This is a genomic window from Phenylobacterium haematophilum (assembly GCF_014196295.1).
GTDB classification, from domain to species: Bacteria; Pseudomonadota; Alphaproteobacteria; order Caulobacterales; family Caulobacteraceae; genus Phenylobacterium; species Phenylobacterium haematophilum.
The window spans coordinates 109,733-163,568 of sequence record NZ_JACIDK010000004.1; the positions used below are offsets into that span (position 1 = coordinate 109,733).

Annotated in this window: 59 protein-coding genes (2 of these 59 cut by a window edge); 37 read left to right on the forward strand and 22 right to left on the reverse strand. The window is 68.0% G+C overall.

Annotation, left to right across the window (positions count from 1 at the left end; genetic code table 11):
* Both carB and GGQ61_RS14635 read left to right on the forward strand, forming a co-directional pair.
* Positions 1-98, forward strand: the 3' portion of a protein-coding gene (gene carB, locus GGQ61_RS14630) for a carbamoyl-phosphate synthase large subunit (protein ID WP_183774105.1). Its footprint begins 3,193 nt before the window's first position; only the last 98 of its 3,291 coding nucleotides appear in the window; the start codon falls outside the window, past its left edge; the stop codon is at positions 96-98.
* A gap of 373 nt (positions 99-471) precedes the next feature.
* The gene (locus GGQ61_RS14635; RefSeq protein WP_183774108.1) at positions 472-636 is read left to right on the forward strand and encodes a hypothetical protein; all 165 of its coding nucleotides are present in this window, start codon (positions 472-474) and stop codon (positions 634-636) included.
* A gap of 32 nt (positions 637-668) precedes the next feature.
* On the opposite strand, the gene GGQ61_RS14640 is transcribed toward GGQ61_RS14635, so the two are convergent.
* Both GGQ61_RS14640 and GGQ61_RS14645 read right to left on the reverse strand, forming a co-directional pair.
* The gene (locus GGQ61_RS14640; protein ID WP_183774111.1) at positions 669-881 is read right to left on the reverse strand and encodes an N-acetyltransferase; all 213 of its coding nucleotides are present in this window, start codon (positions 879-881) and stop codon (positions 669-671) included.
* Between the two features lie 17 nt (positions 882-898).
* Complete coding sequence (locus tag GGQ61_RS14645; RefSeq protein ID WP_183774114.1) at positions 899-1,051, reverse strand: hypothetical protein; 153 nt, start codon at positions 1,049-1,051, stop codon at positions 899-901.
* A gap of 101 nt (positions 1,052-1,152) precedes the next feature.
* Here GGQ61_RS14645 and GGQ61_RS14650 point away from each other — a divergent pair, with 101 nt between their 5' ends.
* From GGQ61_RS14650 to GGQ61_RS14680, 7 genes are all read left to right on the forward strand, one after another.
* Entirely contained in the window at positions 1,153-1,950 is a 798-nt protein-coding gene (locus GGQ61_RS14650) for an SDR family NAD(P)-dependent oxidoreductase (protein ID WP_183774117.1), read from the forward strand.
* Positions 1,951-2,010: 60 nt separating this feature from the next.
* Positions 2,011-2,511: a P-loop nucleotide/nucleoside kinase family protein gene (locus tag GGQ61_RS14655; protein ID WP_183774120.1), complete on the forward strand. Its 501-nt coding sequence runs from the start codon at positions 2,011-2,013 to the stop codon at positions 2,509-2,511.
* Between the two features lie 172 nt (positions 2,512-2,683).
* Positions 2,684-3,157: a transcription elongation factor GreA gene (gene greA / locus GGQ61_RS14660; RefSeq protein ID WP_183774123.1), complete on the forward strand. Its 474-nt coding sequence runs from the start codon at positions 2,684-2,686 to the stop codon at positions 3,155-3,157.
* 11 nt (positions 3,158-3,168) lie between these two features.
* The gene (locus GGQ61_RS14665; RefSeq protein WP_183774126.1) at positions 3,169-4,164 is read left to right on the forward strand and encodes a mitochondrial fission ELM1 family protein; all 996 of its coding nucleotides are present in this window, start codon (positions 3,169-3,171) and stop codon (positions 4,162-4,164) included.
* Between the two features lie 149 nt (positions 4,165-4,313).
* Complete coding sequence (gene pseG / locus GGQ61_RS14670) at positions 4,314-5,369, forward strand: UDP-2,4-diacetamido-2,4,6-trideoxy-beta-L-altropyranose hydrolase (RefSeq protein WP_183774129.1); 1,056 nt, start codon at positions 4,314-4,316, stop codon at positions 5,367-5,369.
* 76 nt (positions 5,370-5,445) lie between these two features.
* The gene (gene trxB, locus GGQ61_RS14675; RefSeq protein ID WP_183774132.1) at positions 5,446-6,453 is read left to right on the forward strand and encodes a thioredoxin-disulfide reductase; all 1,008 of its coding nucleotides are present in this window, start codon (positions 5,446-5,448) and stop codon (positions 6,451-6,453) included.
* 79 nt (positions 6,454-6,532) lie between these two features.
* Entirely contained in the window at positions 6,533-7,831 is a 1,299-nt protein-coding gene (locus GGQ61_RS14680; RefSeq protein ID WP_183774135.1) for a UDP-N-acetylglucosamine 1-carboxyvinyltransferase, read from the forward strand.
* Between the two features lie 40 nt (positions 7,832-7,871).
* Here the strand turns inward: GGQ61_RS14680 and GGQ61_RS14685 are convergent, their stop codons facing one another.
* Positions 7,872-8,381 carry a hypothetical protein gene (locus GGQ61_RS14685; protein ID WP_183774138.1) on the reverse strand — a complete coding sequence of 170 codons (510 nt, stop codon included), beginning with the start codon at positions 8,379-8,381 and terminating at the stop codon, positions 7,872-7,874.
* Positions 8,382-8,522: 141 nt separating this feature from the next.
* Here GGQ61_RS14685 and GGQ61_RS14690 point away from each other — a divergent pair, with 141 nt between their 5' ends.
* On the forward strand, positions 8,523-9,020 hold the full coding sequence (locus GGQ61_RS14690; protein WP_183774141.1) for a GNAT family N-acetyltransferase: 498 nt from the start codon (positions 8,523-8,525) through the stop codon (positions 9,018-9,020).
* Positions 9,021-9,073: 53 nt separating this feature from the next.
* The gene (locus tag GGQ61_RS14695; protein WP_183774144.1) at positions 9,074-10,231 is read left to right on the forward strand and encodes a Gfo/Idh/MocA family protein; all 1,158 of its coding nucleotides are present in this window, start codon (positions 9,074-9,076) and stop codon (positions 10,229-10,231) included.
* Here GGQ61_RS14695 and GGQ61_RS14700 read toward each other — a convergent pair.
* Positions 10,207-10,986 carry a PIG-L deacetylase family protein gene (locus GGQ61_RS14700; RefSeq protein WP_183774147.1) on the reverse strand — a complete coding sequence of 260 codons (780 nt, stop codon included), beginning with the start codon at positions 10,984-10,986 and terminating at the stop codon, positions 10,207-10,209. The genes GGQ61_RS14695 and GGQ61_RS14700 overlap by 25 nt on opposite strands.
* A gap of 11 nt (positions 10,987-10,997) precedes the next feature.
* Positions 10,998-12,251 carry a cell wall hydrolase gene (locus tag GGQ61_RS14705; RefSeq protein WP_183774150.1) on the reverse strand — a complete coding sequence of 418 codons (1,254 nt, stop codon included), beginning with the start codon at positions 12,249-12,251 and terminating at the stop codon, positions 10,998-11,000.
* Positions 12,252-12,358: 107 nt separating this feature from the next.
* Between GGQ61_RS14705 and GGQ61_RS14710 the strand changes: the two genes are divergently transcribed.
* The 6 genes from GGQ61_RS14710 to GGQ61_RS14735 all read left to right on the forward strand — a co-directional run bounded on the left by GGQ61_RS14710 (position 12,359) and on the right by GGQ61_RS14735 (position 20,392).
* Entirely contained in the window at positions 12,359-14,707 is a 2,349-nt protein-coding gene (locus GGQ61_RS14710) for a hybrid sensor histidine kinase/response regulator (RefSeq protein ID WP_183774154.1), read from the forward strand.
* Between the two features lie 155 nt (positions 14,708-14,862).
* Positions 14,863-15,975: a quinolinate synthase NadA gene (nadA, locus tag GGQ61_RS14715; RefSeq protein ID WP_183774157.1), complete on the forward strand. Its 1,113-nt coding sequence runs from the start codon at positions 14,863-14,865 to the stop codon at positions 15,973-15,975.
* Entirely contained in the window at positions 15,972-17,489 is a 1,518-nt protein-coding gene (locus GGQ61_RS14720; RefSeq protein WP_246370960.1) for an L-aspartate oxidase, read from the forward strand. The genes nadA and GGQ61_RS14720 overlap by 4 nt, the downstream gene beginning before the upstream one ends.
* A complete protein-coding gene (gene nadC, locus GGQ61_RS14725; RefSeq protein ID WP_183774163.1) occupies positions 17,486-18,331 on the forward strand; it encodes a carboxylating nicotinate-nucleotide diphosphorylase in 846 nt (281 codons plus the stop codon). Before GGQ61_RS14720 ends, nadC begins: the two co-directional genes overlap by 4 nt.
* Positions 18,332-18,392: 61 nt before the next feature.
* Entirely contained in the window at positions 18,393-18,602 is a 210-nt protein-coding gene (locus GGQ61_RS14730) for a hypothetical protein (RefSeq protein ID WP_183774166.1), read from the forward strand.
* A 104-nt stretch (positions 18,603-18,706) separates the two neighbouring features.
* Positions 18,707-20,392, forward strand: coding sequence for an ATP-binding protein (locus GGQ61_RS14735; RefSeq protein ID WP_183774169.1), 1,686 nt, complete (start codon positions 18,707-18,709; stop codon positions 20,390-20,392).
* Here the strand turns inward: GGQ61_RS14735 and GGQ61_RS14740 are convergent.
* A complete protein-coding gene (locus GGQ61_RS14740) occupies positions 20,389-21,081 on the reverse strand; it encodes a DJ-1/PfpI family protein (protein ID WP_183774172.1) in 693 nt (230 codons plus the stop codon). The two genes, GGQ61_RS14735 and GGQ61_RS14740, sit on opposite strands and share 4 nt — an antisense overlap.
* Positions 21,082-21,163: 82 nt before the next feature.
* Here GGQ61_RS14740 and GGQ61_RS14745 point away from each other — a divergent pair, with 82 nt between their 5' ends.
* Positions 21,164-22,105 (forward strand): GlxA family transcriptional regulator, encoded by a 942-nt coding sequence (locus tag GGQ61_RS14745; protein ID WP_183774175.1) that lies wholly within the window; start codon positions 21,164-21,166, stop codon positions 22,103-22,105.
* On the opposite strand, the gene GGQ61_RS14750 is transcribed toward GGQ61_RS14745, so the two are convergent.
* Together GGQ61_RS14750 and GGQ61_RS14755 are read right to left on the reverse strand one after the other, a co-directional pair.
* Entirely contained in the window at positions 22,102-22,662 is a 561-nt protein-coding gene (locus GGQ61_RS14750; RefSeq protein ID WP_183774178.1) for a DUF1003 domain-containing protein, read from the reverse strand. The genes GGQ61_RS14745 and GGQ61_RS14750 overlap by 4 nt on opposite strands.
* A gap of 91 nt (positions 22,663-22,753) precedes the next feature.
* Positions 22,754-23,770 (reverse strand): cell wall hydrolase, encoded by a 1,017-nt coding sequence (locus tag GGQ61_RS14755; RefSeq protein ID WP_246370939.1) that lies wholly within the window; start codon positions 23,768-23,770, stop codon positions 22,754-22,756.
* On the opposite strand from GGQ61_RS14755, the gene GGQ61_RS14760 reads away from it, so the two are divergent.
* From GGQ61_RS14760 to GGQ61_RS14770, 3 genes are all read left to right on the forward strand, one after another.
* Positions 23,754-24,116 carry a hypothetical protein gene (locus GGQ61_RS14760; protein WP_183774929.1) on the forward strand — a complete coding sequence of 121 codons (363 nt, stop codon included), beginning with the start codon at positions 23,754-23,756 and terminating at the stop codon, positions 24,114-24,116. The genes GGQ61_RS14755 and GGQ61_RS14760 overlap by 17 nt on opposite strands.
* A gap of 4 nt (positions 24,117-24,120) precedes the next feature.
* On the forward strand, positions 24,121-24,303 hold the full coding sequence (locus GGQ61_RS14765) for a hypothetical protein (RefSeq protein ID WP_183774183.1): 183 nt from the start codon (positions 24,121-24,123) through the stop codon (positions 24,301-24,303).
* Between the two features lie 199 nt (positions 24,304-24,502).
* Positions 24,503-24,910, forward strand: a complete 408-nt coding sequence (locus tag GGQ61_RS14770; protein ID WP_183774186.1) for a hypothetical protein — start codon at positions 24,503-24,505, stop codon at positions 24,908-24,910.
* Here GGQ61_RS14770 and GGQ61_RS14775 read toward each other — a convergent pair.
* The 3 genes from GGQ61_RS14775 to GGQ61_RS14785 are packed head-to-tail and all read right to left on the reverse strand — an operon-like array spanning position 24,907 to position 27,616.
* Entirely contained in the window at positions 24,907-25,824 is a 918-nt protein-coding gene (locus tag GGQ61_RS14775) for a DUF6999 family protein (RefSeq protein ID WP_183774189.1), read from the reverse strand. The genes GGQ61_RS14770 and GGQ61_RS14775 overlap by 4 nt on opposite strands.
* A complete protein-coding gene (locus GGQ61_RS14780) occupies positions 25,821-26,540 on the reverse strand; it encodes an iron-containing redox enzyme family protein (RefSeq protein ID WP_183774192.1) in 720 nt (239 codons plus the stop codon). The genes GGQ61_RS14775 and GGQ61_RS14780 overlap by 4 nt, the downstream gene beginning before the upstream one ends.
* The gene (locus GGQ61_RS14785) at positions 26,477-27,616 is read right to left on the reverse strand and encodes a beta-ketoacyl-ACP synthase III (protein ID WP_183774195.1); all 1,140 of its coding nucleotides are present in this window, start codon (positions 27,614-27,616) and stop codon (positions 26,477-26,479) included. Before GGQ61_RS14785 ends, GGQ61_RS14780 begins: the two co-directional genes overlap by 64 nt.
* A 143-nt stretch (positions 27,617-27,759) precedes the next feature.
* Here GGQ61_RS14785 and uvrB point away from each other — a divergent pair, with 143 nt between their 5' ends.
* From uvrB to GGQ61_RS14800, 3 genes are all read left to right on the forward strand, one after another.
* Positions 27,760-30,003, forward strand: a complete 2,244-nt coding sequence (gene uvrB, locus GGQ61_RS14790; RefSeq protein WP_183774857.1) for an excinuclease ABC subunit UvrB — start codon at positions 27,760-27,762, stop codon at positions 30,001-30,003.
* Between the two features lie 230 nt (positions 30,004-30,233).
* Entirely contained in the window at positions 30,234-30,524 is a 291-nt protein-coding gene (locus tag GGQ61_RS14795; protein WP_183774198.1) for a hypothetical protein, read from the forward strand.
* 57 nt (positions 30,525-30,581) lie between these two features.
* Positions 30,582-30,878 carry a hypothetical protein gene (locus tag GGQ61_RS14800; protein ID WP_183774201.1) on the forward strand — a complete coding sequence of 99 codons (297 nt, stop codon included), beginning with the start codon at positions 30,582-30,584 and terminating at the stop codon, positions 30,876-30,878.
* On the opposite strand, the gene GGQ61_RS14805 is transcribed toward GGQ61_RS14800, so the two are convergent.
* Positions 30,875-31,150: a GNAT family N-acetyltransferase gene (locus GGQ61_RS14805; protein ID WP_183774205.1), complete on the reverse strand. Its 276-nt coding sequence runs from the start codon at positions 31,148-31,150 to the stop codon at positions 30,875-30,877. The genes GGQ61_RS14800 and GGQ61_RS14805 overlap by 4 nt on opposite strands.
* Positions 31,151-31,219: 69 nt before the next feature.
* Here GGQ61_RS14805 and GGQ61_RS14810 point away from each other — a divergent pair, with 69 nt between their 5' ends.
* A complete protein-coding gene (locus GGQ61_RS14810; protein WP_183774208.1) occupies positions 31,220-31,786 on the forward strand; it encodes a DUF3617 domain-containing protein in 567 nt (188 codons plus the stop codon).
* Between the two features lie 3 nt (positions 31,787-31,789).
* Here GGQ61_RS14810 and GGQ61_RS14815 read toward each other — a convergent pair whose 3' ends face one another.
* The 5 genes from GGQ61_RS14815 to GGQ61_RS14835 form a co-directional block, all read right to left on the reverse strand.
* The gene (locus GGQ61_RS14815; protein ID WP_183774211.1) at positions 31,790-32,980 is read right to left on the reverse strand and encodes an acetyl-CoA C-acyltransferase; all 1,191 of its coding nucleotides are present in this window, start codon (positions 32,978-32,980) and stop codon (positions 31,790-31,792) included.
* 48 nt (positions 32,981-33,028) lie between these two features.
* A complete protein-coding gene (gene mnmA, locus GGQ61_RS14820) occupies positions 33,029-34,189 on the reverse strand; it encodes a tRNA 2-thiouridine(34) synthase MnmA (protein ID WP_183774214.1) in 1,161 nt (386 codons plus the stop codon).
* Positions 34,190-34,244: 55 nt separating this feature from the next.
* Positions 34,245-35,171: a flagellin gene (locus GGQ61_RS14825; RefSeq protein ID WP_183774217.1), complete on the reverse strand. Its 927-nt coding sequence runs from the start codon at positions 35,169-35,171 to the stop codon at positions 34,245-34,247.
* 12 nt (positions 35,172-35,183) lie between these two features.
* On the reverse strand, positions 35,184-37,280 hold the full coding sequence (flgK, locus tag GGQ61_RS14830; protein ID WP_183774220.1) for a flagellar hook-associated protein FlgK: 2,097 nt from the start codon (positions 37,278-37,280) through the stop codon (positions 35,184-35,186).
* A 225-nt stretch (positions 37,281-37,505) separates the two neighbouring features.
* Positions 37,506-37,700 carry a hypothetical protein gene (locus GGQ61_RS14835; protein ID WP_183774223.1) on the reverse strand — a complete coding sequence of 65 codons (195 nt, stop codon included), beginning with the start codon at positions 37,698-37,700 and terminating at the stop codon, positions 37,506-37,508.
* Between GGQ61_RS14835 and GGQ61_RS14840 the strand changes: the two genes are divergently transcribed.
* From GGQ61_RS14840 to sciP, 4 genes are all read left to right on the forward strand, one after another.
* Positions 37,699-39,192 carry a flagellar hook-length control protein FliK gene (locus GGQ61_RS14840; protein ID WP_183774226.1) on the forward strand — a complete coding sequence of 498 codons (1,494 nt, stop codon included), beginning with the start codon at positions 37,699-37,701 and terminating at the stop codon, positions 39,190-39,192. The genes GGQ61_RS14835 and GGQ61_RS14840 overlap by 2 nt on opposite strands.
* A 10-nt stretch (positions 39,193-39,202) precedes the next feature.
* Positions 39,203-39,943 (forward strand): flagellar hook assembly protein FlgD, encoded by a 741-nt coding sequence (locus GGQ61_RS14845; RefSeq protein ID WP_183774228.1) that lies wholly within the window; start codon positions 39,203-39,205, stop codon positions 39,941-39,943.
* Between the two features lie 41 nt (positions 39,944-39,984).
* Positions 39,985-41,373 carry a flagellar hook protein FlgE gene (locus GGQ61_RS14850; RefSeq protein ID WP_183774231.1) on the forward strand — a complete coding sequence of 463 codons (1,389 nt, stop codon included), beginning with the start codon at positions 39,985-39,987 and terminating at the stop codon, positions 41,371-41,373.
* A gap of 166 nt (positions 41,374-41,539) precedes the next feature.
* Positions 41,540-41,827, forward strand: a complete 288-nt coding sequence (sciP, locus tag GGQ61_RS14855) for a CtrA inhibitor SciP (RefSeq protein ID WP_183774234.1) — start codon at positions 41,540-41,542, stop codon at positions 41,825-41,827.
* Positions 41,828-41,892: 65 nt separating this feature from the next.
* Here sciP and GGQ61_RS14860 read toward each other — a convergent pair whose 3' ends face one another.
* Positions 41,893-42,282 (reverse strand): RusA family crossover junction endodeoxyribonuclease, encoded by a 390-nt coding sequence (locus GGQ61_RS14860; protein WP_183774237.1) that lies wholly within the window; start codon positions 42,280-42,282, stop codon positions 41,893-41,895.
* Positions 42,283-42,366: 84 nt separating this feature from the next.
* On the opposite strand from GGQ61_RS14860, the gene fumC reads away from it, so the two are divergent.
* Complete coding sequence (gene fumC, locus GGQ61_RS14865) at positions 42,367-43,758, forward strand: class II fumarate hydratase (protein WP_183774240.1); 1,392 nt, start codon at positions 42,367-42,369, stop codon at positions 43,756-43,758.
* Between the two features lie 69 nt (positions 43,759-43,827).
* Here fumC and GGQ61_RS14870 read toward each other — a convergent pair whose 3' ends face one another.
* Positions 43,828-44,844, reverse strand: coding sequence for a polyprenyl synthetase family protein (locus tag GGQ61_RS14870; protein ID WP_221221055.1), 1,017 nt, complete (start codon positions 44,842-44,844; stop codon positions 43,828-43,830).
* 114 nt (positions 44,845-44,958) lie between these two features.
* On the opposite strand from GGQ61_RS14870, the gene GGQ61_RS14875 reads away from it, so the two are divergent.
* Positions 44,959-45,723, forward strand: coding sequence for a tRNA1(Val) (adenine(37)-N6)-methyltransferase (locus GGQ61_RS14875; protein ID WP_183774243.1), 765 nt, complete (start codon positions 44,959-44,961; stop codon positions 45,721-45,723).
* Between the two features lie 124 nt (positions 45,724-45,847).
* Here the strand turns inward: GGQ61_RS14875 and otsA are convergent, their stop codons facing one another.
* On the reverse strand, positions 45,848-47,221 hold the full coding sequence (otsA, locus tag GGQ61_RS14880; protein WP_183774246.1) for an alpha,alpha-trehalose-phosphate synthase (UDP-forming): 1,374 nt from the start codon (positions 47,219-47,221) through the stop codon (positions 45,848-45,850).
* A 374-nt stretch (positions 47,222-47,595) separates the two neighbouring features.
* On the opposite strand from otsA, the gene GGQ61_RS14885 reads away from it, so the two are divergent.
* Positions 47,596-48,294 carry a M23 family metallopeptidase gene (locus GGQ61_RS14885; RefSeq protein WP_246370940.1) on the forward strand — a complete coding sequence of 233 codons (699 nt, stop codon included), beginning with the start codon at positions 47,596-47,598 and terminating at the stop codon, positions 48,292-48,294.
* A 74-nt stretch (positions 48,295-48,368) separates the two neighbouring features.
* Here the strand turns inward: GGQ61_RS14885 and ilvC are convergent, their stop codons facing one another.
* Positions 48,369-49,388 (reverse strand): ketol-acid reductoisomerase, encoded by a 1,020-nt coding sequence (ilvC, locus tag GGQ61_RS14890; RefSeq protein WP_183774249.1) that lies wholly within the window; start codon positions 49,386-49,388, stop codon positions 48,369-48,371.
* 205 nt (positions 49,389-49,593) lie between these two features.
* Between ilvC and GGQ61_RS14895 the strand changes: the two genes are divergently transcribed.
* On the forward strand, positions 49,594-50,148 hold the full coding sequence (locus GGQ61_RS14895; RefSeq protein ID WP_183774252.1) for a DUF924 family protein: 555 nt from the start codon (positions 49,594-49,596) through the stop codon (positions 50,146-50,148).
* Here the strand turns inward: GGQ61_RS14895 and GGQ61_RS14900 are convergent.
* Positions 50,145-50,420 carry a hypothetical protein gene (locus GGQ61_RS14900; protein ID WP_183774255.1) on the reverse strand — a complete coding sequence of 92 codons (276 nt, stop codon included), beginning with the start codon at positions 50,418-50,420 and terminating at the stop codon, positions 50,145-50,147. The genes GGQ61_RS14895 and GGQ61_RS14900 overlap by 4 nt on opposite strands.
* Before the next feature lie 173 nt (positions 50,421-50,593).
* Between GGQ61_RS14900 and GGQ61_RS14905 the strand changes: the two genes are divergently transcribed.
* The 4 genes from GGQ61_RS14905 to GGQ61_RS14920 form a co-directional block, all read left to right on the forward strand.
* Complete coding sequence (locus GGQ61_RS14905) at positions 50,594-51,430, forward strand: thymidylate synthase (protein ID WP_183774258.1); 837 nt, start codon at positions 50,594-50,596, stop codon at positions 51,428-51,430.
* Positions 51,431-51,534: 104 nt separating this feature from the next.
* Positions 51,535-51,759, forward strand: a complete 225-nt coding sequence (locus GGQ61_RS14910) for a hypothetical protein (RefSeq protein WP_183774261.1) — start codon at positions 51,535-51,537, stop codon at positions 51,757-51,759.
* A 116-nt stretch (positions 51,760-51,875) separates the two neighbouring features.
* Complete coding sequence (locus GGQ61_RS14915) at positions 51,876-52,559, forward strand: response regulator transcription factor (protein ID WP_183774264.1); 684 nt, start codon at positions 51,876-51,878, stop codon at positions 52,557-52,559.
* Positions 52,556-53,836, forward strand: the 5' portion of a protein-coding gene (locus GGQ61_RS14920; RefSeq protein ID WP_183774267.1) for an ATP-binding protein. It continues 120 nt past the right edge of the window; only the first 1,281 of its 1,401 coding nucleotides appear in the window; it begins with the start codon at positions 52,556-52,558; the stop codon falls past the right edge of the window. Before GGQ61_RS14915 ends, GGQ61_RS14920 begins: the two co-directional genes overlap by 4 nt.

Genomic DNA, 53,836 nt, shown 5'->3' on the forward strand with positions numbered 1-53,836 from the left:
ATTTCACGACCGCCGCCGGCGCGCTGGCTGCGGCTCAGGCCATCGTGGCGACCGTCGAGGACACCCTCGACGTGCGGCCGCTGCAAAGCTACGCCTGATCGGACTAGCTGGTGGCAAACGACGACCTTGCCGGAAAAAACGGTCTGGGTCGTCGCTTCCTAGCGCGCCAAGCTCCGCGAGTTGGCGTGGTTTGCGGTTCTGGTCGCTGTCGGCCAGCCTTCCAGCTATCTCGCGAGCGCAGGCGCCGCCATTCCGGCGCATCGCAACCTCAAGTTTGTGAACGACTTAGCGGAAATTGCTGATTGACCGCCGTTCGTCGCAGGCGCAACCTCAGAACGTCGCCTTGCTGTACGCAGGCGCATAGTGGGCGCGTTCCGGCGGCCCCTGATGACCAGCCGGTCGGCCCGCATGGGCGCCTGTCGCAGTTGGGCGAGGACGTGTCCTCTGTCTCAGTGTGCGAAGGGAAACGCCATGCAAACCGGACACCACGAAGGTGAGGTCCACCACCATAAGAACAAGCATCTGCTGGAGCGCTTCGAGGGGTACACAGACCTGATCGTTGTGGGTCTGATCATCGCTCTCGGCGCGGCAATGCTGATTGGCCTGCTCACGGCCAACGGCAAGGTCACCTGGTAGGACGCCACCCCTAATCGCGAGTACGGCGCCGGTCAGAGGGCTCTTGCCAGGACCAGGTCGTCGTACTCGTTGGCGCCCACGCGGAACTTGCGCGCGCCCGCCTCCACATAGCCCTGGCGAGCGTAGGAGGCGATTGCGCGCGAATTTGCTGCGAATGCCCTCAGCGGCAAGCGCCCCGCATGGGTGGCGCTTTCCAGCGCCGCCGACATCAGCTTGCCGCCTCCGCCCTTTTCCGTCAGCCACATACGACAGCCGCGCCTGGCTAGCCCTTGCTGCGCGCCTCGCCATGCTGCGTGCGGCGATCGCTGAGGATATCGGGCGCCGGCGGCACGCCGCCGCAGCTCTCCAGGAACGTCGTTGGTCCGACCAGCGCCAGGGCCCCGCCCGGTAAGCATGGACGCCTGGCGATCGACATACCGCAACTCGACCCGGCAACCTGCGCCGCAGGCTGGCCTCTATCGCCGAGCTAAGCTAGGCGTAGGAAAACTGAACAACGATCACTTAGGGAGTCGAAGCATGGCCGGTCGGGTCGAGGGGAAGGTCGCGCTGGTCACCGGCGGGGCGAGCGGAATCGGGCGCGGCTGCGCCGAGCGCCTGGCGCAGGAAGGCGCGACGGTCGTCGTCACCGATCTACAGGACGACAAGGGCGCCCAGACGGTCGAGGCCATCAGGGCGTTGGGCGGCAAGGCCAGCTACCTGCACCACGACGTCACCTCCGAGCAGGCCTGGATCGACGTGGTCGCCGCCGTGAAGGCCGCCCACGGCCGCCTGGACATCCTGGTCAACAACGCGGGCATCGGGATCGGAGGCTCGGTTCTGACCATGACCCTGGCCGACTTCCAGAAGCAGACCGCGGTCAATCTCGACGGCGTCTTCCTGGGCGTGAAGCACTCGATCCCGCTGATGCGCGAGAACGGCGGCGGCTCGATCATCAACATGTCGTCGGTCGCGGGCCTCAAGGGCTCGGCCATCCTGGCCGGCTACTGCGCCACCAAGGGCGGCGTGCGCCTGTTCACCAAAGCCGTGGCCATGGAATGCGCCGCCGCCAAGGACGGCGTGCGGGTCAACTCTGTCCACCCCGGCATCATCGAGACCCCGATCTGGGACACCATCGTCGGCACCGGCGAGGTCGGCGACAACGCCCGCCCGCCGCGCGGCGCGGCGCTCGACGCCATGAGCGCCGAGGGCGTGCCGCTGGGCGTGAAGGGCTATCCTGAGGACATCGCCAACGGCGTGCTGTGGCTGGCGTCGGACGAGAGCCGCTACGTCACCGGGGCCGAGCTGGTCATCGACGGCGGCCTGTCGGTGAAATAGTCGCGGCCGCCCTGTCCGTTGGGCGTTTCCGTGCGTGCGGAAATGCTCTAGGGGCGGGGCATGACCGCCACGCTTCATGTCGTCTACGGCCCCTCCGGCGCCGGCAAGTCCACCTACGCCAAGGAACTGGCCCGACGCGAGCCGGCGGTCCACTTCGCGATCGACGACTGGATGGCCCGTCTGTTCGCGGCCGACATGCCCGAGCCGATCGAGTACCACTGGATGATGGAGCGGGTGGAGCGCTGCGAGGCCCAGATCTGGTCCACTGCCGCCGGCGTGATCGCCGCCGGCGTCTCGGTGGTGCTGGACCTTGGCCTTTTGCGCCGCTCAGACCGCGCCCGCGTCGCCGAGATCGCCCAGGCCGTCGAGCTGCCGCTGCAGTTCCATTTCGTGACCGCGCCGGCCGAAGTGCGCCGCGCCCGGGTGCTGGAGCGCAACGAAGTCCGCGGCGAAACCTTCGCCATCGGCGTGACTCCGGAGATGTTCGACTTCATCGAAGGGGTGTTCGAAGCCCCCGACGACAAGGAGTTGCAAGGCGCGATCGTCTCGGAAAGCGCCTGACGACACGGCGTCTCGAACGCTTCTCAACAGCTTTCGAACTGAGCTCTTGGGGCCATCTGCCGGCGCACCCTTGAGTTTTTGTGCTGCGACATCTAATCTCTACCCCCCCGGACGCCTGCGCCCGCGGCCGGCAACGAACTCCCAAAAGGGCGAATCCGAGTCCTCATCCACGATGGAAAAAGTCCCTATGACCGCCGAGGGCTGGCAAGCTCTCGACGATGAACTGAAGCGTTTGAAGACCGCCGAGCGACCCGCCGTGATCGCTGCGATCGCGGAAGCGCGCTCGCATGGCGACCTCTCCGAGAATGCCGAGTACCACGCCGCCAAGGAGCGGCAGGGCTGGATCGAAGGCCAGATCGCCGAGATCGAGGATCGTATGGCCCGCGCCCAGGTCATCGACGTATCCAAGCTGTCCGGCACCCAGGTGAAGTTCGGAGCCACCGTCTCGGTGGTTGACGAGGACACCGAGGAAGAAGCCCGGTACCAGATCGTCGGCGAACACGAAGCCGACGTGAAGCAAGGCAAGATCTCCATCGTCTCGCCGCTGGCCCGCGCTATGATCGGCAAGGAGACGGGTGACGTCGTCGAGGTGAACACCCCCGGTGGCGGCAAAGCCTACGAGATCCTCAAAGTCGAGTGGATCTAGGCTCCCCCGCCTTGTCCTCAACAGACCCGCCGTCCGCCGCGCCGCTCGTCATCTGGGCGGTGTCGGACGGGCGTGCGGGCATTGAGGCCCAGGTCGTTGGCCTTGCCAACGCGATCGCGCGCAAGCGTTCCGCACGGATCGTCGTCAAGCGGATCGGCTGGAAAAGCTGGATCGGCCGCCTACCCTGGTGGCTGACGCCGTTCCCGCGACAGTTGCTGACCCCGCAGAGCGACATCGCTCCGCCCTGGCCCGACATCTGGATCGCGGCCGGGCGTGCGACCCTGCCGCTGTCCATTCGCATGAGGCGCTGGTCGGGCCGCAAGACCTATGTGGTCCAGGTTCAGGATCCGCGCATGCCGACGCGGCTGTTCGACCTGGTCATTCCGCCCAGGCACGACAGGCTGGAGGGCGACAATGTCTTTTCGATCACCGGCTCGCCCGGCCGGGTCAACGCCGAGCGCATGGCGGCCGACCTACAGCGCTTCCAGGCCCAGCTCGACGTCCTGCCGCGTCCGCGCGTGGCGGTGATCATCGGCGGCAAGTCGAAGGCTCACGACATCTCGCCCGAACGCGCGGCCGCCATGGCCCGCGAGATCGAACTGCCGGTCGTCCAGGAAGGCGGCTCGGTGATGGTCAGCTTCACCCGCCGCACGCCCGAGCCGGCCAAGAACATTCTCGAGGCTCGGCTCAAGCACGTCCCTGGCGTGATCTGGGATGGCGAAGGCGACAACCCCTACTTCGCCTACCTGGCGGCGGCCGACTACATTCTGGTCACCGAGGACTCGACCAACCTTGCGACCGACGCGGCCTCGACCGGAAAGCCGGTGTTTGTGATGAAGATGGACGGCGAGAGCCTGAAGTTTCGCCTGTTCCACGAGGACCTGGAACGTCTGGGCGCCGCGCGCCCGTTCGGCGGCGCCTTCCACCGCTGGACCTACGAGCCGCTAGCCGAGACTGAGCGGGCGGCCGACGAGGTATTGCGCCGCTTCGATGGCCGAAAGGCCTGAGCTTTATCCGCCTGGCCGAAGCCGACGACGTCGATATCGCCCTGGCGATCGATACGACCGCAGCGACCAGCCCTCACCGCGCCGTACGCCTGCCGTGCTGAGCCGCGCCCCTTTCCAAGCCGCGGGTTTCGGCGTCCCATGGTTGCAAGATGATTCTGCGGCCCCGCATCCTCTTCATCGCCAACGCCGGCCCGGCGGTCGGCGGCGGACATGTGATGCGCTCGCTCAGCCTGGCTAGGGCGCTTGGCGAACACGGCGCCGAATGCGTGTTCCTGGCCCCGCCGGTCGTCGCCGGCATCCTCGACGCCTTCGCCCCCGACATGAGCCGCGAAGAAGTCGCCTCCATCGCTGCCGCCGACCTGCCCGCCGCGGTCGCCGGCCTGACTTTCGACGCCATCGTGTTCGACCACTACGGCCTGGGCCGCGTCGATCACCAGATCATCGCGCAGGGTCGCCCGACGCTCGTCATCGACGACTTGGCCGACCGCCCCCTCGCCGCCGACATCGTGCTGGACTCCGGCCCGGCGCGCACCGAGGCCGACTACGCTTCGCTCGCCGAGGGCGCCCGCCTGCTGCTCGGCCCGCGCTACGCGCCGCTGCGGCCGGAGTTCGCCGCCCTGCGCGAGGCGGCCATCGCCCGGCGCGGCGGTCCGGTGGAGCGCGTGCTGGTCGCCCTCGGCCTGACCGATGTCGGCGGGATCACCTCGCGGGTGCTAGACCGCCTGCGTCAGCGCAACGGCCACCTGGCCTTCGACGTGGTGCTGGGCGCCGACGCCCCCAGCCTGCCTGGCCTGACGCGCGTGGCCGCGCATGACCCGCGCGTCACGCTTCACGTCGACGCCCAGGACATGGCCCGGCTCACCCTTGAGGCCGACGTCGCTTTCGGCGCCGGGGGCTCGACCACCTGGGAGCGCTGCACCCTTGGCCTGCCCTCGGTAATTGTGGTGCTCGCCGAGAACCAGCGCCCTGCGGCCCGCGCCCTGGCCGAACGGGACGCCGCCCTGGTGGTGGACGCCGCAGACGAGGACTTCGCCGGGGCCTTCGATCGGGCCGCCGTGCGCCTCCTCAGCGACACCGCCACGCGCACCCGCCTTACCGCGGCCAGCCTCGAGCTTTGCGACGGCCTCGGCGCGCAACGCGCTGCGGAGGCGCTGCTTGAAGTCATTTCCGCCCCGCGGCTGGCCGCCCGCGATCCCGGCCTCTGAGACTTCCAACCCGTGCGCTGACCGACCGCGCCCGGCGCCTGTCGCAACGGCTCAGAATCTCCCCTACATAGACGCCATGTCGCAGAATGCTCCTCGCACCACCCGCTGCCTGATCCTGGGTTCCGGCCCGGCCGGCTACACCGCCGCCATCTACGCCGCGCGCGCCCTGCTCAAACCGGTGCTGATCGCCGGCATCCAGCCCGGCGGCCAACTTACCATCACCACCGACGTGGAGAACTATCCGGGCTTCGCCGACGTCATCCAAGGCCCCTGGCTGATGGAGCAGATGCAGGCCCAGGCCGCCCACGTCGGCACTGAGATCATCAACGACATCGTCATCAAGGCCGACCTCAGCCAGCGTCCGTTCCGCCTGGAATGCGACAGCGGCGACGTCTGGCTGACCGAGACCCTGATCATCGCCACCGGCGCCCAGGCCAAATGGCTGGGCCTCGACACCGAGCAGAAGTTCCAGGGCTTCGGCGTCTCAGCCTGCGCCACCTGCGACGGCTTCTTCTATCGCGGCAAGGAGGTCGTGGTGGTCGGCGGCGGCAACACCGCGGTCGAGGAAGCGCTGTTCCTGACCAACTTCGCTTCCAAAGTCACGGTCGTGCACCGCCGCGACGAGTTCCGCGCCGAGAAGATCCTGCAGGAGCGGCTGTTCGCGCACCCGAAGATCGAGGTGATCTGGAACGTCGCCATCGACGAAGTGGTCGGCACGACCGAACCGCTCGGCGTCACGGGCGTGAAGCTGAAGGACGTGAATACCGGCGAGGTCCGCGAGATCCCCGCCGACGGCGTGTTCATCGCCATCGGCCACGCCCCGGCCTCCGAACTCTTCAAGGGCCAACTCGAGATGGATGGTTCGGGCTACCTGAAGGTCATCCCGGGCAGCGCCTCGACCGCGATCAAGGGCGTCTATGCCGCCGGCGACGTCACTGACGACGTCTACCGCCAGGCTGTCACCGCCGCCGGCATGGGCTGCATGGCGGCGCTGGAAGCGGTAAGATTGCTGGCTGAAGAAGACCACGAAAAGGCCAAGCACCCGATCAGCCATCACGAGGCCCAGCGCATCGGCGCCTGGTGACCGGCTGACAGCGTCGACGAGTTCAACTTAGCGGGCGGCCGCGGGCCGCCCTTCCCGAAAGACGAGGCCACGCGCCGCCATGACGAACCTGATCGTGCGAGGCGGCCGCGCCTTGCGTGGGACCATCACGCCGTCCGCCAACAAGAACGCCGTCCTGCCGGTGCTCTGCGCCACCCTGCTCAGCGACGAGCCGATCATCCTGCACCGGGTGCCGGACATCACCGACGTCCGCAAGCTGCTGGATTTCTTCGGAAAGCTCGGCTCCTCGGTCGAGATGGACTACGCCACCGGGACGCTGCGCCTCCATCACGGCCGCGACCTCGACCCGAAGGCCGCGCACCTGCCGCTGGGCATGCGCTCCTCGATCATGCTGATCCCGGCCCTGCTGCACCGCTTCGGCCGCGCGAGCCTGGAAGAGGACGTGACCGGCTGCACCCTCGGTTCGCGTGAGATCGACCCGCACATCGAGGTGTTCCGCGCCTTCGGGGCGGAAGTCGCCAGCGAACCCGGAGCGACGGTCATCACCGCCGACAAGGGCTTCACCGCCACCCAGCACTGGCTGGACTACGCCTCGGTCACCACCACGGAGAACTTTGTGCTGTGCGCGGCCACCGCCAAGGGGCTGTCGCGCCTGACCAACTCGGCCTGCGAGCCGCACGTCCAGGAGTTCTGCGAGTTCCTGGCCGGCATGGGCGCGCGCATCCAGGGCGTGGGCGGCTCACGCCTGACCGTCTCGGGCGTCGACAGCCTGGGCGGGGTCGAGTTCACCTTCGCCGACGACTTCCACGAGGTCGCCACCTTCCTGGCCATGGGCGCGATCACCGGCGGCGAGATTTCCGTCCAGAACGGCTCGGTCGAGCAGTTCCCCCTGCTGGACCGCACCTTCGCCAAGTTCGGCGTCGAGGTGACCCACGAAAACGGCTTCAGCCGCGCCCGCGTCGACGGCAAGCTCAAGGTCCGCGAGCCCTTCACCTCGAATATCCTGACCAAGGTCGAGGCTGCGCCCTGGCCCTACGTGCCCGCCGACCTGCTCCCGATCTTCGTCGCGCTGGGCGTCCGCGCCGAGGGCCAGGTGATGTTCTGGAACAAGGTCTATGACGGCGCGCTCGGCTGGCATTCGGAACTGGGCAAGTTCGGGGCTCACGCCCTGCTCTGCGACCCGCACCGGCTGATCACCTGGGGCGGCAAGCCGCTGACCCCGGCGACGGTCGAGAGCCCCTACATCATCCGCGTGGCCATTGCGCTCTTCATGCTGGCCGCCAGCATCGAGGGTGAAAGCACCATCCTCAACGCCTCGCCGATCCAGCGCGCCCACCCGAAGTTCGTCGAGAACCTCAACGCGCTCGGCGCCGACGTCAGTTGGGTGGCGGGGGACTAGGCACGATCCACATCCTCCCCTCCGGGGGGCGATTGGATCGCTAGCTATCCCGCTTGGCCTGTGCGTTCTTGGTGGCTTGGGAAACGCTGCCAACCCTGGCCGGGGCGACCTTTGAGGCGGTCTTCTTGTTCTCCACCGGGTTCATCCCGTCGCTGGCGCTCTTGCCCGGCGCGGGATGCGACGAGGCGTCGGCCGAGCGGCGCATGGCCAGCGCTTTCTTAGAAGCCTCGACGTGCGCGGCGCGCGCCTCTTCGACGTGCATGCGATGGGCCTGTTTATTCACCCGCCGCAGGGCGCTGGCGAACACCTGCTTGCGCTCCTGGAGATGCTCGGCTGTGCCGCTGCCGCGTCGCTCGCCCTTGCCCCTCGCTTCGCGGACCTTCTGGCGCGCCAACGTGCGCTCCTTGTCGCGCAAAGCGCGCAAGCGCTGACGCGTCTCGGCCAGATCCTTCGTGTCTAGCTGCGCGATGGCCGGATGGTGCGAGTCGCGGATCAGCTCGCCCTCCTCGTGGTTCAGCAGGCTGAGTTCGCGGCGGTTGTTGATGGACATGGTCGCCCCTCTCGAGTTGCGCTGGTCTTATGCAACGCGTCCGATGGCGATGGGTTCAGCCCCGCGCTCGCCGCCAATATCGTCTCGCAGACTGCGCCCTCTGCCCTGGCCGCGGAATGGACCTCGGCCTATGCTCGCGGCATGATCCGTCACGCTCGCCCCGCCGACCACGCCGCCATCCGCGAGATCGTCGCCGCCGCATTCGGCCAGGCGGACGAGGCCGATCTGGTCGAGAAACTGCGCGCCGCCGGCGACGTGATGTTCGAACTGGTGGAGGAGGAGAACGGCGAGGTCGTCGGCCACATCCTCTACAGCCGGCTGTGGGCCGACAGCGTGAACCTCTACGCGGCCCTCGCCCCGCTGGCCGTTCGCCCTGACCGCCAGCGCGCCGGCGTCGGCAAGCGCCTGACCGCCGCCTCGATCGAGACCGCCAAGGACTTCGGGGCCCAGGCGGTGATCGTGCTCGGCCATCCCGAGTACTACCCGAAGTTCGGATTCAGCCGGCAGGCCGCCGCCAAGGTGAAGTCTCCCTACGCCGCCAGCCCCGCCTTCATGGCTCTGGCGCTCGAGGAAGGCGCGCTCGACGCCCCCCTGCTGGTCGCGTACCCCGACGCGTTCGGGGGCGGCGAAGGCCACTAGCCGAGCGCCCCGCCCGCGCTAAGCTCGCGCCGTCAGCTTTCTGGAAGGCGGCCATGAAAACCTACCGCATAGGCGTCATCGGACTGGGCCAGCGCATCGCCCATGTGCTGGCGGCGATGAAGGAGGTCGGCTGGAGCCTGCAGGTCGCCGCCCATGTCGATCCGGCCCCTGTCGGCGCGCCGATCCTGGCCGCGGCCGGCATCGATCCTGGCCCAGCGCTGGCGGACGCCTCCGAGCTGCTGGCGCAAGGGCCGTACGATCTGGTGATGATCGGCTCGCCCAACCACCTGCACTTCGAGCACCTAAACCAGGCCCTCGACGCCGGCCATCCGATCTTCGCCGAGAAACCGATCGTGCGGACCCAGTCAGAGACCCTGGCCCTCGCCCATCGCCTCGCCGCCGGCGGCGGTCCGCCGCTCTATATCGGCCTGGTCATGCGCTCCATGTCGATCGTGCGCGACACCATCGCCCGCGTGGACGCCGGGCAACTCGGCCAGGTGATTTCGATCGACGCCACCGAGCACCTGCCGCCTGAGCACGGCGGCTACCTGGCCCGCAACTGGCGGCGCAAGCAGGCCTATGGCGGCTCTTACCTGCTCGACAAGGTCTGCCACGACTTCGATATCTTCGGCCGTCTGACCCGCTCACGGCCGGCCAAGGTCGCCAGTTTCGGCGGCCGCAACATCTTCACGCCCGATCGTGCGGGCCACTACACCTACAGCGACGGTCAGCTGGCCTACGCCCTGCGCGACGCCGGCTGGGCCAGCGCCAACGACGCCTTCCACTCGGACATGGACGTCACCGACCACCAGAACGCCCTGGTGCAGTACGAGAACGGCGTGCGGCTGTCGTTCCACGCCAACAGCCACGTCGCCCTGCCAGAGCGCCGCTGGTACGTGGCCGGGACAGAGGGCACGCTGATCGCCGATCTGGTGCGCAACAAGCTGATGGTCCGCCGCGCCATGGACCGCGGCAAGCCCGAGCGCATCGACTACGGCGACCGCACCGAGGACAGTCACAACGGCGCCGACCAGGCCATGGCCCGCGATCTTCTGGCGACGATGGAAGGGCGTCAGGACTTCCCGGTGACGCCGTTCGAGTCGATGGAGGCCGGCCTGACCGTCATGGCCATCGACGAGGCGATGCAGACCGGCGACATGCTTGACTGCGGCCCGATGTGGGGCCGCTACGACGCCGCTCGCGGGGCCTGAGCCACGGGCGCCAACAGCCTCGCGCCCAGCAATTCCTGCAGCAGCGGTGTGCGCGGATAAGGATGATGCCGGTACTGGCGGAAGCCCTCGGCCAGATCAGTCTCGAAATCGCGAGCACGCTTCCGGGTCCACGCCTCCATCGACGCCAGGTGGTCGGGGATGTCGTGCTGGCGCGCGACCCATGCGTCCTGGCTGACATGGCAGGCCAGCATGGCCTTCTTTGTCTCGAAGACGGCCGAGACGTCGGCGCCGAAGTCGGGAATCGTCCAGACGCCCTCGCGGTCGCGGCCGCCGATCGGATCCATGAAATAGAGGTGCGGAATGGCCTCGAGCGGCGGCGCCTCGCCGGTCGCATAGTTCGGCACCGAGGCGGCGAAGCAAGAGTCGCGCACCAACTGGCTCACCGCCTCGTGGTCGGGGTGATAGTCGGCCGGCGATGCGGTGATGACCACCTCGGCCTGGGCCCAGCGGATGAGCTCGGTCACCCGCCGGCGGGTCGGATCGTCCTTGAACACCCCAAGATCGGGGACTTCGCCGCAGCGGTACTCAGCGCCGATCAAGGCCGCAGCCCGGGCCGCCTCGGCCTGACGGATGCGCGAGGTCTCCGGCGGCGCGGTGGCCGTCGAGCCGAGATCCCCGCCGGTGACGGTGGCGATGCGGATCTGATGTCCCGCCGCGGCCAGCACGGCGAGCGTCCCGGCGCAGAGGGTTTCGATGTCGTCTGGATGTGCGTGGATCGCAAGAACGGCGGTCATGACCGCCGAGCTTACTCCTGAAGCGCGCCTGCGCCAGTATCCGGCCCGGCCTTGTGCGCGGGGGCGTCGGCCGCTCCGGCGTCGTCGTCCTTGGCCTCCATGGCCGCCAGCGAGCGGTTGATCTCCTGGATCTCCTGGGCGGTCGGCTTGCGGCGCGGTGCATAGAGCGTTCCCAGCACCCGCGTGCGCTCGCCGCCGGTGGCGGAGGCGTCAGCGACATTGTAGGTGCGCACCTCCCCGGCCACGGCCAGGGTGACCTGACGGCCGCCGCCGACACCCTGGGTCTCCGGATCCAGCAGCCCGTTGGTGCGCGCATCCAGCCCGCCGAGGATCGCCGGCGAGATGAAGGCCTCGCCGCCGGCGTACCGGCCGGTGAAGGCCGGCGGCTCCCCCCAGGGACCAGTCCACCGATAGAAGATGTGCAGTCCGACCTGCTTCATCTTGACCAGGGTCGGGGCCCAGTAGGGCGCGACATATTCGGCGTGATAGTGCGTCGCTGAGCCCACCGACTTGTTCACGTGGCCCGCCAGCGCGCGACGCGCCACCTCCTGCGCCTGCCTCCACAAGCCGGCCTCGGGCGCATAGCGCAACGAACCGTCGCAGGTGAAGCTGAACTGGCAACCGGTCGACCGGGCCGAGCCCTGATAGACCACGCCGCAGACCGACTTCGGATAGGCCGGGTGACGCACTCGGTTCAGCACCACCTGGGCCACCGCCTCCTGGCCGAGCCGCGGCTCGCGGGCGCTTTCGTAGTAGACGGCCTCGGTCAGGCACTTGAGCGCCCGGTTCGCGTCCTGGCCGCCGGCGTGCAGCACGAACGGACGCATCGGACGGATCGGCAGCTTGGAGAACGCCCGCATGGCGTTGATCTCCTCGGCCGTCTCGACCGAAGTCGTGTCGAGACCGAGATCGGGAATCTTGGAGATGTCGAGACTGGTCCAGCCGACGGTTCGGCCCCAGGGGTCGGCCTGGCGCGCCAGCGGATCATGGCGCCTGGCCAGGGCCAGCATCGCCGGGTCCATATCGGCGGTCAGCCGGCTCAGCCCGCGGTCAGAGAAAGTCCGGGCCACCTGGGCGAGCCCTTGCGACCTCTCCTCACTGCCATCGGCGTAGCGGGGGTTCACACAGGCGAGCAATATCACCGCCAACCCGCAGGTCGTCGCCAGGGCCGCAATAAGGCCACGCTGGGAGATGATCTGCGTCAGCGGCAGCGGCGAGGTCCCAATCTGTTTCAGTCCCGGCTCCATGCAGCCGGAAACTGGCAAGATAGGGGCCAAACCCGCCAAGATCGAGTGTTGCACCCCTGGGCTCTGGCTCGCATGGTCCTGAGATAGACTCGTCTGGGGCCCGAATCAGCAGAGCGTCGAGAGAGATGACGCCCGCAGGATCACCGCTGCGCTTCATACCGCGACGCTCACCGCCGCTGCTGGTCGCGTTGGCCGTCAGCCTGGGCGCAATGGCCTGCGCGGTGATCATCCGCGGCCTGTTCGCGGGCTGGGACACCGCCTTCGCCCTCTCCGTCACGCACTTTCCGGCATTCATTGTCGCCACCCTCTTCGCCGGGCAGCGATGGGGCTGGCTCGGCCTGGCTGCGGCCCTGATGACCTCGCTGGCGATCCGCGGCGGCGTCCCGGGCGATCCGGCCATCCGCGCCGGCATGGTCCTCTACGCGCTGTCCGGAGCGGTCACCGTGGTCGTCGCCGCCACTCTGCGCGAGATCGTCCTGCGGCTGGACGAGGCCCAGGCCGCCCTCGACCGCAGCGAGGCGAGGCTGCAGATGGCGCAAAGCGCCGGCGACGTCGGCCTTTGGGATTGGGACGCCGAAACCGGAGAAGGATTCTGGTCGCCGACCCTCTTCCGAAACCTCGGCCTGCCGATCGGCGAAAGGGCGGGCGTGCGCCAGCTGCTCGAAGTCGTCCACCTCGAAGACCGCGAGCGTGTGCGCCTGAACAACATCGCAGCGATCCGTAGCGGCCAGATGGAGCCCTGCGAATTCCGTATCGTGCGGCCCGACGGCGAAACCCGCTGGCTGCTCTCGCGCGGCGAGGTGCTGGTCAACGGCATGGGTCGCGCAGTCCGCGCCGTCGGCGTCAACATCGACATCACCGACCGCCGCCATGCCTTTGAGAAACTTAAGGAAAGTGAGGAACGCTTCCGAGCGCTCGCCGACAGCGCCCCTGCCCTGCTCTGGGTCTCCAGAACCGACGGTCGCCGTGAATTCGTGAACCAGGCCTACGTCGATTATCTGGGCGTGCCCTACGAACAGGCGCTGGAGTTCGACTGGCGCGACGCGCTTCACCCCGAAGACCTGCCGCGGGTCCTGAAGGAGCAGGTCGCGGGCGAGGCCTCGCGCAAGCCTTTCCGCCTGGAAGCCCGCTATCGTCGCAAGACCGGCGAATGGTGCTGGATCCGCTCTGTGTCGCAGCCGCGCTACGGGCCGGACGGGACCTTCGCCGGCTTCGTTGGCATCGGGATCGACATCACCGACGCCAAGGACGCCGAGCACGACCTGCAGGACATCAATGAGCTGTTGGCCGAGCGCGTCAATGCTGCGCTCGCCGAGCGCGACGAGGCTCAGGCCCGCCTGCATCACGCCCAGAAACTGGAGGCCGTCGGCCAGCTCACCGGCGGCGTGGCCCACGACTTCAACAACCTCCTGACCGTCATCACTGGCGCGCTCGACTTGATCCAGCGCAAGCCCGACGACGTCGAGCGTCGCGATCGGATGATCGAGGCGGCGCTGGGCGCCGCCCGCCGCGGCGAACGCCTGACCCACCAGCTGCTGGCATTCTCGCGCCGCCAGGCCCTCAAGCCCGAAGCGGTTCGGATCGACGATCTGCTGGCGGAAAGCGAGCCGCTGCTGCGCCGGGCGGTCGGTGAGGCGATCAAGTTCACGCTGACCGCCGGCGCGCCGCAGTCCGTCGCCATGATCGATCAGGGTCAGTTCGACGCGGCGATCATGAATCTGGTCGTCAACGCCCGCGACGCCGTCAGCCAGGGCGGATCCATCGAAATTCGCACCGAGGCCTGCGCGCTCGCCGAAGGCCAGGTGGAGGACGTCGCGGCCGGCGACTATGTCCGCGTCGAAGTCCGCGACGACGGCATGGGCATGGCGCCAGCCGTACTCGCCCGTGCATTCGAGCCCTTCTTCACCACCAAGGATATCGGCAAGGGAACCGGCCTGGGTCTCTCCCAGGCCTACGGATTCGCCCGCCAGAGCGGTGGCGGCGTGACCATACAAACCTCCGCCGGCGAAGGCGCGTCCGTCAGCCTCTATCTGCCCCGCTGCGGAGAGGCGCCCGCCCTGGCCTCGCAAGCAAGCGAACAGGAGCCGCCGAGCGTTCGCCGACTGAACGTGCTGCTTGTGGAGGACGACGCCGAAGTCGGAGAGATGGTCAGCGCCATGCTCGTCGAACTCGGCCATACGGTCGTCCGCGCCATCGACGTCGACCTGGCCCTGATCGCCCTGGAGCAACATCCAGACCTCGACGCCGTCCTTACCGATCTGGTGATGCCCGGCGGTCGATCCGGCCTTGATCTGGCCGCCGCGGTCAGCGCCCGGCGGCCTGGCTTGGCGGTCATCCTCTCGACCGGGTACGCTGGCGAAGCTCAGCCGATCGCTGCTGAAACGCCCTGGCCGCTGCTACGAAAGCCCTATGACGCCGACGCCCTGGCGAGGGCTCTGGCCGAGAATGTCGATCGGCGCAGCCAGGCGGCCTGAACTGCCCCCGTTCCAGAGCTTCATGATAATGTGGGCTTGTGCCGCCCCTGGCAGGGGTCTATATCATCAGTCATCGGTTTTGCTCGTTTTGAGCATAATCACGGACGCCGACGGGGCGCTGCAGAGATCCCGCGGCGTTTTTTGAGGCCGAAGAAATGCTCATTTTGAGCATAAGGAGGGATACAATGGCTGACGGCTCGCAATTCGCGTTCACGCCTGCTGTCGAGGCCGCCACCTCCCCGATGTGGGAGAAGGTGAAGCATCACGTCACTCCGATGGAGTGGCGCCTCCACGCCCCGCTCATCGCCGAGATCAACCGCCTGAAGCGCGAGAAGAACGCGGTGATCCTCGCGCACAACTACATGACGCCCGAGATCTTCCATGGGGTCGGCGACTATGTCGGCGACAGCCTGGGCCTGGCCAAGGAAGCGGCGAAGTCGGACGCGGCGATCATCGTCCAGGCCGGCGTGCACTTCATGGCCGAAACCTCGAAGATCCTGTCGCCGGAAAAGACCATTCTGATCCCGGACCTGACTGCCGGCTGCAGCCTCGCCTCGTCGATCACCGGCGCTGACGTGCGCCTGATCAAGCAGCGCTATCCGGGCCTGCCGGTCGTCACCTACGTCAACACCACCGCCGACGTTAAGGCCGAGACCGACGTCTGCTGCACCAGCGCCAACGCGGTCCAGGTGGTCGAACACGTCGCCAAGGAATGCGGCGTCGACAAGGTCATCCTGATCCCCGACGAGTTCCTGGCCCGCAACGTCGCGCGCCAGACGGACGTCGGCATCATCGCCTGGAAGGGTCGCTGCGAGGTGCACGAGCGCTTCACGGCTGAGGACATCCTGGAGCTCAAGGCGTCCTATCCCAACGCCGAGATCCTCGCTCACCCGGAATGCCCGGCCGAGGTGCTGGAAGTCTCCGACTTCGCCGGCTCGACGGCGGCGATGAACGACTACGTGCTGCAACGCAAGCCCAAGCAGGTGGTGCTGATCACCGAATGCTCGATGGCCGACAACGTCGCCGCCGACGCGATCGGGACTGAGTTCGTGCGCCCCTGCAACCTCTGCCCGCACATGAAGAAGATCAGCCTCCAGAACATCTACGAGGCCCTGCTCCACAATCGTTTCGAGGTCACCGTCGATCCGGCGATCGCCGAACGCGCGCGGCTGGCCGTCCAGCGCATGGTCGATCTGCCGCCGCCGGCGGTTCCGGCCCGCTATGACCTGGTGAAGGCCCGTCACCACGTGGACGTCGAGTTGATCTGATCATGGAGCGGATCAAGCACGACGGCGTGCTGATCGTCGGCGCCGGGCTGGCGGGGCTGTCCGCAGCTCTGGCCGCCGCGCCGCGAAAGGCCCTGGTCCTGACCGGCGCCCCGCTGAGCCAAGGCTGCTCCTCGGCATGGGCGCAGGGCGGCATGGCCGCCGCCCTCGGCAGCGACGACGCCCCGGACCTGCACGCAGCCGACACCGTCGCGGCCGGCGCAGGCCTGGTCGATCCCGCCATGGCCGCAATCCTGGCGCGGGAAGGCCCGCAGGCCGTTCGCACCCTGGCCGCCCTCGGCGCGCCGTTCGACCGCACGGTCGATGGGGACTTCGCGACCAGCCTGGAGGCCGCCCACTCTCGCTCGCGCGTCGCCCGGGTGAAGGGCGACCAGGCCGGCCGCGCGATCATGGACGCGGTCATCGCCGCGACCCTGTCTTCACGCCATGTCACGGTTCGCGCCGGCTGCCGGCTGCGCGGCCTGCTCCGCGACGCCGAGGGCCGCGTGCGCGGGGTCCTGGCCGAAGAAGACGGGCAACTGATCGAATTCACCGCCCCGGCCACCATCCTGGCGACCGGCGGCGTCGGCGGCCTCTACGGCGTGACCACCACCCCGCCCGAGCTGAAGGGCGAGGGCCTGGCCCTGGCCGCCCTGGCCGGCGCGACCATCGCCGATCCCGAGTTCGTGCAGTTTCACCCGACCGCCATAGATATCGGCCGAGATCCCGCCCCCCTGGCGACCGAGGCCCTTCGCGGCGAAGGCGCCAAGCTGATCGACGGCGCCGGCGAGGCGTTCATGGGACGCTACCACCCCGACGCCGAGCTTGCGCCCCGCGACGTCGTGGCGCGCGCGATCCATGCCGAGCGCGAGGCGGGCCACGGGGCCTTCCTCGACGCCCGTGCAGCCGTTGGAAATCACTTCCCCGACGAGTTTCCGGCGGTGTTCGCCGCGTGCCTGTCCGGCGGCGTCGATCCGCGGGTGCAGCCGATCCCGGTCGCGCCGGCCTGCCACTACCACATGGGCGGGATCGTCACCGATGCAGACGGCGCGACCAGCCTGCCGGGCCTCTACGCCGCCGGCGAATGCGCCTCCACCGGCGTGCATGGCGCCAACCGGCTGGCCTCGAACTCGCTGCTGGAAGCCGCCGTGTTCGGCGCCCGCGCCGGCCGCGCCGCCGCTGCGTTCGAAGATCCCAAGACCCGGCCGCTGCGCGCGACCGCCGCGCCCGACCTGCCGAGCGAAGCGCTGGCCCGGTTGCGCGTCGCCATGAGCCGCGACGCCGGGGTCGTGCGCGACGCCGAGGGCCTCACCCGGCTGCTCGCGCTGATCGACGCCCTGGAGGCCGCCCACGGCCGCGCCCCTCCGCTCGTGGCCGCGCGCCTGGTCGCCCAGGCCGCCCTCGACCGGCCGGCCAGTCTCGGCGCCCACTTCCGCGCCGACGGGCCGGCCGACGCTGCGCCAGTCCGCACCTTCCTCAACCTGGCCCCTCCGGCCTCCAGCATCGCGGCCGAATGATCGCTCCCATTCCTGACCTGCTCATCCAGCCGGTGGTGTCCGCCGCCCTGGCCGAAGACCTCGGCCGCGCCGGCGACGTCACCGCCCAGGCCTGCATCGCGGCCGACGCGCGGCTGGACGCCGTGTTCGCCGCCCGCCAGAACGGCGTCGTCGCCGGCCTGGCCTGCGCACGGCTCGCCGCGCTGGCGCTCGATCCCGCGGCCAAGTTCGAGGCCATGGTCGCCGACGGTGACGCGATCCACCCCGGCCAAGTCCTGGCGAAGGTCGAAGCCAACGCCCGAGCCCTGCTGTCGGCCGAGCGCACCGCCCTCAATCTGCTCGGCCGCCTGTCCGGCGTCGCCACCCTGGCCCGCGACTACGTCCAGGCGGTCGCCGGCACGGGCGCGCGCATCGCCGACACGCGCAAGACCACGCCGGGCCTGCGCCACCTGGAGAAGTACGCCGTGCGATGCGGCGGCGGCCTCAACCACCGCTTCGGCCTCGATGATGCGATCCTGATCAAGGACAACCACGTCGCCGCCTGCGGCGGGGTCGGCGAAGCGCTCAAGCGCGCCCGCGCAGCGGCCGGTCATCTGATGAAGATCGAGGTCGAGGTCGATAGCCTGGCGCAGCTCGAAGAGGCTCTGCCGCATCGGCCGGACGTCATCATGCTGGACAATTTCAGCCTGGAGGATCTGGCCAAGGCGGTCGCCATGACCGCCGGCGCCGTCACGCTGGAGGCCTCGGGAGGGGTCAACCTGCAGACGGTCGGCGGCATCGCCCGGACCGGGGTTCAGGTGATCAGCGTCGGCGCTCTCACCCACTCGGCCAGCGTGCTCGACATCGGCCTCGACGCCGTCTGAGCCGGGAACAAGCCGGCCCAAGGGCTGTTCCCTTCCAGGTCACTGGAAGAAGGAGTCCCTCATGAGCAAAGCGCCCCCGATCCCGAAGGAACAACAGTCCTTCCGCGGCCAACGCCCCGACATCCAGGGCGAGGACCGCGACCGCCGAGACGCCAAGACCGGCGTCCACTCGGCCGGCCACGGCGACGACTTCAACATCAAGAGCCAGGGCCGCCAGGGCAACATTCATCAGAACGTCGATACAGTGCACGCCCGTACGCAGGACCGCTGATCACGCACCTCAAGATAGCAACGTTACCCGACCGCCACCTCTAGCGCGTTAAGCCTCTCTTGCGCATTCGCGTGCAACGTGCGTCGCAAGTGGTGGGCGGCGTAATGAAGTTACCGGTTTTTGAGTTCGACGAGGGCTTCGACGGCGTCGCGCGCGCCGCGCGCCGGATGGCTCCGTCGCGTTGGATTACGGTGGCGGTCTACGCCATCCTCGTGGCCTGGACCCTGTCACCGGCGGTCGCCGCCGGGTGGGTCGCGTTCTTCGCGTTCGGCGAGGCCTGGACGATGATCGCCACCGCGCCGCATGCGCGCGGCGTCCCGACCCGCGCGCAGCGCATATCGTACCTGGGATCGGCGCTGGCTCTAAATGGCGTCTGGGTCGGCCTCGGCGTCGCCTATTGGGTGGCCGACTTTTCGGGCTCTGAATATTTCGCCCTGCTAGTCTGGTCGGCGCTGCTGCTCAACGGCATGAGCCACGCCTACCGATCGCCGCTCGCCTCGCTCGTCTTCGGCGCGCCGAGCGGGCTCTGCATCCTACTCGCCCCACTGTTCTTCCCCCGCTTCCACGGCGCCCAGCAGGCGTTCGTCGCCTTGGGGGTCATGGTCTATGTCGGCTATGCCATCGTTTCGGCGGCCCGCGGCGTCGCCGCTTCGCGCAAGCTGAACGCCGCCCTAGCCGACCTGGAGGACCAGACCCGCGCCGTGCGCGCCGCCAGCGAGGCCAAGTCGACCTTCCTGGCGATGATGAGTCACGAACTTCGCACCCCGATGAACGGGGTCCTCGGCATGGCTCACGCCCTCGACCGCACCAATCTGGACGCCCGTCAGGCGCAGTACGTGAAGACCCTGCTGCGATCCGGCGGCGGACTGATGACCATCCTCAACGACGTTCTGGACCTCGCCAAGATCGAAGCCGGCAAGTTCGACATCGACGCGCGCCCCTTCAACCTGCACCAGACGGTGGCGCGCACCATCGACCTCTGGAGCCACATGGCGCAGGACAAGGGTCTGGCTCTGATATGCGACCTGCCGGCCGATATTCCGCGCTGGACGTTCGGCGACGAAGCCCGCCTGCGCCAGATCCTGCAGAACCTGCTCTCCAACGCCGTGAAGTTCACGACCGCCGGCGAGGTCCGCCTCATCGTCCAGAGCACGGCCTCCGGGGTCGCGTTCACCGTGGCCGACACAGGCCCCGGCCTCGACGAAGCCGCTCAGTCGCGTCTGTTCCAGGGGTTCACCCAGGCCGACAGCAGCATCTCGCGCCGCTTCGGCGGCACGGGTCTGGGTCTCGCCATCTCCCGCGAACTGGCGCGGCTGATGGGCGGCGACCTGATCGTAGAGAGCCGCCTCGGCGAAGGCGCGCGCTTCACCCTGAACCTGCCGCTGTCCACGGCCGAGGCCGAGGAAGAGTTCTGCAACGGTCCCGACGATCTGGAGGCGGCCCTGCGCGTACTGGTCGTCGACGACAATCTCACCAATCAGGAGGTCGCCCGCGCCCTGCTGGAAGCCATCGGCGCCAGCGTCTCCACAGCATCCAGCGGCGCCGAGGGTCTGGCCCATCTGGATGACGCCGACTTCGACATCGTGCTGATGGACATTCATATGCCGGAGATGAACGGCATCGAGACCCTGGCGGCCATCCGCGCCGCCGGGCGCCAGACGCTTCCGGTCGTCGCCCTGACCGCCGACGCCATGACCGGCGAGCGCGAGCGACTCCTGGCGCTCGGCTTCAACGGTTATCTCAGCAAGCCGATCGAACCCTCGGCGCTGGTCCGCGCCCTGGCGGCCTAGGTCCGCGCGGCCCCCAACCGGGCGGCGACGGCCTCCACCGCCTCACGACGACCATTGGCGAACGGCTCCATCCGCGCCTTGACCGCCGCCAGGATTTCAGGGGACGCCAGTTCCGGACGCCCCGACGCGAAGGGCGGCGATGGCGCATACTCAAGCCCGAGTTGCACCGACTTGGCCAAGGTCTCGCCCGCCAGTTCAGCCATCAGCACAAAGGCGAAGTCCAGGCCCGCGGTGACGCCGCCGCCGGTGATGATGTCTCCGTCGCGGGCCACGCGGCTGTCGTCGACGATGGCGCCGAATGGGATCAGCAGATCGCGCCACGCCCAATGGCAGGCGGCCCGCTTGCCCTTGAGAAATCCCGCCGCCGCCAGGATCAGCGATCCGGTGCAGACGCTGGTCAGGTACTTGGCCTGGCATCCGAGCCGCCGGATCTGCGCCATGAAGGCCTCGTCCTGCATCGCGTCGGTGGTACCCAGACCGCCCGGCACGCAGAGCACGTCGCAACGGTCGATGGCCGTCAGGTCGGCGAGCCGCGAGAAGGTCAGGCCCTCGGCCTCGATGTCCTGCCCGCCTATCGAAGCGACCGCCACCTCCGCGTTGGGCAGGCGCGAGAGCACCTGGTGGGGACCGGTGAAGTCCAGGTGAGTGACGCCCGGATAGAGCGCGATGACGATCTGCAGCTTGGACATGGTGGTCTCCAAAGGCGTTTGACGCCCCACAGTGCACGACCTAGCTTCCGGCAGAAATGACAAACATCCCTCGTTTTTCGCCATGACCCGCACGATCGGCCTGCTCGTATTTCCGGACTTCCAGATCCTCGACGCCACCGGCCCAATCGCGGTGTTCGAAATCGCCGCCCGGTTCGTGCCCGAGGCTTATGCGCTGCGGGTCATGGCCCGCGCTCCTGGTCCGGTCGCCTCGAGCTCGGGCGTCCAGGTGATGGCTGGACCGTTGGACGAAACGCCGCTCGACACGCTGGTGGTCGCCGGCGGGGAAGGCACGCGCGGACCGGCCATTTGCGCACTCACCCTCGATTGGGTGCGCGGCGCGTCGGCGCGCAGCCGCCGAACCGCCAGCGTCTGCTCCGGGGCCTACATCCTGGCCGAGGCCGGTCTCTTGGACGGGCGGCGCGCCACCACCCACTGGCAGCGCTGCCCGGACTTCGCCCGCCGCTATCCCAAGGTGCGGCTGGAGCCAGACCGCATCTTCGTGCGCGACGGCGACGTCTGGTCTTCGGCGGGGATCACCGCAGGCATCGACCTGTGCCTAGCCCTGGTCGCCGAAGACCACGGCGAGGATCTGGCCCGCGCCGTCGCCCAGCAACTCGTGGTCTATCATCGCCGGCCGGGCGGCCAATCCCAGTTCTCGGCCTTGCTGGAAATGGGCGGCCAGGGCGGCCGCTTCGCCCCCCTGCTCGACTGGATGCGCGAGCGGCTCGCCGAGCCGCTCAACGTCGAGCGTCTCGCCGACCAGGCGGCGATGAGCCCCCGGCACTTCGCCCGCGCCTTCGCGGCCGAGACCGGCATGACCCCGGCCAAGGCGGTGGAGCGCCTGCGACTGGAGACCGCGCGTGAACGGGTGGAGGGATCGGCCGACCCGATCGACCGTGTGGCTGCGGCGACCGGCTTCGGCGATCCCGAGCGGATGCGCAGAGCCTTTCTGCGCGCCTTTGGCCAGCCGCCGCAGGCGCTGCGGCGCGCGGCGCGCGCTTAGCGGCGGCCCGCGGACAGCTCCGCGACCTCCTGTGTCAGCCGTTCGATGCGATCACCCTGCTCCACCAGCAGCGCCATCAATTCCTCGCCTCGCAGGGCGTCGAGTTTGTCGTGCAGGCGCAGAATCTCGAGTTCGGCGCGCAGGTTCACGACATAGTCGTACTCGGCCGCTTTCCGGTCGGTCACGCTCTGCCGGTTCTGACTCATCATGATCACCGGCGCCTGCAGAGCGGCGAGCGTCGAGAGCACCAGGTTCAGGAAAATGAACGGATAGGGGTCGAAGGCCAGGTGAAGCGCCGGGGTCGCCAGGTTCCAGGCCATCCACAGCAGCAGCGCCGCGCCGAAGCCGGCGATGAAGGCCCATGAGCCCCCGAATGCAGCCACGCGATCGGCCAGGCGCTCCCCGAACCGCCGGTCATCACGGGTGAGACCCGGCGCGCGGCTGGGTGTCTCCGTGACGATCAGGTCGATAACGCTCTTTTGGACCGGGTTAAGGGCCTCATAGCTGCAGTTGAGCAGGCCTCGGGCCAGCTCGTCACGCGCCGCCGCATCGCTCATCACGCCACCTCGCTCGACTCGCCCCGGTCATGTTCCCGGCGAGGAAGCATGGCGCAAGGCGTGATCGAGGAGAACGGCGGCGACCGTTCGCTTAGTCGTCGCCGACCATGGCGTCCGCTTCGGCGACGGGCCGCAGCGCCGGCGCCTTTGCGGTGTGAGCGGCGATCGGCAGCAGCTTCGGCGTCGCGGTGTCCGCTTCCTTGAGCAGTTCGGCCTTCTGGTCGGCCTGGCCGACGGCGTCGGGCTTGCGGTCGCTCTTGAGCAAGGCGGCGCGCATGTCGCCGGCGACCTCGATCGACGCCGGCGTCGGCGTCGCCGCATAGCTGGCGTAGTGGACGCGATCCTGCGCCTTCGGCGCCGCGCCGCCGCGTCCGACGCGGTAGAAGATGTGCATGCCGACCTCGGCCGTGCGCACCAGACGCGGCCCCCAGTTCGGCGCGACGTTCGTCGTGTGGAAGTGGGTGGCGTCGCCGATCGAGGCCATCACGTTGCCCGCCAGGGCCTTGGAGGCGACCTTTCGGGCCCGGTTCCACGCCGCGACCTCGCGGCCGCGCCGCATCGAGCCGTCGCAGGCGAAGCTGAACTGACAGCCGACGCGCTTGCCGGCGCCTTGGAACACCACGCCGCAGACGCTTTTGGGGAACGAAGGGTGGCGAACGCGGTTAAGGACTACCTGGGCGACAGCGGCCTGGCCGGCCGGCGTCTCGCCGCGGGCCTCGAAATAGACGGCCTGAGTCAGGCACTCGAGTTCGCGCGAGGTTTCCAGCGCCCCGGCCAGCCGGAACGGCGCGGCTGGCGGCACAGCGGCGTCGATCGCACCGCGCAGTGGAATTTCCGCCTTTGCATGGGGCGCCTTTTCCAGCCGCGCGGCGAGAATAGCGCTTTGGCGATCGCGTTGGGCGGCGCCGCTGACGGCCAAGGGGTCGTGCCGGCTGGCGACGCGCAAGACGCCGGGATCCATAGTCGCGGCCTGGAGGGTAGCTTCCGAAAAGCCGCCTTCGGCAGCGCGCGCGATCCGCGCAGCGCGGGCGTCGTCAGCGTCCGTGCGGGCCATGCCGCCGACCATGTATGTGGCGCCCAGGGCCAGGCCAATGCCTGAACCGATCAATGCGGCGCATGCCGGCACGCGCCAATCGGCGCGAGCCTTACTATTGAAATTCAAGAAGATCGTGTCCTGCGTGGCGAGGGCGATACCGCCCCCCGACATCGTCGTCGCGCAGGCCCCTGCTCATGCTGGCGGCGGCGCGACTGAGAGCCTGTCGATTACACGTGGAGTGACAGGCTACGGCGAAGTTGAGGCGGTTTATGACGATCACGGAGAGGATTCGCAATGGGATATTGCGTCGCAGCAGGTGATTTTTTTTCAGGTTTCGTTAACGACGCGAGCCCGCCCAGGGAACCTCCGCCATGCCCCGTCGTTCCCGCTGCGAAGCTTTCAGAACCCGGAGACGTGACCTAATGCGTAAGTCCCTTACCCTGCTGGCCGCCGCTGGACTCGCCCTCTCGCTGGCGGCTTGCGGGCACAACGTCGAGCAGCGTGCGGCCACCGGCGCGGCCGCGGGCGCGGTGGTCGGCGGGCCGGTCGGCGCGGTCGCCGGCGCGGCCGCAGGCACCGCCGTGAGCAAGGCTGCAGACAAGTAGATTCCGACAGGATCCTCTCCCCCGGACAGGATCGCACGCGCGCCGCGAGGGTGGAGCCTGCTTCACCCGACGCGGCGCGCACTTTTTTGACCCCCGTTCGCCGAACGAAGGTGGTTAATATTTGGCACGCATGCCAACTTGCGCCACCTAGCGGCGGTTCGCCACGGACGCGCCCAATTCTGATCTCAAACTGACGTTCATGCTGAAGCACGTCATCTTGCTGACAGTTGCGGTTGGGCTCGCCACGCCCGCCGTCGCCGCGCCGTCCTGGCGCGTGCAGCAGGCCTGCGCGATGCAGCGGTATCTCCGCGCCACCCCCGCCTTTCCGAGCCCGAGTTGGGGACGCGAGGCGACAAACGTCTCCACCGGCGGGGCTCGCGTCGCCATCGCCCGTCGTGAAGACGCCGCCGCCCGCGCCCAGTTCGATAGCGCCATGCGTTCGGGCCGCGCCTTCGCCGACCGCGCCGCCGAGCAACTCGCCATTCGCGAACGGATCAGCGAGGATGAGGCTCTGCGCCGCATCGGCGCCGACCCCGGCCCGTGGCCTCAGGTCACCGCCGCCAAGTGCGAGGCGCTCGAACGCCAGGCCCAGCGCACCGAGCGCTAAGCTGGCGTCGCGCCGATCGGATTGCGAGGATCCAGGCTCAGCCCCATGGCCTGACGATGCTTCAGCAGCCTCAGCCAGCCGTGGAACGCCTCGCAGTCGAGCCCGTGCATCATGAGCCTATGGCCGGCCGTCAGGGTCGAGAGGGGCACCATCGGGTGGCCGTTCTTGACGAACGACATGTGGTAGTCGGTGCCGAGGATCTTGCCGATATAGATGGCGATGGTCTCGTCCAGTTGCAGCGACTGCGCCGCCCGCACGAAGTCCGCGCGCGGCAGCATCAGCGCATAAAGCGGGGTGTAGGCCTCGATCGCCGTCTGCACGTCGGCGAAGTTCCGCCGGCGGGCCGGCAGCGGCGCCAGTTCGAAAGGCTCGTCGGAGATCATCGAGAAATCCGGCTGCTCGACCGGCGTCAGGTCCCGTCCCTGCGCGCGCAGGCTGGCGCTGAGCTGGATGATGAAATTGAAGATGTTCAGGTCATGCTGGAGGAAGACGTTGTCTTCCAGGTCCTTGAGAGTCCGCGGCCTCAGCGGGACCGTCTCCACCTCCACCGGACCGGCGTTCGCCTTGATGAAGGCCAGCAGTTCTGTGCCGATGTGGAAATGCCTCAGGATCAACGTGTTGGCGTCCGGCGACGCGAAGTTGCGCAGGCCCCAGTGAATCAGCCGATGCAGCGCCCCGTTCAGGTTCGGATGGTGCGGCGACAGCCCGCGCAGGATCTTCACCAGGATGAAGAACGCGAACACCGCCGGACGGGCGATCGGGAACAGCCAGCGCCGCGACCACGAGCGGTTGCCTCGTAACAGCGCCGATTTGGCCTCGGGCGCGATCGGCAGGCCCTGATCGAGATAGAGGGCCAGCCAGGGATCAGGATCGCGGGGATCGTACTTCGCGAGATCGAAGTCCGCGGTGCTCAAGCCGTCATCTCCTCGATCTGCAGTGCGTAGAGCCGAGCGGTCACCCGCGCGGTCTTGACGATCCGCTCGGCCGTCGCCGCGTCGGGCAGCACCAGACCCAGCATTTCCTCAAACTCCTTGATGTGCTCGGCGTCGTTCTCGCCGTGATAGAGCAGGAAGCGTACCGCCTCCTCGGGCAGGTCCAGCCGCTGGCGGGCCAGCGCGCCCCACTCGGCCGCCTTGATCGACCCCAGCCCTTCGATGATCCACATCGCGCCGAGCAGCCCGAAAGGGTTCGGCTTGGACGCCTCGTGGAACATCCAGGCCGACAGCGCCTCGGAGCCGACGTTCTTCTCGGCTCCCTGGATCGCGGTCAGTTCGCCGCCCGAAGCCACGAAGTCGGCCTCCAGCAGCCGGAAGTCGCGATGCTCAGTCACCGCATGGCGCATCAGGATCGAGCGCAACTCCAGGTGCTGCTCGTCGACGTTGGACGCGGCGCGGGACATCCACAGCGCCCCGTCTTTTACCTGCTGGCGCAGCCCGCTCAGGAAGGTCTGGTAGTCCAGGGTGAACCGCCCGCGGGTCAGCTTGCGGATAAGCGGCGTCTGCTCCAGCCGCCCCTCGAACTCGGTGAAGACGACCGCCAGCCGCCGCATCACGTCGCTGACGTCGTTCATCCCACCGCCTCCAGCAACATGAATCCCACAAAAGCCCGGCCGCTCTCCGGAACGACGCATAGCACTTGCTCGCCGGCCTTCAGTCGATCGGAGCGCAAGAATTCGTCCAGCATCACCCAGATCGAGGCCGAGCCGATGTTGCCGACCCGCGGCAGGTTCGAGAACCAGCGCGCCTCTGGGATCATCCCGGCCGTCGCCTCCAGCAGCGAGACGATCTCCTCGCGCAGCGAACGCGCCGAGTAGTGGCAGAGCAGGTGGTCCACCTCGCCGGGCGCGATGCGGCCCTCGTCCACCTTGGCCAGATAGACGCCCACCCAGGCGCGGATCACGCGCTTCAGCAGCTCGAAATCCTGCAGCAGCGCCACCGCGCCCTGAGCATGCGCCGCCGCCGGCCCAGCGAATGACCAGGTCGCCAGCGGGTCGGTCCGCCGCTCGACCGAGGCCCCCGCCCACATGCAGGGATCGAACCGGTCGGCCAGCGACACCAGGTCGATGAACTTCACCCGCAGGCTGAGGCCGTTCGGTCGCGGCGCGGGCTCCATCACCACCGCGCCGGCTCCGTCCGACAGGGTGAAGCGCAGATAGTCCGCCTCGGCGCGCAGCCGCCCCTTCTCGTCGACCAGCGCCGTGCCCTCGTAGAAGCTCGGCCGGAACCAGCGAGAGGAGAACTCGCTGGCGCCGGCGGCCGCCACCCTGTGCTCTCCGGCCCGCACCGACAGCCAGGCGGCCTTGGCCGCCATCAGCGACGATCCGCACACCGACTGGAAGCTGGCGATCTCGAGCGGCCCGGCGCCAAGTTCGCCGTGCACGTTGGCGGCATGGCCCGGCACCAGATAGTCGCCCTGGGTCGTCGCGGCCGCGAGGAACTGAAGGTCTTCCGGGCCGAGCCCCGCATCTTCGAGCGCCGCCTGGATCGCCTGCGCGCACATGCCGGCGTTCGAGTGCGTGGCCCGCCCCTGGTCGTCGAGCGCATAGTGGCGCGTCTCCACGCCGTTCCATCGCAGCGCTCGGCGGCCCAGCAGGCTTCCGCGGCCGCCAATCCGGCCCAGATGGTCCTCCATGCGGTCTATGGGGACCGGTGCTCCGGGCAGGAACGCGCCCGTGCCAGTGATGTAGACGTCCGACAGCTCAGTCATCGCCGCACGATGGCCACAGCCGCGCCCCGCCGTCGAGCATCCGATGCCGGCCAAGGGCTTGCGCGCCGGCTGACAGACTGCTGACAGGTTCTGGCGCGCGCCCGCGCTAGCGTCGGGCCGTGATCGATCCTACCTTGACGCTCATGCCCCGCTCAGCCGATCCCGGTCCTGGCGTCGCCGACATGTCGGCGAGCTTCGACTACGACGAATCCGCCATGCCGATGCTGTGGAAGCCGCACCGGCCCGCCCGCCCGGCAAAATCCGAGGGCGGCAAGCGGTTCAAGCTCGTCAGCGATTTCCAGCCGGCCGGCGACCAGCCGACCGCCATCGCCGACCTTGTGGCCGGTCTCGAGGGCCGCGAGCAGGACCAGGTGCTGCTGGGCGTCACCGGCTCGGGCAAGACCTTCACCATGGCCAAGGTGATCGAGGAGACCCAGCGCCCGGCGCTGATCCTCGCGCCCAACAAGACCCTGGCCGCCCAGCTTTATTCCGAGTTCAAGTCCTTTTTCCCCGATAATGCGGTCGAGTTCTTCGTCTCGTACTACGACTACTACCAGCCCGAGGCATACGTGCCGCGGACCGACACCTACATCGAGAAGGACTCTTCGATTAACGAGCAGATCGACCGGATGCGCCACTCGGCCACCCGTGCGATCCTTGAGCGCGACGACGTCATCGTCGTCGCCTCGGTGAGTTGCATCTACGGCATCGGCTCGGTCGAGACCTACACCGCCATGACCTTCACTATCGAGCCCGGCCAGAGGCTTGACGAGAAGCAGCTCATGGCCGACCTCGTGGCCCTCCAGTACAAGCGCAACGATCAGGCCTTCGAGCGCGGCTCGTTCCGCCGCCGCGGCGACACCATCGAGGTCTTCCCCGCCCACTACGAGGACCGCGCTTGGCGAATCTCGCTGTTCGGCGACGAGGTCGAGGCGATCAGCGAGTTCGATCCGCTGACCGGGAAGAAGACTGCCGACCTGCCGGGCATCAAGATCTACGCCAACAGCCACCACGTCACGCCGCGTCCGACCCTGAACCAAGCGGTCATCCAGATCCGTGACGAGTTGAAGGAAAGGCTCGACTGGCTGGTCGCCAACGGCAAGCTGCTGGAAGCCCAGCGGTTGGAACAGCGCACCACCTTCGACCTGGAGATGATCCAGGCCACTGGCTCCTGCGCCGGCATCGAGAACTACAGCCGCTTCCTCTCCGGCCGCCGACCGGGCGAGCCGCCGCCGACCTTCTTCGAGTACATTCCCGAGAACGCCCTGCTCTTCATCGACGAGAGCCACCAGGCCGTACCGCAGATCGGGGCCATGTATCGCGGCGACTACCGGCGCAAGTTCACCCTGGCCGAGTACGGCTTCCGCCTCCCCTCCTGCCTCGACAACCGCCCGCTCAAGTTCGAGGAGTGGGACGCCATGCGGCCGCAGACGATCAACGTCTCGGCCACCCCGGCGGCCTGGGAGCTGGAACGCTCCGGAGGCGTCTTTGCCGAACAGGTCATCCGGCCCACCGGCCTGATCGACCCGCCGGTCGAGGTGCGCCCGGTCTCCAAGGACAATCACAGCCAGGTCGACGACGTCATCGCCGAGGCGCGCGACACGATTGCGAGGGGCTACCGCACCCTTATCACCGTCCTGACCAAGAAGATGGCCGAGGACCTGACCGAATACATGCACGAGCAGGGCCTGCGGGTCCGCTACATGCACTCGGACATCGACACGATGGAGCGGATCGAGATCATCCGCGACCTGCGGCTCGGCGCCTTCGACGTGCTGATCGGCATCAACCTGCTGCGCGAGGGTCTCGACATCCCCGAGGTCGGGCTCGTCGCCATTCTCGACGCCGACAAGGAAGGCTTCCTGCGTTCGGAGACCTCGCTGATCCAGACCATCGGCCGCGCGGCCCGGAATGTCGACGGCAAGGTCATTCTCTACGCCGACCACATCACCGGCTCCATGGAACGGGCCATGGCTGAGACCCAGCGCCGCCGCGAGAAGCAGGAGGCTTACAACCTCCAGCACGGCATCACGCCGGAAAGCGTGAAGAGCCAGATCAAGGAAATCCTCGCTTCGCCCTACGAGAAGGACCGGGTGCTGGTGCCCGTCGGCGTGGCCGAGGACGCCGGCAAGCCGTTCCTGGGCGACAACTTCAAGGCCACCCTGCGCGACCTCGAGGCCAAGATGCGTCAGGCCGCCGCCGACCTGGAATTCGAGACCGCCGCGCGCCTGCGCGACGAGATCAAGCGCCTCAAGCTGCTGGACCTGGAGTTCGCAAACGACGCCCTCACCGGCGAGGGTGAGACCGCCGATCGCGAGGTGGTCAAGAAGGTCCGCGCCGAGGCCCGGGCCGAGAGCCAGGAGCGGTTCCGCAAGGGCAAACGCTAGCTGCGCAATAGGGATAACCCCTTGTTCGCGCTCGTAAAACAACCGAGCGTAGCGCCAGCTTGGCCCTACGCCTGTCACCCAAACTCCACAGTGCGACAGGCCGATATCGTTAAGTTTCGGACGGCCGGAACCACGGCCCCGCTTTGTGCGTAGTGGAGTCGATTGGGGGAGCGCTGTCGAGGCGGTCCGACGGGGGCCGCGGGCATGACGCTCTGCCTGGGGAAGAACCCATGACGCCTCCGCTTTCCGTGGTGGCCGACAACTCGGCCGACAAGTCCAAGCCGCTTACTGGCCGTGAGCTGTCCGAACGCATTCGGCGGCTCCAGGCGGAAGCCAAATCCCTGGCCCGCGAGCACATCCACGCCCTGAGCCTGGCCCTGATCGAGGTCGAGCGTCTGTCGGCCGAAATCTCCGACGGCGGCGAGGCCTATCCGGCCGGCGTGCGCGATCTGGCCCGGCGCATGGCCGAGGACTGCGAAGCCAAGGTCCAGACCCTCGAGGCGATCTCATCGCGCGCCTGACGGCTGGCGCGCATCCTGCAGCGTCGCTTCCAGACTGTGCAGCTTTGGGAGCGCCAGATGGTGAATCGGATGCGTGCGTCAGCGGCCCTCAGCGTAGTGGCCGGAAATCAAACCGCGACGGCGGCGCCCACCCTCGCCGAGCGCATCGGACGTCTGCAGGCGCAGGCGCGAAACCTCGCGCGCGAGCATATCGCCGCCCTCGAGGCCGCCATGGCCGAGGTCGAGCGCCTGTCCGGCGAGATCGCCGACGGCGGCGAGGCCTATCCTGTCGGCGTGCGCGAAATCGCCCGTCGGCTGGCCGCGGAGTGCGAGGCCGGCGGCAATACGATCAAGGCCCTGGCCGGCCGCTCCTAGGCGAGCAGTCCACGGAACTCGTGACTGCGTCGCAGCCACGCGGCCGCGAATCCGCAGATCGGCACGATTTTCAGGCCTCGGGCGCGGGCCTCGGCGGCCAATGCCGCCATCAGCCGTCCGGACGCGCCAGTGCCCCGCAACGGGACCGGGCTTTCGACATGATCGATGAACAGTCGGTCGCCCGTGAGCCGGTAATCGGCCCAGGAGGTCATGCCTTGCTCGGTCATCTCGAACCGCTGCTCGGCCTTGTTGTCTCGAAGTTCGCTGCTCATGGCCGTAATTTAACGCTTTCACGGAAGAATGGGTTCGGCCCGTCTACCGTACGGTGTCGAGGGGGACGTATGTACGCAATCCGAAATCTGCTCGGGACCGCCATCGCGGCCGTCGCCCTCGGCGGCTGCCAACCTGCTGCAGTGACCGATCCCGACGGCGTCATCCGCGCCAACATCGAGCGCCCGCCCCCGCGCCAGCCCGGTCTCTGGGAGACCCGCCTCGCCATCGGCGACACCGTCCAGACGACGCTCGTCTGCATCGACGAAAAGGTCGATCGCCAGGTCGATTGGATGGGCGCGCAGGGCACGCGCGACAACTGCAGCCAAAACGGCGTCACCCGCCAGGAAGACAACTCCCTGCGCTTCGCCTCGGTCTGCGACATGGGCGCCCGCGGCAAGGTGGTCACCAACGGCGTCGCCCGCGGCGACTTCTCGCTGCGCTACGAGGCCGAGGGAACTCAGATCACCACCGGCGCTCAGTTGCCGATCGCCAACGGCGAACGGGCGGTGAAGGTCGAGGCGGCCTGGAAGGGCGCCTGCCCCAAGGAATGGCATCCTGGCGACATGTCGATCCCCAGCGGCGTCCGCTACGACGCCGCCGCCATGGGAGCGACAGCTCACGCCGCCGGTCGCTAGGGCCTAGACCAGCTCCACCGCCATCGCGGTGGCTTCGCCGCCGCCGATGCAAAGGCTGGCGACGCCGCGCTTGCCGCCGCGGGCCTCGAGCGCGGAAATCAGGGTGGCCAGGATACGCGCGCCGCTGGCGCCGATCGGGTGGCCCAGCGCGCAGGCGCCGCCGTTGACGTTCAGCTTGGCGCGGTCGATGCCCAGCTCGCGTTCGGCGATCATCGCCACCACCGCGAAGGCCTCGTTGACTTCGAACAGATCGACGTCCTCGACGCGCCAGCCCGCCTTCTTCAGCGCCTTCTGCATGGCCGGCACCGGGGCCGTGGTGAACAGCCCCGGCTCGTGGGCGTGCGCCGCATGGCTCACCACCTTTGCGACCACCTTCAGACCGAGCTTGTCGGCGACCGAGGCGCGGGTCATCACCAGCGCCGCCGCGCCGTCCGAGATCGACGAGGCGTTGGCCGCCGTGATCGCCCCGTCCTTGCCGAACGCCGGCTTCAATGTCGGGATCTTGGCCGGATCGGCCTTCAACGGCTGCTCGTCGGCCGCGACCGTCTCGCTGCCCTTACGAGTCGTAACCTCGACCGGCACGATCTCACGGGCGAAGGCGCCGCTCTCGGTCGCCGCCCGGGCCCGGGCGAGCGAGGAGATCGCGAACTCATCCATCGCCTCGCGCGTGAACTGATAGGTGCGCGCCGTCTCGTCGGCGAACGAGCCCATCAGGCGGCCTGGCTCGTAGGCGTCTTCCAGACCGTCCAGGTACATATGGTCGAACGCCGTATCGTGACCGATCCGCGCGCCGCCACGATGCTTATTCAGCAGATACGGCGCGTTGGTCATGCTCTCCATGCCGCCCGCGATCACGATGTCGGCGCTGCCAGCCGACAGGGCGTCATGGGCCATGATCGCGGCCTGCATGCCCGAGCCGCACATCTTGTTCAGGGTGGTGGCCTCGACCGAGGTCGGCAGGCCCGCGCCCAGCGCCGCCTGGCGGGCCGGCGCCTGGCCGAGCCCGGCCGGCAGCACGCAGCCCATGAAGATCTGTTCGACCGCCTCGGGCGACACCCCTGCCCGCTCGACGGCGGCACGGACGGCGGCGGCGCCGAGTTCGGTGGCCTTGAGCGCGCTCAGCGCGCCCTGGAAGCTCCCCATCGGGGTGCGAGCATAGGAGGCGATGACGACGGGATCAACGGCTTGGGTCATGCCAACGATATAATTCGCCGCCTGGCGAATTGGAATGCTGCCGCAGCGTCAGCCGGCGGCGCGTTCCGTCGCGTCGATGAAGCCGCCGCCCAGCACCCGTTCCGGCTGCTCGGGCGCATAGAGCACGCAGGCCTGGCCGGGAGCCACGCCTTCTTCGGGGGTGTCCAGTTCGACCGCCGCCACGCCGCCGCGCAGCGCCAGGCGACCGGGCACGGGCTCGCGGGTGGAGCGCACGCGCGCCAACACCGGCCGACCGACTGCGCCCGTCATGTCGTCGCCTTCGCCCAGCCAGTTGGTTTCCTTCAGCGTCAGGGCGCTGGTCAGCAGCGCTTCGCGCGGGCCGACGATGACCTGGCGCTTGTCGGCGTCGATCTTGACCACGAACAGAGGGTCGCCGACCGCGATGTTGAGGCCGCGGCGCTGGCCGATCGTGTAGCGGGTGACGCCTTCGTGGCGGCCGAGCACCCGGCCGTCCATGTGCACGACGTCGCCCGCTTCCGCGCCTTGCGGGCGCAGGCGGTCGATGATCGTCGTGTAACGGCCTTCCGGCACGAAGCAGATGTCCTGGCTGTCGGGCTTGTCCGCCGCCGCTAGGCCGAGTTCCGCCGCCACCCGCCGCACCTCTAGCTTGGGCAGCCCGCCCAGCGGGAAGCGCAGGAAGTCGAGCTGGTTGCGCGTCGTCGCGAAAAGGAAGTAGCTTTGATCTCGGGCCGGGTCGGTTGCACGCAGCAATTGCGGCCCGTGTCGGCCCTCGGCGCGCTGCACGTAGTGCCCGGTCGCCATGGCCTCAGCGCCGAGATCGCGGGCCACGTCCAGCAGATCGCGGAACTTCACAGTCTGATTGCAGCGGATGCACGGAACGGGCGTCTCACCGCGCAGGTACGCGTCGGCGAAATCCTCGATGACCTGCTGCTTGAACTTGCTTTCGTAGTCGAGGACGTAGTGCGGGATGCCGATGACGTCGGCGGCCGTCCGCGCGTCATGGATATCCTGCCCCGCGCAGCAGGCGCCCTTCTTCTGGATCGCCGCGCCATGATCGTAGAGCTGCAGGGTCACGCCCACGACATCGTAGCCGGCCCTGGCCAACAGGGCGGCGGTGACGGTGGAGTCCACACCGCCGGACATGGCCGCGACGACCCGCGCGCCGGGCCTCAGGCCCACGGCGGCGCGCGCGGCTTCCACGGCGGCGTCTGTGAAAAGCGCGTTCATGGCGCGCTATGTAGCGGTTGGAGCCTCGATTTGCGAGGCCGCCGGCGTCAACGACCTACCTGAGCGCATTCAGCAGCGAAGAATCCCGCAGAGTAATGAAGACTTGCGTGGACGCCTGCAGCGCCAGGGTCGCCTTCTCGAGCTCGACCGAGGCCAGCGGCATGTTGGCGTCGACGATGTCGCCGATCATGCCCTTCAGACTGTTCTGGCGGGCGGTCAGGTCGACCTTCACGTCGTCCACCCGCGCCTGCACCATCCCGTTCCGCGCGGTCTTGTCGATGATGTCGCTGGAGACCGTGTCCCAACTGGCCAGTTCGTTGGTCAGGAAGGTCCGCTGAGCGTCGGTCATCGTGCCGCCGAACGGCGTCGCCTCGTGGAACGCCTGCAGCGTCTTGAAGGCCTGCAGCATCTGCGTCCCCAGGTCGTCGGCCAGCAGCCCGGTCTTCACCGTGGTCGCGTCGTCGACCTTGTGCTCGGTGATGAAGTCGTCGTTCTGGAAGAAATCGGCGATCGCCGGGGTCAACGGGTCGGTCAGGTCCGAGAGGGCCTGCGCTGTGACCGGCAGGGTGTCGATCTTGCCGCCTGCGAACAGGTACTTGCCGCCGTAGCGGGAGTTCATCGACGAAACGGCGTTGCGGAACTGCGCTTCGATTTCCTGCATCAGAGTGTCGGTGCGGCCCGTGGCGATCGCCTCTTCGATCGCCTGCTTGGTCCCGGCCGCCGCGTCGGCCAGCTGGGTCATCGCGAAGTCCTGGGTGGTCAGCTTGTCGGCGATCAGCTTGTTCTGGTCGAGATAGCCGCCGATGCGGGTCTCCACCGAACGCATGGCCGTAAGCATCTCGGCGTTGCGCGAGTAGTCCTTGAGGTTCGCCCCGTTCTCCTGGGTCGCCACGCGGTCGCCCGCGTTCATCTGCTTCTGCTGGGCGAGCATGATGTTCCGAAGAACCAAGCTGTAGTTGCCGCCGGTCGTGACGCGATACATCGTCAGGCTCCGTTAAACCATGTTCGTCAGGACGTCGAACAGCTCCTTCGCCGCCTGGATCATGCGGGCGGAAGCGTTGAAGGCCTGTTGATAAGTCGTCAGTCGAACGAGTTCTTCATCGACGTTCACGCCCTCGATGGCGTCGCGGCGCGCCTGGGCTTCATTGGACACCGACGCCGCGGCGCTCTTGCGGTTGTCCGCGGCCTCAGCCTGACGGCCGATGGAGCCGCCGAACTCCGCCGCGTAGCGCGACAGGGTCATGGTCACCGTGCCGAGCGTCCCGGCCGGTGAGAAGGTCGTGGTGGCGTCGCCGGCCGCGGCCAGCAGCCGCGCGCCGCGGCCGTCGCCGGCCGTGACAGCGGGCTTTCCGGCCGCCACCGACAGGTCCAGCGTGGCCAGGCCGAGCTTCATCGGATCCTGGGCGATCTTCGAGTCCACCAGAAAGCTGCTGGCGCGCCCGTTGCGAACGATCACCCCCAGGCCGAACAGCTGGCTCATCGACGGCCCGGTCGCCCCACGCTGCGTCTGGTCCTGGGTGATGGAGAGCGTGGCGTTCTGCGGCGCGGAGCCGGTGAAGGTCAGCGCGCCCTTGGAATCGAGGCTGAACGCGCCGTTGACCCCGACGCCGGTCGCCGGGTCGTTCAACGCCGCAATCAGGTCGTCCATCGAGGTGACGGGGGGCCCTGGCACGGTGAAGGTCATGTCGCGGATCGGCTTGCCGTCTGCCTGGGCCAGTCGGAAGCTGATGGTCTGGCCGGGCGTGAAGCCGTGCGGGTCGGTCCCCCGCAGCCCGGTCTCGTAGCTCATCATGCCGCCGGACCGGACGAGGTCGTTCAGCCCGAAGAAGTGCGAGAAGCCGCGTCCCGCCTTGGCCGACGTGCCCTCGTCGATGGCGATGCGGTTGTCGCCGACCCCGGCGATGCTCAAGGCGCCGTTGCTGAAACTGGCCGTAGCCGCCCCGCCCATCGCTGTGTTCAGGCTGGTAAGGAAGCTGGCCGGCGTGAAGGCGCCGCCCGGAACCATGGTCCCGGCGTCGAAGTCGATGTCGACGCGGCTCTGGACGACGCCGTCTTTGTCGAGGATCGCCACCGTCGTCTTGCCGGTGAACCCGCCTACCGCCGTCGGCAGGTCCAGGCCGGTATCGCGGCCGTTCATCACCTTCGGCGGCGGCGAGGCGCTGGTCTTGTTGTGCGCCGCATTGATCTGCTCGACCGTGCGAGAGATGAACTCGCCGAGCTGGTCGGCCATGCCCGGCAGTGTGGTGTCGCGCAGGTCCATGAGGCCGCGGATTTCGCCGCCCGAGATCTGGATCGGTTGCGGAAAACCGACGCCCCCTTCCGGCTCGACCGCGATGTAGCCCTTGGTGGCGTCGGTGCGGTTGTAGCTCAGGGTCGCGGCCTTGCCGTCGCCGGCGAGCAGCAGCCCCTCGGATGAGCGGACGGTCACCCCGCCGTTGGTGCGCTGCGCCACCTGCACGTTCATCAGCGTGGCCAGTTCGTCGACCAGCTGGCTCTGGATGTTTTCCGAGCCCGACGCATCGCCGCTGGTCAGCTTGGCGCGGCTGATGTCGGCGTTCATCTGGTTGATCTGGCGCAACAGATCATTGATGCGGTTCACGTTCGAGGAGATCCGCGCATCGACCGTCTCGCCGAGTTCGTTGATCTGGGCGTTGATGCGGCCGGTCTCCGTCAGGAAATCCTCGACCTTCGAAATCCCCTGACTGCGCAGCAGGCTCGACGACGGATCGTCAGCCGCCGCGGCGAAAGCCGTAAAGATCTGGTCCAGGCGCGAGAAGTAGAATGTCTCTTTGCCAGGATTGCCGAACAGGCTCTGCGCGTTGTCGAGGTATTGCGAGAACACATCCCATCGCGAAGCGTCTGAGGACGCCGTCAGCGAGGCGAGCTGCAAATACTGGTCGGTGATCCGCCGGACGCCCTGGATGTCGACGCCCATGCCCTGGCCGCCGACGACCAGCGGCGTCTGATCGACCTGCTTGCGCACGTAACCGGACGTGTTGACGTTGGCGATGTTGTCCGACGTGACGCGCAGGTTCATCTGGGCCGCATTCAGCCCGGACGAAGCCGTCTTCAGCATAGCGGTCAGTGACACGGTTTACCCTCCGCCCGGCAAAGCCTGACGCGCGACCCGGCGAAATCTGCCGGGATATTGATGAACGCCCGCGCGTGGGCCATGCGAAAATCCAATCTTTTCAACGAAATCCGTTTTGGAGCTCGCCGAACCGCGAAAACACGGCGCAAGACCGGCGCCAGTCCCTCGCGGCGGCCTGACCAGCGTCTTGTCCCGCGCCAGGGTCAGGGCGGCAGGGACGACCCATCAAACAGCTTCGGCCCGGCAAAAAACGCCGCGCACGCCGTTTTCGCGCGGCATCAGATCCGCTTCTTTCCCATTATTTTCAATAGGTTGATGAGTTGGCGCAAAGGTTGCTCGGCAGCTGTCGAATGTACGCGGCGCAGAAGCGCTCCCATCGATAAACCCGGCCACGCGTCGGGCGGATTCACCGGAAGCCATGACAGCGCCCCTGTTCAATTTGCCGATTACGAGCCCGATCGCTGGGGCCTCCGCCGCCACCAACGGCGGCCAGGGCGCGCTGGGCGGCTTCGAGGCGCTGTTGGCCGCGTTCTTCGGCCCGACCGACCAGGCCGCCGCGACCAACCCCGCTGGCACAGGCCTGTTCGCCGCCGCCGCTGACGGCGAGGCGACCGAGGGCGCCGGCATCGACCAGGCGCCTACGGGCGATACTGTCGTCGCCGATCCCGCGCCCGCCCTTCCCGCCGACGCCATGACGCTGGCCGCGCTGATCGTCGCGCCCCAGCTGGTTCCCCAGCCGCAGACCCAGGCCGCAGCCCCTCAAGACGGCCAGGCCGCTGCAGGCGCCCCGGCCCAGCAGCCGGCGGCGACTCCGGTCAGCGCCTTCGCGCCGCCGCCGGCCGACGTCGCGACCGACGCCCTGCCTGCCCAACCGTCGAAGGCGCTCGCCGTCGCCGCGCCCGAGGCTTCGCTGGATACGCCGCAGGCGCAAGCCGAAGCGCCGGCCATTGCCGCGCCGACCGCCAAACCCGCCAACGTTGAGCCGCCGGCCAAGCCCGCGGCGAACCCGGCCAAGGCCGCCGCGCCGTCTCCGCAGCCTCAGGCGGCTCCAGCGCCCCAGGCGACCGCCGCAGCAGCCATCGCTGACGCGCCACAGGCCGAGCTCGCCCAGGCCGAGGCCGCCGCGCCAGCCGTCGCCGACGAGATCAAGCCGCAGGAGACCTCGCAACCTGCTCGCCCCGCGCGCCATGCCGACGCCAACCGTCGCCGCAGCGACGCCGCCCAACCTGGGCCGGCCGCGCCGACTGACGACGGCGTGGTTGCAGCCAATGCGGTGACCGGCGCCGCCAGCGCCGGCGAGGCCGGGAAGAGCGCCGCTGCGCTTGAGACCGAGATCGCGCCGCTCGCGCCCAAGGAGGCCAAGAGCGATCCGGCCGCCGCCGCCGACACGCCGGACGTGCAGGTCCCCGCCCCCGCCGCTCCCTCCGCGCACGCTCATGCGGCCGGCCAGGCCGCGCCGGTGCGTGCCACCTCCGAGACCATCGCCAACCTGACCGCTCAGATCAGCAAGAAGCTGGAAGGCCGGGCCACGAAATTTGACGTTGAGCTGACTCCGGCCGGCCTCGGCCACGTCAGCGTCTCGGTCGAGATCGCCGCCAGCGGCAAGATGACCGCGGCGATGTCGTTCGACTCGCCGCAGGCCGCGGCCGAGGTGCGCGCCCGCTCGCACGAGCTGCAGCGCGCCCTGGAACAGGCCGGCTTCGACCTGACCGGCGGCCTCTCCTTCGACGTCAATGATCGCGGCGGCGACGGCCGCGGCTTGGCTCAGCAGCAACAACAGAACGACGGGGCCTGGCGCGGCCGGGCCTTCCACGCGGTGCTCGGCACGGCCGGGGAAGCGGCCGAGACCGCCGCCATCGCCGCCCTTCAATACGCCCGCCGGTCCGAGACCGGCGTCGACATCCGGATCTAGGGGGACCGCCATGGCGATCGACGCGACCGCAGCGGCAGGAGCAGGCGCCTCGAGCACCGGGCGTACGCGCCTGGCCGACAGCTACGAGACGTTCATGAACCTCCTGACTGCGCAGATCAAAAACCAGGATCCGCTGTCGCCGATGGACTCCACCCAGTTCACCCAGCAACTGGTCCAGATGACCGGCGTCGAGCAGCAGCTGCTGACCAACGACCTATTGGAGAAGCTGGTCACCAACACCGGGTCAGGCATCCAGACCTCCGTCAGCCTGCTCGGCCGCGAGGTCCGGGCCGTGCACAACGAGGCCAAGCTCACGGCCGGCAAGGCCGACTGGTCCTACAAGCTCGACCGTGAAGCCACCGACGTGACCATCGAGGTGGTCAACAGCCTCGGCAAGGTCGTTCAGATCGAGAAGGCCAGCGGCGACGACCTGAAGGCGGGCGATCACACCTATTCGTGGAACGGCAAGGACCGCACCGGCGCTCAGTTGCCGAATGGCGAGACCTACACGCTGCGCATCACCGCCAAGGACTCGGCGGGCGCGACCGTGGGCGTCACCAACTTCATCAAGGGTGTCGTCACCGGCGTCGAGCAGAGCGGCGGCAAGACCTTCATCACCGTCAACGGCGTCCAGATCGGCTGGGAGAAAGTCACTTCCATCGCCGACGTGCAGAAGACGGCAACGGCGGGCCCGCCCGCATCCGACAACCAGGACGACGAAGAGAACCCGCCGTCCGAGCAGGCCGCCTGACGGCGCCTCATCACAGCATTCGTATAGAAAGGTAGACACCCATGAGCATCAACAGCGCCATGCTCTCCGGCGTTTCCGGGCTGATCACCAACTCGTCGGCCCTGGCGGCGATTTCGGACAACATCGCCAACGTCAACACCACCGCCTACAAGCGCAACCAGGTGAACTTCGCCAACGTCGTGACCGCCCAGGCGGTGAAGGGCCGCTACTCGGCCGGCGGCGTGCAGGCGGTCACCCGCCAATTCATCAGCCAGCAGGGCCTGATCCAGTCGGCGACCTCGCCGACCGACCTCGGCATCTCCGGCGACGGGTTCTTCGTGGTGGCGACCAAGGGAGGCTCGCTCACCGCCAACGACGAACGCGTCTTCACCCGTTCGGGCTCGTTCAGCGTCGACGCCGACGGCTACCTCGTCAACGACGCCAAGCTCTACCTGCAGGGCTGGCCGGTCCAGGACGACGGCACGTTCAACACGAACCCGTCCGACCTGAACATGATGCAGTCGATCAACGTCAAGAACCTGGGCGCGGCCGTCCGCGCCACAGGCAACATCGTAGTCAACGCCAACCTCAACAAGAGCCTGACGGCCGACGCGACGAAGAACACGACCTATACGACGCTCGGCGCCGGCGCGATGGCCGACTGGGCCGTCAACCAGGACCCGGCCACCGGCGTGCAGCCCGACTTCACCTTCGAGATGAATGTCATCGACTCGGTCGGCGCCACACACAAGGTCGCGGTGGCCTTCATCAAGGACGACGCTACGCCGAACCTCTGGAAGGCTGAAATGTACGCGGTGCCGGCCAGCGACATCAGCGGCGCCACCAACGGCCTGATCGCTTCGGGCAACGTCGCGTTCACCGCCGACGGTCAACTCGACCTCGCCGCCGCCGGCACCACTCTATTCGGCCCGACCGCCACGCTGAACCTCGGCGCCTCTGGCTCGGCCGCCACCCCGCGCTGGGCCGACAGCCTCGGCATCCAGGCGTCGGACATCGATCTCGACTGGAGCAAGGTCACCCAGTACGCCTCGCCCTCGACCCTGAACTCGGCCAATTCCGACGGCGCCAACGTCGGCAACGTGGTCGGCGTCGAAGTCAGCGAGGACGGCGTTGTTTCGGCGATCTTCGACAACTCGGAAGTTCGCCAGATCGCAAAGATCGGTCTCGCCAGCTTCGCCAATCCTGACGGCCTGGCGGCGGTCAGCGGTAACGCCTATCGCGCCACGATCCCTTCGGGCGAGTTCGTGATCAAGCAGCCGGGCATCGGCGGGGCGGGCGAAATCGCCGCCGGTACGCTGGAAGCTTCGACCGTAGACCTGTCCGCCGAGTTCACCGGGCTGATCACTACGCAGAAAGCCTACTCAGCATCTTCGAAGATCATCACCACCGCCGATCAGATGCTTGAGGAGTTGATCAATATTAAGAGGTAATATTAGCCGTTAACAACTCACAACATCACTCGATAACTTAGACTGTACCAAAAACGGACAACGGCGAATCATGAGCAAGAAATTGTTTACTATCGTGATTCACCGGCCGTTATGTCCCACCCGTTACATTCTTCCCGAACAGTGATGGTCGGAAAGGCGTAAAGCCATGTTGCAACAACAGCAGACGCGCACGAACAGCCGCGGCGAGGCGTACGTCATCGGTCCGACGGGTGCGCCCCTGACGCTTAAGGATCTGCCGCCGCCGGACACCGGCCGCTGGGTGATCCGTCGCAAGGCCGAAGTGGTCGCCGCCGTGCGCGGCGGGCTGCTGACGCTCGACGAAGCCTGTGAACGCTACTCGCTGACCAACGAGGAATTCCTCGCCTGGCAGAAGTCCATCGATCGCCACGGCCTCGCCGGCCTGCGCACGACCCGTCTGCAGCAGTACCGCTGATCCCGTAGACCCCTCCGGGCTCAACGAACCGCGGCCGCGTCCACCAGGGCGCGGCCGCTTTCGTTTTAGCGCTGGTAGGCGGCGCCGAGCAGGTTCACATCCGACAGCTTGCGCACGGTCACCGTAATCTGTTCGCGCTCGCCCGCCCGCCGCTCGACCAGCAGCCGCGCCACCTGCGCGTCGTCGTGAAACGTATAGCCCTTGATGGCGTCCAGGATCGCCTTGGCCAGGTTGTCCAGGTCGATCCAGGGCGGGTCGCCGACATACTCCATGACTATATCGACGCCGAACTCGCCCCAGCTCGGCCGCGAGCCGCGCCAAGCCTTTCGAAAGAACTCGTAGACCAGCGGCTTGTAGTATTTCGCCTGGGTGGTCAGGCCGTCGACCACCACCTCGACGACGCCGCCAGCCTCGCGCGCCCGCACCTTCCCGTGGGATATCCAATCGCCTTCCATAGCCCTCCTTAGGGCCTGCGCGCCTTGCAGTCTCGCGCGCGTTCGCTAAACCGGCGCTGCGAACTCACCGGAGCTGAAGACATCATGACCGCGACCCGCACCGAGACTGACACCTTCGGACCCATCGAGGTCGCGACGAACGTCTATTGGGGCGCGCAGTCGCAGCGCTCGATCGGCAACTTCAAGATCGGCTGGGAGCGCCAGCCCAAGTCGGTGATCCGCGCCCTGGGCATCGTCAAGCGCGCCGCCGCCGAAGCCAACATGGAACTCGGCAAGCTCGACCCGAAGATCGGCGCGGCCATCGTCGCCGCCGCCCAGGAAGTCATCGACGGCAAGCTCGACGACCACTTCCCGCTGGTGGTCTGGCAGACGGGCTCGGGCACCCAGTCGAACATGAACGCCAACGAAGTGATCTCGAACCGCGCCATCGAGATGCTGGGCGGAGTCATGGGCTCCAAGAGCCCCGTGCACCCGAACGACCACGTCAACATGAGCCAGTCGTCCAACGACACCTACCCGACGGCCATGCACGTCGCCTGCGCCGAGCAGGTGGCCAAGGAGCTGATGCCCGCGCTCGAGCACCTGCACGCCGCCCTGAAGGTCAAGGTCAAGGACTTCGACCACATCATCAAGATCGGCCGCACCCACACGCAGGACGCCACCCCGCTGACCCTGGGCCAGGAGTTCTCGGGCTACTCGCAGCAGGTCGCCAACGGCGTGCGCCGGATCAAGGACAGCCTCTATGGCCTGTATGAGCTGGCCCAGGGCGGCACCGCGGTCGGCACCGGCCTCAACGCGCCCGTCGGCTTCGCCGAGTTGGTCGCCAAGAAGATCGCCGAGATCACCCACCTGCCTTTCGTGACCGCGCCGAACAAGTTCGAGGCCCTGGCCGCCCACGACGCCATGGTCTTCAGCCACGGCGCGATCAACACCATGGCCGGCTCGCTGTTCAAGATCGCCAACGACATCCGTTTCCTCGGCTCCGGTCCGCGCTCGGGCCTCGGCGAACTGGCCCTGCCCGAGAACGAGCCGGGCTCGTCGATCATGCCGGGCAAGGTCAACCCAACCCAGTGCGAAGCCCTGACGATGGTCTGCACCCAGGTGTTCGGCAACAACGCCACGCTCACCTTCGCCGGCGCGTCGGGCCACTTCGAGCTCAACGTCTTCAACCCCGTGATGGCCTACAACTTCCTTCAGTCGTGCCGCTTGCTGGCCGACGCGGCCATCTCGTTCACCGACAACTGCGTGGTCGGGATCGAGGCCCGCGAGGACAACATCAAGGCCGCGCTCGAGCGCTCGCTGATGCTGGTCACCGCCCTGAACAGCAAGATTGGCTACGATAACGCCGCCAAGATCGCCAAGACCGCGCACAAGAACGGCACCACCCTGCGCGACGAAGCCGTCGGCGGCGGCTACGTCACCAACGAGGAATTCGACGCCCTGGTGCGCCCGGAAAAGATGATCAGCCCAGGCTGATCATCGACGCCGCGAAACGGAAAAGGCCGCTCGAGGGCGGCCTTTTTTTGTGCCTGGAGTTCGCGGTCGCTAGGCCTTCCGCTGGACCGCGAAGTCGGCGAGGTCTTCCAGCGCCGGACGCCAGCTGTTGCTGGTCGCGAAATCGGCCAGTTGCGCCTTGGCGGTCGCGGCGTAGTCCCCGGCCAGGGCCAGGGTCGCCGCATCGGCGCCAGTTGTGGCGACCAGGCTCCGGGCGCGCTCGAAATCCTCGTCGGTCTGCTCGCGGCGGCCGACCGTCCGATCCCAGAACGGCTTCTCGGCCGCGCCGGTCTTGGCGATGGCCAGCAGCAACGGCAGCGTCGCCTTGCCTTCGCGGAAGTCGTCGCCGGCGTTCTTACCCAGGGTCGCCGCATCGCCGCTGTAGTCCAGGGCGTCGTCGACCAGCTGGAAGGCCAGCCCCAGGTCCTGACCGAACTTGCGCAGCGCCTCGCGGCGCTCCGGGCTGGCCCCCGCCGACACCGCGCCGGCTTCGGCCGCCGCGGCGAACAGCTCGGCGGTCTTGGCCTTGATGATCTCCAGGTAGAGATCCTGCGACAGGTTCAGGTCGTGGGCGCGGGTCAACTGCAGCACTTCGCCCTCGGCGATCACGCGGCTCGCGCGGGCCAGGATCTCCAGCGCCTGCATCGAACCGGCTTCGACCATCAGCTCGAAGGCCCGCGCGAACAGAAAGTCGCCGACCAGCACGCTGGCGGGCGCGCCCCAGATCAGGTGCGCGGCGACCTTGCCCCGGCGCAACTGCGAGGAATCGACCACGTCGTCGTGCAGCAGGGTCGCGGTGTGGATGAACTCGACCGCCGCGGCCAGCTTCAGGCAGGCGTCGTCCTGGGCCCCCGCGACGCGCGCAGCGGCGATGGTCAGCAGCGGCCGCAGGCGCTTGGCCGATCCCCCGATCAGGTGTTCGGCCAGAGCCGGAATAACAGAAACCGGGCTCTGCATGCGGTCGCGGATCAGGGCGTCGACCTTGGCCATGTCGGGCTTCGCGAGTTCCAGGAGCCCGTCGATCGAGACAGGTTTTTCGCGGGCGATCGCGGCGCTGGCGGCGTCCAAAATACCGTAACTCCAAGGCGTTCGACGCCCCTGGCGAGGGGGCCGGCGTTTGCGGGCGACAATGGTCACGGGATAGACCAGGGTCAAGGCGGGCTTAGCCGTCTCCGAGAGCAAATGGAACCAGTGTCAGACCTGACGGACGTCGCAATTTCCGAGGACCGGCTGCTCGGCGGGCGAGTTCTGCTACGCCAGGGTGTGCGAGGCTATCGCGCAGGCATGGATGCGGCTTTGCTGGCGGCCGCCTGCGACGCCGCCGACGGCGCGCGGATGCTGGAGGCCGGCTGCGGGCCCGGCGGCGCCCTGCTGGCCGCCGCGACCCGTCGCCAAGGTGCCAGCTTCGTCGGCCTGGAGCGCGATCCGGCCGCCGCCGCCCTCGCCCGCTTGAACGTGCAAGCCAACGGGCTGCAGTCACGCGTCGAGATCATCGAAGGCGACGTCGCCCTGCCCTTCAAGCGGCTCGGCGCGCCGCCGTTCGACGCGGTCATGGCCAACCCGCCGTTTTTCGACGATCCCGCGGCGCTGCGCGCGCCGGCGCCGGAAAAGTCCGGAGCCTGGATGGCCGACGGAGGCCTCGGCGCCTGGACCGGCTTCCTGCTCAAGGCGGTGCGGGAAGGCGGCTCGATCACCCTGATCCATCGCGCCGATCGTCTCGCCGACATCCTGGCCCTGCTGGCGCCCAAGGCCGGCTCATTTCAGATCCGCCCGGTCCACCCGCGCGCCGAAGCCCCGGCCAAGCGGGTCCTTGTGCGGGCGATCAAGACCGGCAGGGCCCCTTTGGTCCTGCTGCCGCCGCTGGTTCTCCACCCCGCCGCAGGCGCCAAGCACACCGCCGAAGCCGAGGCGATCCTGCGCGGGCAAGCCGACCTCGCCTGGGCCTAGCCCCTCTACACCAGACCACTTGGCGGGCTGTGGTCGTTGAACTCGTGGCGAAGGACACGGGCGTCCGGAAGGCGGCCTCGTCGATGACTTCGCGGCGATCGCCTTTTGAGGGAATCTGGCCGGTCTAGTCGCCGGCGAGGGCTGCGACAAAGGCATCCCGCCAGGCCGAGACGTCGCTCCGCCGCAGCCCGTCCATCAACGCGCGCCAACGATCGATGCGTTCGGCCTTGTCCATGGCTAGGCCGCGCACGATGGCCTCGGCCACCTCCTCGCGGTTGAACGGGTTGACGATCAGCGCCTCGCCCATCTGCTCGCTGGCGCCGGCGAACTGCGACAGCACCAGCACGCCCGGGTCCTCCGGGTCCTGCGCGGCCACGTACTCTTTCGCGACGAGGTTCATGCCGTCGCGCAGCGGCGTGACCAGGCCGATCCGTGCGGCCCGATAGACCCCCGCCAATTCGTCGCGGCGATAGCCCCGATTTACGTAACGGATCGGCACCCAGTCGACGGTTGCGAAGGCGCCGTTGATCCGGCCAGTGACGGCGTCCAGGCGCGCACGGATTTCCTGGTAGGCGTCCACCTCCTCGCGGCTCGGCGTCGCGATCTGCAACAGGAAAACCTGCTCACGCAGCTCCTCATGGTCGACCAGCACCTGCTCATAGGCCAGGAAGCGATCTTCGAGACCCTTGGAATAGTCCAGCCGGTCCACCCCCACGATCATCGCCCGCCCATTCTGGCTGGCGCGCATCCGCTCCAGTTCGGCGCGGGCCACGTCTCCCCCCGCAGCCGCCTCGAAGCCTTCGACGTCCAGGCCGATCGGGAACGCCCCGAATTTCGCGGTACGTCCAAAGGCGTGGGCCACGCCGTCTTCATCGACGCTGCCGCCAGCCTCCCCCGTCACGTAGTCGCGAAACGCGCTGGCCGAGTCTTCGGTCTGGAAGCCCAGCAGGTCATAGGCGAACAGCGCTTCCACCAGCGCCGCGTGGTCCGGCAAGGTCAGCAGCAACCGCCGCGCCGGCCACGGGATGTGCAGGAAGAAGCCGATGCGGTTGCGCACGCCGCGCCGTCGCAGCTCCTGGGCGAGCGGGATCAGGTGATAGTCGTGGATCCAGATCAGATCATCAGGCCCGATCAAGGGCGTGAGGGCGTCGGCGAAGCGCGCGTTGACCCGCGCATAACCCTCGCTGAACGACCGCTCGTAGGCGGACAGGTCGACCCGGTAGTGGAACAGCGGCCACAGCGTTCGATTAGCGTAGCCGTTGTAGTACTCTTGGCGGTCTTGCTCTTCGAGATCGACCGTCGCCACCGTCACGCCGCCGACCTTCTGGATCGAAATCTGGCCGGAGTACTCGTCGATCGTCTGACCGCTCCAGCCGAACCACACGCCGCTATGTTCGCGCAGGGCCGCAGCCAGCGCCATGGCGAGACCGCCGACCGCGCCCTCTCCCCCATCACCTGGCGGCTGCACGCGATTTGAAACCACGATCAGACGGCTCATCGCGCACGCCTCGACTGATGACGAACGGGCACACGTATAGATTTCTCTGCTACGAACAGTTTTTGAGACTTTCATTAGCCAACGTCAGAACACCTGACATACATGGCTCGAATAGGTCAGATCGAACGCCGCGCCCCGACCGCGCACCAGCGCCAAATTTTGGGCGATACTGCGAACAACTCACACGGAGCTTGTAACACATCTCAGGGGCGCGTCGCCCAGCCTCACGCAACCGTGACCTTGCACATTTAGACCAGCGACACCCGGTCACATGCTACGGGACGCCGCAAGTCTCCATATGGACCGCCAGGGGCGAAGCCCGGCCCGGCGTCCGCCGCCGATCAACCGCTATTCGAAGAGGAAACGACAGACGCATGCTCCGCGCCAAGACGACGCCTGCTCCCGACAAGTTCCACCTCTGGATGACCCAGACCTGGCTGACCCTGGGCGCCGCCGTTCTCGCAGCGGGCTTTCTGCAAGCTGGCGCGCACGCCGCCGCCCGCGCCAGCTTCACGAGCGCGCATGGGAACAAGCCGCTCGCCCTGGCGCTGGAACCTGTCGCGCCGCCGGCGACCGGGGAGAAGGTGCTGGTCTGGCAAGGCAAGGACATCGATGGCGACGGCGCGGCCGATTTCGTCAACCCCACCGGCAACGCGCCGCGCACGCACGACGCCTACGGCTTCGGCGCGTTCGGCGCTTCACGGGACGGCGGCTCGCGCCAGCATGAGGGTGTCGACTTCATCGCCGACGCCGGCCAGCCGGTCGCGGCGCCGATCTCCGGCTATGTCACCAAGGTCGGAATGGCCTATGCCGACGACAAGCAGCTCAAGTTCGTCGAGATCACCAACCCGGCCATCAAGTACGTGGCGCGCGTTTTCTACATCGATCCGAGGGTCGAAGAGGGCGACATCGTGCGTCTGGGCCAGGATATCGGCGTGGCCCATGGCCTTCAGGCCCGCTACCCCGGCGGCATGACCGATCACGTGCACCTGGAGCTGATGGGACCTGACCAAAAGCGGATGGACGCCACCGCCGTGCTCTCCGAGCGCTACGTGACCCGCTTCGGCGCCTAATACGCCCCCGCAAATGTAACGAGGCCCGAACTCGCGTCCGGGCCTCGCCGTATCTTTCAGCCTGTCGACCGCCCTTAGTTGCGGGTGGTGTCGACCAGCTTGTTCTTGGTGATCCAGGGCATCATGGCGCGCAGGCGCTGGCCCACTTCCTCGATCTGGTGCTCGGAAGCGCGGCGGCGGGTCGCCTTCAGGCTCGGCTGGCCAGCCTCGTTCTCCAGCATGAAGTCGCGGACGAAACGGCCCGACTGGATGTCTTCCAGCACGCGCTTCATCTCGGCCTTGGTGTCCGGAGTGACCATGCGCGGGCCGGTCACGTACTCGCCGTACTCGGCCGTGTTCGAGATCGAGTAGTTCATGTTCGAAATGCCGCCTTCGTAGATCAGGTCCACGATCAGCTTCACCTCGTGCAAGCACTCGAAGTAGGCCATTTCGGGCGCGTAGCCCGCCTCGACCAGGGTCTCGAAGCCGGCGCGGATCAGTTCCACCAGGCCGCCGCAAAGCACGGCCTGCTCGCCGAACAGGTCGGTCTCGCACTCTTCACGGAAGGTGGTCTCGATGACGCCCGAGCGGCCGCCGCCGATAGCCGAGGCGTAGGCAAGACCGAGGTCGAGCGCATTGCCGGTGGCGTTGTGATGGATGGCGATCAGGCAGGGCACGCCGCCACCCTTCTGGTACTCGCCGCGCACGGTGTGGCCCGGACCCTTCGGCGCGACCATGAGCACGTCGATCGTGTCCTTGGGCTCGATCAGGTTGAAATGCACGTTCAGACCGTGCGCGAACAGCAGGGCCGCGCCGTCCTTGATGTTCGGAGCGATTTCGTTGGCGTAGATGCCGCGCTGCAGCTCGTCCGGCGCCAGCACCATGATCGCGTCGGCCCAGGCCGAGGCTTCGGCGACGGTCATCACCTTCAGGCCGTCGGCTTCCACCTTCTTGGCGGTGGCCGAGCCCGGACGCAGGGCTACCACGACGTCCTTGACGCCGGAGTCCTTAAGGTTGAGCGCATGCGCGCGACCTTGGCTGCCATAGCCTACGATCGCGATCTTCTTGTCCAGGATGCGGGCGAGGTCGGCGTCGCGGTCATAGTAGACGCGCATGATCATTCTCCTGAAGTCGAAGGTAGCTACGGTTCCGCGCAACGGCGCCGCAGCAAAGGCCGGGCTATGGAGGGGAATTTTGCGCGGAGGTCAAGGGAAGCTCGCGGCGATGCGGCGTTTCGCCGGAAAAACTGAATGCCTGCGGTCGCCCTTGAACCAAATCGGCCGCCGTTGGACATAGGCTATCCAAGCAGGAGGTCAGTGCATGGCGGCGACACCCAAGGACGTGGTCGGCTTCTGGACAGCGGCCGGACCCGAGAAGTGGTTCGCCAAGAACGCCAAGTTCGACGAAGCGATCGCGCTTCGCTTTGAGCCCGTGCATCACGCGGCGGCCCGCGGCGAGTACGATGGCTGGATGGCCTCGGCCGAAGGCTCTCTGGCGCTACTGATCCTGCTCGACCAGTTCCCTCGCAACCTCTACCGCGGTTCCGGCCACGCCTTCGCGACAGATCCGAAGGCGCGCCATGTCGCCCGCAACGCCATCGCCTCAGGCCACGACAGAGCGATCGACGCAAGTCTGCGCCAGTTCTTCTACCTGCCTTTCGAGCATTCCGAGGATCTCGCCGACCAGGACGAGGCCATCCGCCTGTTCACCTGCCTGAAGGACGAGGCCGGCGACACGGAATCGCTGCGCTGGGCCGATTTGCACCGCGAGATCATCGTCAGGTTCGGCCGCTTTCCCCACCGCAACAGCTGCTTGGGCCGGGTCAGCACCACCGAAGAACTGGCCTTCCTGGCGGACGGAGGCTTCTCCGGTTAAGGCGCGATGCCGGCGTTGGTCTGTATCTCGGACAGCGCCTTGCGCGCCTCGTCGCGACGAGCGGCGGCCTGCGACGGCGTCATGCAGACCTTCTTTGAAAACCGGCTGCCGGTTTCCGCCTCGTATTTGCAGACGAGCTTTTCTTCCTTGACCTGGGACTTGGCGGGGGCGGCCGGCGCCGGGGACGCAGTCGTCGCGGGCGCGGGCGGCGCGGGTTCCGTGGAGGCGCTGGACGACGCAAGAATAGCGGCGAAGGCGAACGAAACGAGCATTGGGTTGGTCCTGAAGGCGGTGCACCAGACGCAAGCGCAACCATGGAGATTGCCTCGCCAATCTGCGCCATCCAGAATTAGCCGTCTAGCTGTGGACGAACATCCCCTTGGGGCGTTCACGGCAGCGCCGAATCACCACCGAATCACAGCTTGAACAGCCAGCGGTCCGCCTGATGAACGCCCACGTCGCCATCGCCGAAGCCGCCGCCGATCACCCCGAGCGGCAGTATCTGAACCTGCTCCAGGACATCCTGGACAACGGCGTCCAGCGCGGCGACCGCACCGGCACCGGCACGCTGGGCGTGTTCGGTCGCCAGATGCGCTTCGACCTGGCCAATGGCTTCCCGCTGCTGACCACCAAGAAGCTTCACCGCAAGTCGATCATTCTCGAACTGCTCTGGTTCCTTCGCGGCGACACCAACGTGAAGTGGCTGCAGGACCGCGGGGTCAGCATCTGGGACGAATGGGCCGACGCCGACGGCGAGCTCGGCCCGGTCTACGGCAAGCAGTGGCGCTCGTGGACCGCGCCGGACGGCCGGGTGATCGACCAGATCGCCAATGTCGTGGAGGGGCTCAAGACCATGCCCAACTCGCGCCGTCATATCGTCTCGGCCTGGAACCCGGCCGACGTCGACGACATGGCCCTGCCGCCCTGCCACTGCCTGTTCCAGTTCTTCGTCGCTGACGGAAAGCTGAGCTGCCAGCTCTACCAGCGCTCGGCCGACGTGTTCCTGGGCGTTCCGTTCAACATCGCCTCCTATGCCCTGCTGACGATGATGGTCGCCAAGGTGACCGGCCTAGAGCCGGGCGAATTCGTGCACACTCTGGGCGATGCTCATCTCTATCTGAACCACCTGGACCAGGCCCGCGAACAACTCACCCGCCAGCCGCTGCCGCTGCCGGTGATGGAGATCGCCGACAAGCGCGACCTCTTCGGCTTCGAGTTCGAGGACTTCAAGCTTCGCGGCTACAAGGCCCACGACAAGATCGAAGCCCCGATCGCGGTCTAACCAAACTTACAGATTTGCGAGTTCGCGGACCGGCCCCTGAGGGCCGGGCGCGGTTTGCTCTCCTCGTCCGGAACGACCCGGCCGACATTCTCTAGGAGAGCCTCATGCGCAATCTCATCGCCCCCGCGGCTATCGCCCTCAGCCTCATCGCCGGCTCGGCGGCCTTCGCTGCGACCCCGGCGCCCGCCGCCCCGGCCAAGACCGCCATGACCGCCGCCAAGCCGACCCCGGCGGCCAAGAAGGCCGAATGCGAAAAGGCCTGGAACAGCCAGAAGACGCACACCGGCGACAAAGCCGCCTTCGTCAAGGCGTGCGTCGCCAAGGGGTGATCCCCACCTCCCCTGGTGCGTTGGTCGGGCGGCCGGTCTCCCGCGGCCGTCCGACCGTCTTGGAGCCGTTCGAAAACCGCGCCATCCTCGCCGCCGAGCAAGACGGAGCGCCGCCCATGAGCCGCCGCATCCTGCTGGTCGAGGACGACGCCGAAACGGCCGACTACATCCTCAAGGGCCTGCGAGAGGAAGGCTATACGGCCGAACACGTGTCCGATGGCCGCGACGCGTTCTACGCCGCCAGCGGCGAGGGCTTCGACGCCGTCATCATGGATCGCATGGTGCCCGGCATGGATGGCCTCAGCGTCATCAAGGCGCTGCGCGCGGCCTCCATTTCCACCCCGATCATCATCCTGTCGGCGCTCAGTCACCTCGACGAACGGGTCAAGGGCCTGCGGGCCGGCGGCGACGACTATCTGACCAAGCCCTTCGGCTATTCCGAGCTCTCGGCGCGGCTGGAGAACCTGATGCGCCGCCGTGCCGGCCCGGAGGTCGAGACCAAGCTCGTCTGCGGCGACCTCTCCATCGACCTGCTCTCGCGCCGGGTCAGCCGCGACGGGCGCACGCTCGACCTGCTGCCGCGCGAGTTCAAGCTGCTCGAGTACCTGATGCGGCACAAGGACCGGGTCGTCACCCGCACCATGCTGCTCGAACAGGTCTGGGACTACCGCTTCGACCCGCACACCAGCGTCGTCGACACCCACATCAGCCGCCTGCGCAAGAAGATCGACGAGGGGTTCGCTCAGCCGCTGCTGCACACCCTGCGCGGAACGGGCTACCGCCTGTCGCAGGAGCCGTGAGGCCGCTGGGCTCGCGCCTGCGTCCGGGCGCGGTGTTCTTCGTTCTGCTGGCGGTCGCGCTCTCGGCCCTGGCGGTGGGCCTCCTGACCATCGACCGGGTCGGCGAGGCGATCATCGGCAAGCGCCAGCGCGAAGTGGCCGAGGCTGCGCGCGACTACTTCGTCGCATTCGCCCACGAGGAAGGTCTGGCGCCCCTCGCCCGCGCCCTCGACCTGCGCGAAAAGACCGACCCCGGCGGCGCTTTCCGTTACGCGCTATATGACGCCGACGGGCGGCTGCTCGGCGGCGCTCGGCTGGAATCGGCCCAGAGCCTGCCGGCCTCCGGCGCGGCCAAGCTGAACATCGTCGAGGACGGCCGCGGTTCGCCCTGGCGCGTGCTGGTCCAGCCGTTATCCATGGGCGGCGCGCTTGTCGTCTACGAAGACATCGGCGAGCGCATCGCCTTCCGCCGCGCCTTGCTGGCCAGCGCGGCCGCCGCGCTGCTGGCGGCGGTTGGAGCTGTGCTGCTTGCGGCGATCTGGTTCAACAGCCTGCTGCTGGCGCGCATGGAGACCCTGGCCGCCACCGCCGGCCGCATCGCCGACGGCGACCTTTCGGCGCGCACCGAAACGCACCCGAAGGGCGATGTCTTCGACCGGCTCGGCGAATCCATGAACGCCATGCTCGACCGTATCGAGGAGTTGATGACCGGCATGCGCACGGTCACCGACAGCCTCGCCCACGACCTGCGCTCGCCCCTCACCCGCATGCGCGCCGACCTTTCACGCGCGCTGGAGCCGCAGATCGGCGAGGACGACCGGCTCGACGCTATTGAGCAGGCCCATGGCGAAGCCGACCGCGCGCTATCGACCCTGTCCGCTCTTATGGACATCGCCCGCGCCGAGGCTGGTCTGTCGCGGGACATGATGGCGCCGCTCGACCTCGCCGCCCTGGTCGCCGAAGTCGGCGAGCTCTTCGCCCCGGTGATCGAGGATGCCGGCCAGACCTTCGTCGCGCCCGACTCGCGGCCGCCCCTGATGGTCCAGGGCCACGAGCTGATCCTGCGCCAGGCGGTCGGCAACTTGCTGCACAACGCCGCCCATCACGCCGGCGAAGGCGCGGTCGTCCGCCTGAGCCTGGAGGAGGCGCCCGGCCAGATCCGTATCGTCGTCTCCGACAGCGGCCCGGGCATCGCGCCCGAACACCGGGGGCGGGTGCGTGAGCGGTTCGTGCGGCTGGACGAGGCCCGCTCCAAGCCCGGCGGCGGGCTTGGGCTGGCCATCGCCGCGGCCTGCGCC

Coding starts and splice junctions, on each gene's coding strand:
- GGQ61_RS14635 (WP_183774108.1), top strand. CDS start 472: ATGCAAACCGGACACCACGAAGGTGAGGTCCACCACCATAAGAACAAG.
- GGQ61_RS14640 (WP_183774111.1), bottom strand. CDS start 881: ATGTGGCTGACGGAAAAGGGCGGAGGCGGCAAGCTGATGTCGGCGGCG.
- GGQ61_RS14645 (WP_183774114.1), bottom strand. CDS start 1,051: ATGTCGATCGCCAGGCGTCCATGCTTACCGGGCGGGGCCCTGGCGCTG.
- GGQ61_RS14650 (WP_183774117.1), top strand. CDS start 1,153: ATGGCCGGTCGGGTCGAGGGGAAGGTCGCGCTGGTCACCGGCGGGGCG.
- GGQ61_RS14655 (WP_183774120.1), top strand. CDS start 2,011: ATGACCGCCACGCTTCATGTCGTCTACGGCCCCTCCGGCGCCGGCAAG.
- greA (WP_183774123.1), top strand. CDS start 2,684: ATGGAAAAAGTCCCTATGACCGCCGAGGGCTGGCAAGCTCTCGACGAT.
- pseG (WP_183774129.1), top strand. CDS start 4,314: ATGATTCTGCGGCCCCGCATCCTCTTCATCGCCAACGCCGGCCCGGCG.
- trxB (WP_183774132.1), top strand. CDS start 5,446: ATGTCGCAGAATGCTCCTCGCACCACCCGCTGCCTGATCCTGGGTTCC.
- GGQ61_RS14680 (WP_183774135.1), top strand. CDS start 6,533: ATGACGAACCTGATCGTGCGAGGCGGCCGCGCCTTGCGTGGGACCATC.
- GGQ61_RS14685 (WP_183774138.1), bottom strand. CDS start 8,381: ATGTCCATCAACAACCGCCGCGAACTCAGCCTGCTGAACCACGAGGAG.
- GGQ61_RS14690 (WP_183774141.1), top strand. CDS start 8,523: ATGATCCGTCACGCTCGCCCCGCCGACCACGCCGCCATCCGCGAGATC.
- GGQ61_RS14695 (WP_183774144.1), top strand. CDS start 9,074: ATGAAAACCTACCGCATAGGCGTCATCGGACTGGGCCAGCGCATCGCC.
- GGQ61_RS14700 (WP_183774147.1), bottom strand. CDS start 10,986: ATGACCGCCGTTCTTGCGATCCACGCACATCCAGACGACATCGAAACC.
- GGQ61_RS14710 (WP_183774154.1), top strand. CDS start 12,359: ATGACGCCCGCAGGATCACCGCTGCGCTTCATACCGCGACGCTCACCG.
- nadA (WP_183774157.1), top strand. CDS start 14,863: ATGCTCATTTTGAGCATAAGGAGGGATACAATGGCTGACGGCTCGCAA.
- nadC (WP_183774163.1), top strand. CDS start 17,486: ATGATCGCTCCCATTCCTGACCTGCTCATCCAGCCGGTGGTGTCCGCC.
- GGQ61_RS14730 (WP_183774166.1), top strand. CDS start 18,393: ATGAGCAAAGCGCCCCCGATCCCGAAGGAACAACAGTCCTTCCGCGGC.
- GGQ61_RS14735 (WP_183774169.1), top strand. CDS start 18,707: ATGAAGTTACCGGTTTTTGAGTTCGACGAGGGCTTCGACGGCGTCGCG.
- GGQ61_RS14740 (WP_183774172.1), bottom strand. CDS start 21,081: ATGTCCAAGCTGCAGATCGTCATCGCGCTCTATCCGGGCGTCACTCAC.
- GGQ61_RS14745 (WP_183774175.1), top strand. CDS start 21,164: ATGACCCGCACGATCGGCCTGCTCGTATTTCCGGACTTCCAGATCCTC.
- GGQ61_RS14750 (WP_183774178.1), bottom strand. CDS start 22,662: ATGAGCGATGCGGCGGCGCGTGACGAGCTGGCCCGAGGCCTGCTCAAC.
- GGQ61_RS14760 (WP_183774929.1), top strand. CDS start 23,754: ATGCCTGAACCGATCAATGCGGCGCATGCCGGCACGCGCCAATCGGCG.
- GGQ61_RS14765 (WP_183774183.1), top strand. CDS start 24,121: ATGCGTAAGTCCCTTACCCTGCTGGCCGCCGCTGGACTCGCCCTCTCG.
- GGQ61_RS14770 (WP_183774186.1), top strand. CDS start 24,503: ATGCTGAAGCACGTCATCTTGCTGACAGTTGCGGTTGGGCTCGCCACG.
- GGQ61_RS14780 (WP_183774192.1), bottom strand. CDS start 26,540: ATGCGTCGTTCCGGAGAGCGGCCGGGCTTTTGTGGGATTCATGTTGCT.
- GGQ61_RS14785 (WP_183774195.1), bottom strand. CDS start 27,616: ATGACTGAGCTGTCGGACGTCTACATCACTGGCACGGGCGCGTTCCTG.
- uvrB (WP_183774857.1), top strand. CDS start 27,760: ATGCCCCGCTCAGCCGATCCCGGTCCTGGCGTCGCCGACATGTCGGCG.
- GGQ61_RS14795 (WP_183774198.1), top strand. CDS start 30,234: ATGACGCCTCCGCTTTCCGTGGTGGCCGACAACTCGGCCGACAAGTCC.
- GGQ61_RS14800 (WP_183774201.1), top strand. CDS start 30,582: ATGGTGAATCGGATGCGTGCGTCAGCGGCCCTCAGCGTAGTGGCCGGA.
- GGQ61_RS14805 (WP_183774205.1), bottom strand. CDS start 31,150: ATGAGCAGCGAACTTCGAGACAACAAGGCCGAGCAGCGGTTCGAGATG.
- GGQ61_RS14810 (WP_183774208.1), top strand. CDS start 31,220: ATGTACGCAATCCGAAATCTGCTCGGGACCGCCATCGCGGCCGTCGCC.
- GGQ61_RS14815 (WP_183774211.1), bottom strand. CDS start 32,980: ATGACCCAAGCCGTTGATCCCGTCGTCATCGCCTCCTATGCTCGCACC.
- mnmA (WP_183774214.1), bottom strand. CDS start 34,189: ATGAACGCGCTTTTCACAGACGCCGCCGTGGAAGCCGCGCGCGCCGCC.
- GGQ61_RS14825 (WP_183774217.1), bottom strand. CDS start 35,171: ATGTATCGCGTCACGACCGGCGGCAACTACAGCTTGGTTCTTCGGAAC.
- GGQ61_RS14840 (WP_183774226.1), top strand. CDS start 37,699: ATGACAGCGCCCCTGTTCAATTTGCCGATTACGAGCCCGATCGCTGGG.
- GGQ61_RS14835 (WP_183774223.1), bottom strand. CDS start 37,700: ATGGCTTCCGGTGAATCCGCCCGACGCGTGGCCGGGTTTATCGATGGG.
- GGQ61_RS14845 (WP_183774228.1), top strand. CDS start 39,203: ATGGCGATCGACGCGACCGCAGCGGCAGGAGCAGGCGCCTCGAGCACC.
- GGQ61_RS14850 (WP_183774231.1), top strand. CDS start 39,985: ATGAGCATCAACAGCGCCATGCTCTCCGGCGTTTCCGGGCTGATCACC.
- sciP (WP_183774234.1), top strand. CDS start 41,540: ATGTTGCAACAACAGCAGACGCGCACGAACAGCCGCGGCGAGGCGTAC.
- GGQ61_RS14860 (WP_183774237.1), bottom strand. CDS start 42,282: ATGGAAGGCGATTGGATATCCCACGGGAAGGTGCGGGCGCGCGAGGCT.
- fumC (WP_183774240.1), top strand. CDS start 42,367: ATGACCGCGACCCGCACCGAGACTGACACCTTCGGACCCATCGAGGTC.
- GGQ61_RS14875 (WP_183774243.1), top strand. CDS start 44,959: ATGGAACCAGTGTCAGACCTGACGGACGTCGCAATTTCCGAGGACCGG.
- otsA (WP_183774246.1), bottom strand. CDS start 47,221: ATGAGCCGTCTGATCGTGGTTTCAAATCGCGTGCAGCCGCCAGGTGAT.
- GGQ61_RS14885 (WP_246370940.1), top strand. CDS start 47,596: ATGCTCCGCGCCAAGACGACGCCTGCTCCCGACAAGTTCCACCTCTGG.
- ilvC (WP_183774249.1), bottom strand. CDS start 49,388: ATGCGCGTCTACTATGACCGCGACGCCGACCTCGCCCGCATCCTGGAC.
- GGQ61_RS14895 (WP_183774252.1), top strand. CDS start 49,594: ATGGCGGCGACACCCAAGGACGTGGTCGGCTTCTGGACAGCGGCCGGA.
- GGQ61_RS14900 (WP_183774255.1), bottom strand. CDS start 50,420: ATGCTCGTTTCGTTCGCCTTCGCCGCTATTCTTGCGTCGTCCAGCGCC.
- GGQ61_RS14905 (WP_183774258.1), top strand. CDS start 50,594: ATGAACGCCCACGTCGCCATCGCCGAAGCCGCCGCCGATCACCCCGAG.
- GGQ61_RS14910 (WP_183774261.1), top strand. CDS start 51,535: ATGCGCAATCTCATCGCCCCCGCGGCTATCGCCCTCAGCCTCATCGCC.
- GGQ61_RS14915 (WP_183774264.1), top strand. CDS start 51,876: ATGAGCCGCCGCATCCTGCTGGTCGAGGACGACGCCGAAACGGCCGAC.